This window comes from Ruminococcus sp. 5_1_39BFAA (assembly GCF_964240875.1).
GTDB lineage: Bacteria > Bacillota > Clostridia > Lachnospirales > Lachnospiraceae > Blautia_A.
On the sequence record NZ_CAXSVO010000010.1, the window covers coordinates 1 to 57,671 of the forward strand.

Below are 57,671 nucleotides of genomic sequence, written 5' to 3' on the forward strand. Positions count from 1 at the left end.
GTTTGACTGGGGCGGTCGCCTCCGAAAGGGTATCGGAGGCGCCCAAAGGTTCCCTCAGGATGGACGGAAACCATCCAAAGAGTGCAAAGGCAGAAGGGAGCTTGACTGCGACACCGACGGGTGGAGCAGGTACGAAAGTAGGGCTTAGTGATCCGGTGGTATTAAGTGGGAATGCCATCGCTCAACGGATAAAAGCTACCCTGGGGATAACAGGCTTATCACTCCCAAGAGTTCACATCGACGGAGTGGTTTGGCACCTCGATGTCGGCTCATCGCATCCTGGGGCTGTAGTAGGTCCCAAGGGTTGGGCTGTTCGCCCATTAAAGCGGTACGCGAGCTGGGTTCAGAACGTCGTGAGACAGTTCGGTCCCTATCCGGCGTGGGCGCAGGATATCTGAGAGGAGCTGTCCTTAGTACGAGAGGACCGGGATGGACGGACCGCTGGTGTATCGGTTAGGCTGCCAAGCCTATGGCCGAGTAGCCAAGTCCGGAAGGGATAAACGCTGAAGGCATCTAAGCGTGAAGCCCCCCTCAAGATGAGATATCCCATCCGAAAGGAGTAAGACCCCTTGAAGACGACGAGGTAGATAGGGCAGGGGTGGAAGTGCAGTAATGTATGGAGCTGACTGCTACTAATCGGTCGAGGGCTTGACCAAACAGCGAGATTCAAGAGAATGTCAACATGTATGTAGTTTTGAAGGTGCAAAACCTTTATAATCCTCCTTAGCTCAGTCGGTAGAGCATGCGGCTGTTAACCGCAGTGTCGTTGGTTCGAGTCCAACAGGGGGAGTTACATAGAACCTGTTATATCATAAAGATGGTATGACAGGTTTTTTATTGTGGAAAAATATATTGCAGAACATACTTTTTTCGCATCCTCCCCACGATTTGGTCACATTTTCCATGTATAGTATAACCCATGAAAAAATAAGCGATTATAAAGAAAGACGAGGAAATGCCAATGAAGCATAAGTATCTTGCAATTTTAATGGGAATTATAGTATCTGTTTCTGTATCAGCTCCAACGAGTATTTATGCAGCAGAAACAGCGATAGAAAATGAGGCAGAAGATATATCAGAAGAAAATAGAGAGGAAATTTTAGGAGAAGTAAAGTCTGTTGGAGAAGAAAATATTACAATTTTAACAGGGACAAGAAAGGAAATGGGGCAGGGGGAAATTTCCGGGAATACGGAAGGTGAAAAGCCTTCTATGTTGGATTTAACAGGCGAGGAAATGACAATTATGGTTACAGAAGACACGGTAATCACCCGAGAAAATATGCAGAAACCGGAGGAAGGTCAACCGGGCAGCGAGCCCCCGGAGAAACCGGAAGGTGAAGAAAACGGCGAGATACCGGAGAAACCGGAAGGTGAAGAAAACGGCGAGCCCCCGGAAAAGCCAGAAGGAGAAGAAGGCGGGGAAGATCCGCAGAGGCCAGATGGCGGGCAGAGCGGCGAGATACCGGAGAATCAGTCTGGCGGCAGCATAAGTGAAGAAATAGAACTTTCAGATATTCAAGAAGGTGATACGGTGGCAGTTACATTAGATGAGGACGGAAGCGCTCTTACAATTACTGTACAGTCTATGCGAATGGGTGGCACATCGGGAATGGGTGGCCCCGGAGGGCAGGCACAGGAAGTCACAAGCTATGATGCAACCAACGAATATACGGAGGATGAAATCGTAGAAAATGCTTCACTAGATTCTACAGGAACAGATGAAAATGCAGCATTGATTTCCAATGGTGCGAGCGTAACTCTTGATCAGACAACGATTACCCGGAAGTCATCGGACAGCACGGGCGGTGACAGCTCCAGCTTCTATGGGGTTGGAGCGGCAGTTCTGGCTACAGACGGAGAAGCCTACGTGAAAGACAGTGCCGTTACCACGGATTCAGCAGGAGGTGCAGGAATTTTTGCATATGGAGAGGGAACAGTTTATACTGCGGATACGGTTATCACGACCCAGCAGGACACCTCTGGAGGAATTCATGCTGCAGGAGGAGGAACACTTTATGCATGGGATTTAAACGTAGAAACAAATGGAGAGTCTTCCGCGGCGATTCGAAGTGACAGAGGCGGCGGAACCATGGTAATAGACGGAGGAAGCTACGTTTCCAATGGAGTCGGTTCTCCGGCAGTTTATTGTACTGCAGATATTGCGGTTAACAATGCGGAGCTGACTGCAAATGGTTCAGAGGCGGTTTGCATTGAGGGTCTGAACTCTTTACGCCTATACAACAGTAATCTGACAGGTAATATGGACGATGATGAACAGAACGATACAACCTGGACCGTTATCTTATACCAGAGTATGTCTGGTGATTCGGAAATCGGAAACAGCACCTTTCAGATGGATGGAGGAAGTATTACTTCCCAAAACGGCGGGCTTTTTTATACCACAAATACAGAATGCACGATTGCTTTGAACGATGTTAATATCACTTACAGTGATGACAGTGAATTTTTCCTCCAGTGTACCGGAAATAACAATCAGCGGGGATGGGGAAAAACAGGAGCAAATGGCTCCGATTGTCATTTTACTGCAAGTAATCAGAACATGCAGGGGGACATCATCTGGGATTCCATCAGCGATTTGGATTTTTATATGACTGAAGGCAGTACCCTGGAGGGTGCTTTTGTAAATGATGAAGCCTATGCAGGAAATGGTGGAGACGGATACTGTAATGTGTACGTAAGCGCTGATTCCACTTGGAAAGTGACTGGAGACAGCAGGGTAAGCTCTCTTTCAAACGAAGGAGCAATCGAGGACGAAAACGGAAATAGCGTGACAATCCAGGGAACAGATGGCACTGTTTATGAACAGGGTGACAGCGAATATACGATTACAGTAGATGCATACCAGAATACGGCTGATCTGTCAGAAAGTGCAGGGATAGAGGCATGGTCCTCTTATGCAGTAGAAAGGCCGGAGGGTTTATAAGGAACCGTAGAATAAACAATTTATTATGAATTCCATAAAGAAGGGGTGTCGGGAAATAGATAACCCTAGACAGGGAAATGTTAGGAATTAACCGGCAGCCCTTCCCAAAAAATGTTTGATGATTTGAAAAAAGTGCTTGCAATATGAAAAGATTTATGCTAATATAATATTCGTCGCTGAGATGCGTTCAGACAATCGAAGCGCCTACGGCTCCATGGTCAAGCGGTTAAGACACCGCCCTTTCACGGCGGTAACAGGGGTTCAAATCCCCTTGGAGTCATTAAAAAATAATAAAATGAGATTTTTGTGTGGCTTAACTCTGACATTTGGTGTATGATACATCTTGTAAGTAGTATGCCGATGTGGCTCAATTGGCAGAGCAGCTGATTTGTAATCAGCAGGTTATCGGTTCGAGTCCGATCATCGGCTTTTTGGACCTTTAGCTCAGTTGGTTAGAGCAACCGGCTCATAACCGGTCGGTCCTGGGTTCGAGTCCCCGAAGGTCCATTTAATATTATTTTTTATGGCCCAGTGGCTCAGTTGGTTAGAGCGCCGCCCTGTCACGGCGGAGGTCGAGAGTTCGAGTCTCTTCTGGGTCGTTGCTGAAACAGTTCAGCACTTATAATTTTATAGTTTATGGGGTCTTAGCTCAGCTGGGAGAGCATCTGCCTTACAAGCAGAGGGTCATAGGTTCGAGCCCTATAGGCCCCATATGCCGCAGTGGCGGAACTGGCAGACGCCCGGGACTTAAAATCCCGTGGGTAGTGATACCCGTACCGGTTCGATTCCGGTCTGCGGCATTTATAAAAAAAGAGAAATGTTGGATTGACAACATTTCTCTTTTTTTGTATATAATGCGTTTCAGAGTGTATTGAGACTGCCATGCTGCGGCGGATTGGAATCATTTTATGTTTGCTGGAAGACGATTCATGAAAAAGCGTTTTTTTTGCAGCTGATAGTGGTAATTTGTAATTATCAGATTAAATAGGGGAGGTTTTGTTATGCAGAAAAGAGCGACAGAATTCAGAAGCGATGCAAGGAAAGCATTAATCGCCGTCGTAGGCAGCCAGACGGAGCCGGTTGCGTTCTGCACTGATCGTCCGGGCAATTTCCTCTATAGACTTACCCTCTGCCTCCAGTTCATCCATCATAGTATAAAGCCCGGCATTTTGTTCATGGTAGGCAATACGTTCCTGCCGTGAATTCTCTACGAGCTCAGGATCGGTCCAATCATAGGAAGCAAACTCGCCCAGACGGGTGGAGTCCGGATTTGGTGAAAATCCATACACAGCAGAAGGATCTTCAATGATATCCTCCATGGCCTTCGGATTCAGTCGTGGATCATGGACATACTGAAACTTCTCCGTCGCTGCGGAAGATGTCTGTGCTTCCTCAGCCGCAGATACAGCCGGCGCTGCAGCAAACATAGCGGAAAGCGTCAGTGTGGCGAACAATGAAATAAATGTTTTTATCCGGTCTCTGGTATACGGATATCACTTATATTATATCCCATTACCAGTCCGGTTCGTATTCCTGTTTATGTGTGCAGATTGTCAATTCACGTAAAAGCGTTGAAAGTTGATCTGTGTTTTTTTCTTGTCAAAATGAGGATTCCGCGGTATACTGATACTCGTAGTTTGATTCCGGCCTGCGGCATTTTTGAAAAGTGGGAGAAACGTTGGATTTGCATTATAATCGTCTGATGGACAAAATGGCAGCATTAAAATCATAATTGGAGGTTTGACAAAAGATGAAGCTTTTAATCGTAAGACATGGAGATCCATACTATGAAATAGATTCTCTGACAGAAAAAGGATGGCGTGAGGTGGAATTTTTATCGGAAAAGCTTTCCAGGCTGGATGTGAAGGCGTTTTATGTATCACCGCTTGGAAGAGCAAAGGATACGGCATCCCTGACACTGAAAAAGATGGGAAGAACTGCCGAGGAGTGTATCTGGCTGAGAGAGTTTGATGCCCGTATCAACAGACCGGACGTAACAGATAAAAAGATGATCGTGTGGGATTGGCTGCCTCAGGACTGGATGACGGATGAGAGATTTTTTCACTATGACCAGTGGTATTTGAATGAAAGACTGCAGGAGGGTCATGTGAAGGAGCTTTATGATGAGGTGACCGGAGAATTCGACAGTCTTCTGGCAAAGCATGGATATGTCAGAGAGGGACACTATTACAGGGCAGAGCAGGCGAACAATGACACAATTGTATTTTTCTGTCATTTTGGATTGGAGTGCGTGCTTCTCAGCCATTTATTGAATATTTCGCCTATGGTGCTGTGGCATGGTGTCTGTGCTGCGCCGTCTTCAGTGACTACGCTAACTACAGAGGAGCGGAGAGAGGGAATTGCGGTTTTCCGCATGAGTTCCTTTGGAGATATTTCCCATCTCTATGCCCACGATGAGCCGCCCGCTTTTGCGGCAAGATTCTGCGAGAAATACGCCGATCAAGATGAAAGGCATGACTGAAAATTGCAGGTTATGATTGTGCAACCTTGAAACGTGTGCTATACTGACTTCACGGAAAGTCAGAGCACATAAAGGCGGCCTACCCTCCACTTTCGGAGGGGCTAACCCTCCAGACGAAAGAAAGGAGGGCGATGCCAATGTATGTTACATATTCGGATCTGATCCAGATAGGTATATTCATTGTTGCCCTTGTAAGTCTCTTTTACGAGATATTCAGGGGAAGAAAATAGCCGCCACTACTCGCAATAGTGACGGCTGTTACATTGTAATACGCTAAGTTATTGTTTGGGTAGGCCGTGTGTCTCTGGCTTTTCCTGTTTCTAATATAGCATATCTGGCAGCAGGATTCAATATCTTCCTGGAAATTTCCGTATTCATTCAACCTCATTCAAAAAATAGGAGACAAACTGATTAGGGGATCCGTCCAAATTTCGGACGATAGGTAGCAGGGGTTATTTGTCGGAATCACGTTCCATGCGTTCATCAATGGCCTTTTTTGCATAATGAGAGAAAAGATATAAAAACAAACCGATATGGCTTCTTTATGATTTAGAAAAGTTCTTCGGAAGGAGTTTAGATGTGATGCCATTCTTCAGACCTGAATTTTTTGTTGGTGCCCAATATTACCGGGAGAACAGGAGGAAGCTATGAAGCAAATAATTTACGATGTTATTTTTCGCACGTGGTACAACGGTGGGGAAAAGCCGAAGGAATGTGAGAAAGTACAGTCAGCAATAGATTCCATCAGCAACCTTTTTAAAGCAGCAACCCGGTATATTGAAGAGGGCGGAAACATGCAGACCCTAAAAAATGTACTGGGACATAATAGCCTGGCAATGACTGTTGCCCCTTTTCAGAATAAAAAATGCGGAATGGGGTAAAAAGTGGGGTAAAACCAGAGATATGGTTGTAGAAATAGCATAAAACAAACTTTTTAAATCATTTTTTATAGATTTTATAAATTTATTAGAAAATGGTCAAAATTCCCTCACATTTATCATGTAAGATAGAATCATCTTAAGAGAGAGATCTCTTAAGAAAAAACTCTTTCCTTTCCCTAAAAAATGTAAAAATAAACCACCGCCTTACCGGCAAGAACGTCGGCAGGGCGGTGGTTTTTTTGTTTCATAAGAAGTACTACCTTTCGTTCTGAATACAATCCGGTTTCCTATGAAACAAAAAAGCCCTGCCAAGGCACGCCTGCGGTGTCCGGGCAGGATTCTTCTAAATCAGGGTCTGCGGTAGCGGTTAAAGCAGGAATAGATTTCCTGAATGCGAGGCATGGCATAACCGCAGGAAATATAGCCCTCTGACAAAAAGGCAAGCCCTTCTTTTTGCAGCTTTCCGGCAAGAAATTCTACAATTTCCCTTACGGTTTTTTTACCATCAATGAGATGCTCGATGGCGTATTTCAGCAAAAGCCCCAAGGCGGCAGTCTGTTCGCTGTCGATCAACTGTTCAATATACCGCAGGTCAATCTCCTGTTTTCCCAGGGAAAATCCATCCCGTCCATGTGTTTTTACCTTCAGGCGTTCCGGCTGTGTCTGGGTTTGCGGACGCCCATAATAGTTGGTGCGGCGTCCCGGCGCAGGGGCAGTTTTTGTCATGATGCGATGGCTGCTCGGTATCTGAAATGCAGGGGCATGGGAGGACGAAAGCGGATAGTCCCGGCACAGCGCCTTTGTGGAGGCGGTGATATCTACAGGCAGGTAATTATCCATTTGGATAATGGTATCTGCGATATGGAAAAACGCACCGGAGCTGCCAGCCACCAGGATCGTGGAAATTCCGGATTTCTCATACAGGTCTCCGGCCCTTTCCAGGAACGGAGTGATGGGCTCCTTTTCGCGGCGTATGATCTGCTGCATAAACGCATCCCGTACCATGAAATTGGTAGCGGAGGTGTCCTCATCCAGCAGAAATACAAGGCTTCCTGCTTCCATTCCCTCAACGATCCCTGCAGCCTGGGAGGTGCTGCCGCTGGCATCCTCGGTGGAGAAGCAGTGGGTATCTTTTTTATTTGGCAGATCGTTGATGAACAGAGAAATGTCAACATCCTTCACAAATCGTCCATCCTCAGAGCGAAGCTTCTGGGCGGTAGCGTCTGTGATCACATATTCCCGACCGTCCCCTGCGATATGGTTGTATACGCCCAGCTCCAGCGCACCCAGAAGGGTGGATTTTCCATGATAGCCGCCGCCTACGATCAAAGTAATACCCTTTGGGATGCCCATTCCGGTGATGGTTCCCTTATGGGGCAGTTCCATGGAAATACGCAGGCTTTCCGGAGACACAAAAGCAACACAATCCTTCATGGGCCGGGAAGAAATGCCGCTTTCTCTGGGAAGGACAGCGCCGTCATTTACAAAAGCCACAAGGGAGCGTTTTTCCAGTTCCTTGCGGATAAAAGCCTGGTCCTCAGCCAGAAAGATTGCCTGCTCCAATTCTTTTTTGTTCAGATTTCTGTAAAGGAATGCTTTCTGCATACAGACAGGCAGGAATTCAAAAAATATTTTTTCCAGCTCTCCGGAATTAATGGTACGTCCGTTTGCCGGGAAGCCTACGAAAAATCTTGCGGTTACTCCCTGGTCAGAGATTTCGCAGGCAGTGCGGGGAAGAACCTCCTGACCGCAGTGGGTGACGGAGATCAGGCCGCTTTTTCCCGAGCCTTTTGCCCGGAAGGTATAGCGGTTTACCTGCTGTTCAAACTGGCGGGTGAGAAAGTCTGCCAGGGTGGTGCGGGTGAGCTGGTCTTTATAGTAATCAGCGGGAAATCCTGCGTCTTTATGGGAAATCCGTACACTGATGTGGGACGGTGAGGCAAAGGGATCGCCCTGCACATGGTCGATGGAAAGCTGGTATCGGTCAAACTGATAGATCCCTTTTAGCGATTTATATGCAGGATAGCTTTTTCTGTTTACAGAGCGCAGCAAATCCTGTAACTGGTTTGATGACTGCATGGTAAAATACCTCCTTTTACAAAACACGGCGTGATCGACTGCCGATATTCCTACTATATCCAATACCCCGGGTTTTGTCCAGCAAAAAAGAAGGTGGAAATTCCTGTATTTTTGTTCTATAATATACGGCAGTACGCGAAATACTAACTATAAATATTGGAAAGGTGGATAAAGCGATGGAACGCAAAAATGTATGGCTTTCTTATACGGAAGAGCAGGAGCGTGAAATGGAGGCAGTTGCATCCAAATACCGCCATTTTTTGGATGTGGGAAAAACAGAGCGGGAATGCGTCACTGAGATTATCCGGGAAGCAGAAGAGGCAGGATATGTAGAGCTTGGGAAAAAGATTGTCCAGGATGGGACGCTGAAAGCAGGAGACAAGGTTTATACGGTCGGAATGAAAAAGATTGTGTCCCTTTTCCATATCGGTGAGGACAGCCTTGAGGAAGGCATGAATATCCTGTGTGCACATATTGACTCCCCGCGCCTGGATATTAAGCAGAATCCATTATATGAGGATACAGATCTGGCTTATCTGGATACCCACTACTACGGTGGGGTAAAGAAATACCAGTGGGTAGCTCTCCCTCTTGCACTGCACGGTGTTGTGGTGAAAAAGGACGGCACTGTAGTTGAGGTGAATATCGGTGAGGCAGAGGACGATCCGATCGTTTATATCACAGATCTTCTTATTCATCTGTCAGGCAAACAGCTTCAGAAAAAGGCAGCAGAGGTAATCGAGGGAGAAAGTCTTGATATTCTCATCGGAAGCAGACCCCTTAAGGATGTGCCGGATGAAAAGAAAAAAGAGGCAGTAAAGGAAAATGTGCTGAAAATCCTTCAGGATAAATACGGAATTGAGGAAGAGGACTTCCTGTCAGCAGAGCTGGAGATCGTTCCGGCTGGAAAAGCACGGGAATGCGGTCTGGACCGCAGCATGATCGCCGGATACGGACAGGATGACAGAGTTTGCGCGTATACTTCACTTTTGGCTATGTTGGAGATGGAGGCGCCGAAGCGTACAAGCTGCTGTCTGTTAGTAGATAAGGAGGAGATTGGAAGCGTAGGTGCTACTGGTATGCAGTCACGGTTCTTTGAGAACAGTGTGGCAGAGCTTCTGGAGGGTATGGGAAAATATTCTGAGCTTACTTTGCGCCGCGCACTGCGCAATTCCAGCATGCTTTCCTCCGATGTAAGCGCAGGCTATGATCCGGCTTATTCAGAAGCATTTGAGAAAAAGAACACCGCATATCTGGGACGAGGCATTGTGCTCAACAAGTTTACAGGATCAAGAGGAAAATCAGGCTCAAATGATGCAAATGCAGAGTATGTTGCCAGAGTACGCAGGATTTTTGATGAGCATGAGGTTGGGTTCCAGACAGCAGAGCTTGGTAAGGTGGATGTCGGCGGCGGCGGAACCATTGCCTATATCGCTGCTCTTTACGGTATGGAGGTTATTGACAGCGGCGTGGCTGTGCTTAGTATGCACGCTCCATGGGAGGTTACCAGCAAAGCTGACGTATATGAGGCAAAGAAGGCTTATAAGGCATTTTTGCTGGACGCATAAACACGGCCCAGGAAAATTAGGCAAAAAAATTAAAAAAACTCTTGACAAATTGGTCCGTATAGAATAAAATACTCATTGTTGCGAAGGTGATTCGCAAATGAATGTGTGTTTAGCTCAGCTGGATAGAGCGTTTGGCTACGGACCAAAAGGCCGGGGGTTCGAATCCTCTAACACACGTAAACTAAAAGCTCAGAAATCTTGTAAAAAAGGTTTCTGAGTTTTTTTGTGCTATCAAAGATGTGAAAGGAAGCTGATGTGCAGTTCACGAAAAAGTTGCAGGCACCCGCTCCAAGGTTTCTCCTGTGAGCCACCCGATCAAAAGTCCAGTGACAACACCGGAGACAAGGAGAGCAGGCGCGTAGTACAAAAGGCTTCTGTTCTCAACAATGGCAATGGCAACCAGAAGCTGTCCGATGTTATGGGTGACACCTCCGGCTACACTGATCCCCATGATGGAGAAACCGCTCCATTTTTTCATAAGGGTCATGACAGTGAGACTGAGGGCGGCTCCGGCCAGACTGTAGACAATGCTGAACATATTACCAAACAGAAATCCAATGACAAGGATCCGGACTGCGGACACCAGGGCGGCTTCCCGGAAGCTGTACCGTTCCAGGATAAAAAGTACTGCCAGATTGGCAAGTCCGAGCTTGATTCCGGGGATTCCTGCAAATACAGGAATCAGAGTTTCTACATATCCGAAAATAATGGCAACGGCTGTAAACAGACCGAGATATGCTGTCTTTTGTTTCATATCCCTATTCCTCGTCTTTCTGCGATAATCTGATGTCGGACATCCTCCCGAAGCATTTCTGAAAAGATGTTGTTTTCCATCATAACACGAACGGCATGAAAATTCAATCAAAAAGTTAGACAGAACTAATTCGAGGGGCTGGAAGCGGCAAATTCAACTGGCTGCCAATGGTATCTTATGGATAAACTTTAAAAAGATATAGACAGCATTTGTAAAAAGTGATACAATCCCATTTGTTTCTCGAGGTTAGATAAAACTAATAAAAGTTTGCTAAGACAAATGCACGATGGGACTGGAATCTAAAAGAATGGAGGATGAATATGAAGGAGCAAAACATGAGAAATATGGAAATAAGCCCCGGGCACAATGAAGAGAAAAGAAAGGGGGCACCGGAGAAGCCCCAAAACCAGAATTTTTATATGAGAGTACTGTGTCTGATCCTCATCATAGGGGCTATCTTTTTTTACAATTACACTTTAAATGAGAAGGAGCGTGATGAAACGATTTCCGATTTATCACAGAAGGTAGCAGAGTTGGAAAGCCAGCAGAAGGAAATACTCACTGCGCTGGAAGAAAATTACGAGGCGAGAAAAAAGGCTGAGGAGGAGCAAAAAGCCCAGGAAGCTGAAAAAGACCTGGCGGCAACGGCTGATGAAAACGTGGGAGAAGAGCGGGATACAGAGGAAGCGGACAGCAGCGCATACAAGGACGGAACCTATACAGGTGACGGGCAAGGCTTTGGCGGAAATATCCAGGTTCAGATCACAATTGAAAGCGATACGCTGAAGGATATCCAGATTCTCAGTGCGCCGGGTGAGGACAGTGCTTATCTCAGCCAGGGGAAAGCGGTGATCGACAGTGTATTAAGTGCACAGAGTACGGATGTAGACACGGTATCTGGTGCTACCTTCAGCTCCACGGGAATTCTTATGGCAATAGAGGATGCCTTGGGAAAGGCGGAGAACGGATGAAAAGACGGCAGAGAAAAAACCGCCTGATCAGGGCGGCTGTACAATTGGTATTTTTTGTTTTGGCGCCATCACTTTTTTCCACAGCCTTTGCAGGAGTGAAATCTATTTTTCTTGCAATAGGAAACGGCGAACCGGTGGAATGGAATTCCTTTTTAAATGTGACGGGCGCGCTTTTGCTGCTTACCTGCATATTCGGAAGACATTTCTGCGGATATGCCTGTGCCTTCGGCTCTCTTGGGGATGCTGTTTACGAAGGGTTTTCCTGGATATGGAGAAGCGTCTTCAGGAAAAAGAAGAAGCCAGGTTATTCGGAGAAAATGGTTGCCCGGCTGCAAAAGGTAAAATACGTCCTTCTCGCATTACTTCTTCTTTCCTGTGTGACAGGCGTATATCCCAGACTTCAGGGAAGCAGTCCCTGGGACGTGTTTTCCATGCTGACATCGGGGAGGCTTCCGGGTCCTGCCTACAGGATCGGAATTATTTTGCTGGGGTTGATTCTTATTGGAATGTGTACCCAGGAACGTTTTTTTTGTCAGTTCCTTTGTCCTATGGGAGCCGTATTCGCTATTATGCCGATACTGCCGGGAGCGCTGTTTAAAAGAAAAAGGGAAAATTGCCCGAAAAAATGCGGCTTATGCAAAATGCGCTGCCCTGCACATTTGGACATTGATGGTGACACGGCCCGGTCCGGTGAGTGTATATGCTGCCATGCTTGTAAAACCGTATGCCCAAGAGAAAACATCCATACAGGAGAATAAATACACTATTGAGAAAAATAGTTAGTTTAGACTTACTTAAAATGGTAGACTTTAAAATTAGAAAAGGATATACTAATCAATGTTAGTTATAACTGATATATGGGCGATGCAGCTAGAGGGAAAGAGGGTAATGGAGAAAAGAACCAAATATATACTGGCAGCTACCGCTATGCTGGTCTTTTGTATCAACAGCACATTGGTTTGCGGGGCAAAAGAGAATAATTCACCTGTAGATAATGAGGAACGGTCAGTATTTACAAGGACGGATTTTGCCATGGATACTCCGATTGCGGAAACTTTGTATACCACAGGGGAAGATATTACGGAAGAAATCACACAGGTCATCAATGATGCGGATGCAAAGTGGATATCCTGGAGTGAGGAATCCTCGGAATTGTATCAGATCAATGAAAGCAGTGGTGAGGAGTTTCTGCTGTCAGACGAGATGGCTGGTTATCTGGAAAAGGTCATGAAGCTTTGGGAAGACTCGGATGGAGCGCTGGATCCTACACTTGGAAAGCTTACACAGCTCTGGAATCTGGGCGGAGAAAATCCGACAGTGCCGGAGGAAGAAGAGATACAGGATGCCCTTGCACACACCGGATTCGGAAGTGTGGAGCTGGATGGCAAAAGCCTGACCATGGAAAAAGGCTGTACGCTGGATCTGGGCGCTGCGGGGAAAGGAATCGTATGTGACGAGATCATATCTTATCTGGAACAGCAGCCGGAAGTTACAGCGGCCATAGTGAATCTGGGTGGAAGCAGTGTGACTGCATACGGGCAGAAGCCTGATGGTTCCCAGTGGCGTGTTGCTGTCACGGATCCAAGGGATACCCAGGGGGATTATCTGGGCTCTGTGACCATATATGGAGGCGAATTCCTTTCCACATCCGGTGATTACCAGAGGTATATCATTGAGGATGGAATCCGGTATCATCACATTCTCGATCCGCAAACGGGATATCCGGCAAGAAGCGGCGTGACGGGGGTAACGGTTGTATGCAGCAACGGCCTTATTGCGGACGGGCTTTCAACAGCCTGCTTTGTACTTGGCTGGGAAAAGGCAGAGCCTCTTTTGGAAAAATACGGAGCAGATGCACTGTTTGTGGATGAAGAACAGCATGTTTATCTGACAGAGGGAATGAAAGAACGTTTTCAGCTTTTGAAGGACAATTACAGCATACAGTAGATACATAATCACACGATAGATGGTCCCTTTTGCAGGGGTATCTATAAATATTTAATTATTTCGAAAGGAGAGAGCGTATGCACAAGTGGAATGTTTTAAGAAGAACAGCGCCATTTGTTCTGAGCCTGGCAGTGGCAGCATCCGGTATGCCCGTCACAGCACTGGCGGAAGAGGCGTTTGTAGATGAAGTGGCGGTTGAGGAAACCGCCGATATGTCTGAGGAAGAAGAGATTGCATCAGACGAAAATGTATCAGGGGAATATGCTTCGGCAGATGAGACAGTATTTGGAGACGGCTTTGATGACGGAGAGGCGGTTGACGACGGATTTTATACAGAAGAGGAAGCGTTTGACGAAACCGCTGTTTTTACAGGAGAGGAGGAAGCCGATGCCGCAGAGGAAGAAACAGCAGCTCCTGTGACAGAGGGGACAGTAGAAGTAGCAGGCGAATCCTATGCCTGGAAAAAATTAGCTGAAGATGCTGACAAGACAGGATTCGTACAGATCGGAGAAACCGGCGTATACTATCAGGCGGATGCGGCAGTTCTGGATGAGCTTGCAGCAGCAACCTATTATGGAAAGGGTACCCTGAATTATACAGAATTTTATACAGGTGATACTTCCAAAGAATCCTATGATGCACTTACATCCGCTACTAACAGCAAGTTTGGCATGTTCCCGAATGAAGACATCTCTGAGGTGACAGAAGCGGGCTATACGATTTATGGTGTAAAGAACGTAAATGTTGCAGTGAATGCTAAGGAATATGTGGAAGCACAGATTCTGAAAGCAGCAAGCAGCGTTCCGGAAGCAGGAGTTTATGCAGAGGCAGCAGGAATCGTATTAAATGAGGATGCAGCCGCAGAGACAAAGCAGTATAAGACTCTGAAGAGCGATGGAACCTATACAGCAATGAAAGCGAACGTGGCAGCAACTGTGACAGACGCAGAAGCAACATTGCTGACAAGCTCACGCTGGGGCGATTATGTGATTGAAGTGAAAGAAACCAGCACGAACAATCTTCGTAACAGCAGAGACGATAATTTTAATGTAAACTCTCAGATCCAGGGCGTTATCCTTGAAGCAACGGATGGAACCAGCGTTGGACTGCGCTATATGTACGAAATCTGGGTGCAGTCATACGAAGTGGCATTTCCTAAGGACTTAGGACTGGAAGGAAAGACCATTTCCAGGATCAAATACATCATGCCTGACAGCACCTATGTATATGAGTTTGAAGAGGGAATTTATGTAAAACAGCAGCCGACAGAGGAAATGAAGATCAGCGCAGAATTTACAAACAAAAATACTGTAACCGTAGGCGGACTTGATGGACTTGAAAACCCGAAGGTATCTGTATACTATGTAACAGGCTCTGGAAGACAGAGCGTGACAACTTATATGGCTCAGAATGTTGAGCCAGTGGACGGCAATGTTGTTTTTGCAGACGGTAAAATAGCAGAAGCGGGTAAAGAGTACACTGTAATGGTTACAAGCGATAATTACGCAGATATGACCACAAAGGTAACCCGCGCTGAGAGCGAAGAGTACAAATATGTGTACGCAGGGCTTACCTGGGCAGAATACTGGGCAAGTGAGGGTGTTCTCAATGGAGGAAGTACAGAGGCAAGTACAGTGGTTGATGGAAAGGGTGAGACTGACAAGGGCGCTTTTGATGCTGTGACAAGAGCTACCTGGACGCATGGTTTCCACAGAGGAAGTTTCCAGTGTATTGCAGTCATTTATGATACGGACGGTAATCAGTATGCAGTACAAAGCTGGAGCGGAAGGAATACCGCCGTTCTTTCTGACGGCACCACCATCACCGTAAGCGGTAAAAACATTACGGATGCCAACGGCTCAGCACGCACTATGGATCACTATGAAGTATTGGGAATCAAATACGTTCCGGTAAAAGTAAGCGCAGATGATTATGAGGACTTCAAAACACAGTATGTCGTTGTGGAAAACGATAGCGCCGTATCCGGCGGTTACGGTGAGAATCAGTTACAGAGTTATACCGCTACTGCTGCCGTTACAGAAAATACCAACGGCTTAAAGACAGCAATACAGAGAGAAAACGGAAGCTTCACCTTCTCAGCGAGAGAAAACGGAGCTGATTCTGGTCTGAAGGATGTGTCTCAGAAAACAGCATCCAATATTACCGTTACAGTAAAAGAGGCATCCGGAAGCTATGGTGAATTCCTGAGAGTAGACCTTACAGGTGACGGATACGGTGATCTTGGCGCGAATATGCAGGCAGTGCGCTGGGATTACTACGGAGCTGATAGCTCATATAGCACTTGCCTGCAGTCATTCGGAACAAAATTCGCAGCAGATAACTGGATGCACAAATCAAACGGAATCCAGCTTGGTCTGACAGAGTCCCTGCGCTGCCAGCTTCCAAATGGAACAGATGGAACAGGCTTCTGGAAAATCACCATATATGCACTGGGATATGCAGATTATAGCTTTACTATTGAAGCATCCAGCGACAACGTTGTAACAGAAGGAAAGGTTACAGGAAGTGCGGAAGAACTGCAGGCGGCTATCAATAAGGCATCTGCACTGGTTCAGAGCGAATATACACCGGAGTCCTGGGCAAATATGATCAGCGAGCTGGAAGAAGCAAAAGAAGAGCTTGCAGCGCAGCATTCCCTGGCAGCAATCAAGGAAGCAACTAATCATCTGAATCAGGCAATTGCTGAGCTGGTAAAGGTTGTAGTACCAGATCCTGTACCAACCGTAGTACCGGAACCAACAACAGCACCGCTACCTACCATCAGCCCGGAACCGACAGCAACCGCAACACCTACCCCTACGCCTACTCCGGCTCCTTCATTGAAACTGGAAAAGAAATCTGTAGCTATTTATACAAAGGGAACAACCAGGTATACCATCAAGCCAATCCTTACAGGAATCAGCGGCAAGGTAACATATACCAGCAGCAACAAGAAGGTTGCAACCGTAAGCTCTAAGGGAGTGGTTACTGCCAAGAAGAAAGGCACAGCAAAGATTACCGTAAAATGCGGAACCTATAAGGCAACCCTTAAGGTTACAGTAAAGAATCCGACCTTAAAGCTGAAGAAAGCTTCTGCAACCATTAAGGCTAAGAAGAAAGTTACCATCCAGGCAACTGCAAAGCCAGCCGGAAAGATCACTTACAAGTCCAGCAATAAGAAGGTTGCAACTGTAACCTCCAAGGGAGTTGTAAAGGGTGTCAGAAAAGGAACTGCAACCATTACCGTGAAGTGCAACGGTGTTACGAAGAAATTCAAGGTAAAAGTAAAGTAACATGAGCAATAAATTCAGCCATTGGGGAAAACTTGCTCCGGCAGCCGTTGTGGCGGCAGCACTTCTGATCTCAGAAGGAAGCACCGGGGCAGGTGCCGCAAAAGAAAAGTCTGTGACAGAGCCGGTAACGTCTGAAAGGCTGATGGAATTTCTTGCCATCGGGACAAAGACCGATATGGCAGGAGAGGCTGAGATGCAGGCGAAAACGGAGACGGCATCCGCCAAAACGAAAAAAAGTACCATCAAGAAAGCAAGTCATACCCGGTCAGCATCATCCACCGGGAGCAGTACAGGTGCAGCAGGGCTGGGAACGGTCAGCACTCCGGTAGCGGAAGTGCCGAAGGATGGATATAAGGACGGGACCTATACGGGGAGCGGGACAGGCTTTGGCGGAACCATTACAGTCCAGGTTACGGTGAAGGATCAGAAGATCGCATCCGTTTCCATTGTGAGTGCGCCCGGCGAGACAGGCAGTTATCTGGCAAGAGCACAGGGTGTTATTGATCAGGTGATTTCCCGCCAGACACCAAATGTGGATGCGGTAAGCGGAGCCACTTACTCGTCCAATGGAATCATACAGGCGATTCAAAGCGCGCTGGCAGACGCCGGGGCATCGGGAACCAGCGATGATACGGAGAGCATGATCGCAGGTCCTGCAAAGCACGGGGCTGTGAGAAGTGTTTTCGGAGAAAAACAGGAGGACGGCAGTGCCAACGGGCTGAAGGACGGTACATACACAGGAACCGGAAAGGGCTTTGGAGGTAATGTGACGGTCACGATAGAGATCGAGGGCGGCGTTATAAAATCGATTACGCCCAGTCATCAGGATACGCCAAACTTTTTCAATAAAGCCTGGGAAGCGCTGCAGCCAAAGCTGTTGAATGCAAAATCGACAGAGGGCATTGACACGGTGAGCGGGGCGACCTTTTCTTCAGTTGGTATTCTGGATGCAGTGCAGAGCGCCTTGAATCAGGCGCAGGAAAAGAGTAATGGCGGCGGTCAGGCGTCGCAGGGTGGTACAGGTGAGACACCCGTGCCGTCTCCTACGGCAGCACCGGATCCGTCAGGCGAACCAACGGCGATACCGGATACGAATGTAACACCGGAACCGATCGTGTCGCCGGAGCCTACTGCGCCGCCGGACGGTACGGTAACGCCGGAGCCTGTTGTGCCGCCGGACAATACGGTAACGCCGGAGCCCACTGTTGTGCCAGAACCAACCGTAACACCAGAACCGGCAGGCATATACCGGGATGGGGTATATACAGGTTCTGATTATGGATTCAACGATCTGGTAACCGTAACAGTTACGATCTCAGGAGGTCAGATCGTCGCTCTTACCCAGAGCAATAACGATTCCCGCGAGTTTTTTGATCCGGCATGGAATATGATCAGTGCACAGATCCTGAGCATTCAGTCTGCAGATGGGATTGATACGGTAAGTGGAGCAACCTACTCCTCAGAGGGAATTTTGAATGCAGTGCAAAGTGCACTGGCACAGGCTAAAAACTAAAAATAGCTGAGCCGCAGAGCGAAGCTACTTGCCGTAGTAAGCGCCCCGCAGCAGCGGGGCGCTTTTATATCGACAATATGTATGCAATGACCTCAAACACCCCACACAAAAGCATGACGACAATAGGACTCCACTTTAATCTGCGCAGCATTACAAGTCCAGCGGTAAAATAGACCACCATGCGCAGAGAAATATTGGCGCGGGCCAGGGAGATGATGCCGCCTGCGAAAAAAGAGGAAACCAGGATGGAGACACCAGCTTTGGCGATCATGGCAACCACAGCAGGACGCAGCGCGGTAAGGGTACGCTGCAGGATGGTCATGCTGCGGTATTTTGTATAAATATAGGCCAACAGGGTAACAAAAATGCAGGACGGAAGAATACAGCCGAGAGTTGCGGCAATAGCACCTGCCGGACCTGCAACCTGTGTGCCTACAAAAGTCGCAGCATTTACAGCAATGGGCCCCGGGGTCATTTCTGCGATGGTGACCAGGTTTCCAAAAGAATTCATAGTAAGCCAGGAGTGCTGTACCACCACCTGTTCCTGGATCAGCGGCATAGCGGCATAGCCCCCGCCGAAGCTGAAGCATCCAATTTGAAGAAAGCTTAGAAACAATTGCAGATAGATCATGCGCCCTTCTTCCTCCTCTCTGATACAATGGTGCGGCATGCACCGAATATAGCCACAGCGATAATGATATAAACGACATTGACATTATAAAAATAAGAAAGAATAAAGCTCAAAATCATGATCAGGATAGAAATCCAGTCTTTCCCTTTTACGATGTTGCTTCCCATATCATAAACAACGGAAATGATCACTGCGCCTACGCCCGCCATCATACCATTCAACATGGCAGAAACATAAGGATTGGTGATAAAAATATCATAGATAACGGAAATCAGGGATAAAACCACCATGGGAGGGATAATAGCGCCCAGTACGGAAACAAGCACTCCCGGAATGCCTCCAAGCTTATAGCCCACTACGATCGCACCGTTTACGGCGATCGCCCCGGGAGAGGATTGGGCGATGGCAACCAGGTCCAGCATTTCTTCCTCATCGATCCAATGGTATTGATCTACAAACTTGTCCTTCAACAGTGTTACAATGACATATCCGCCGCCGAAGGTGAAAGCACTGAGATACAGTGTGGAAAAAAACAGTTTCCTCAGAACTGTGGATCTTTTTTCTTTCATAATAAGTCCTCCTTTGGATGTAGTATATATGTTTTTTATTTATATTGCAATGTTGAGAAAAATCCTCAATTGCTGCCATATCTTTTTTGGACAAAAAGATGTAATATAGATTAAGGTTAGTTGAACCTAACGAATAGCGGCGGAAAACCGACAATTGGTCATTTGGGAGGAGATAATATGTTTCTGGAAATAAAAGATTTAAGGAAAAGCTTCGGTACAGGCAATAACCGGGTGGAGGTACTGAAGGGAATTGATTTTTCTATAGAAAAAGGCGAAATCTGCGTGCTTCTGGGACCATCCGGCTCAGGGAAATCCACGCTTTTGAACATCATCGGTGGAATTGACGAGGCCGATGAAGGATATATTTCCATCAATGGGGAAAAGACAGCGGATATGAATGAGAAATCTCTGACCAGATATCGCCGCAGGCATTTGGGATACGTATTTCAAATGTACAACCTGATCCCCAATCTGAATGTAAAGGAAAATATAGAAGTAGGTGCTTATTTAAGCGAAAAAGCATTGGATATTGACGAACTGATGAAAACGCTGGGACTTTATGAGCACAGGCATAAGCTTCCCAACCAGCTCTCCGGCGGACAGCAGCAGAGAACTGCCATTGGTCGCGCAATTGTGAAAAATCCGGATATTCTTCTCTGCGATGAGCCTACAGGAGCGCTCGACTACAAAACCTCCAAGGAGATTTTGAAGCTTATAGAGGAGGTCAATCGCAAATACGGAAATACCGTGATCATGGTAACCCATAATGATGCCATCAAAAACATGGCCGACCGGGTGGTGAAGCTCCGTGACGGGGAAATCCGGAAAAACTATGTGAATGACAGCAAAACCGCCGCAGGCGATCTGGAATGGTAAGGCGGTGATATGATGAGAAATCCATTATTTAAGCGGCTTCCCAGGGAATTTAGGGGAGACTTTGGAAAATATCTGGTAATCTTTCTGTTTATGGCAGCGACCATTGGCTTTATATCCGGTTTTTTGGTGGCAGACGGCAGTATGATCCAGGCTTATAATGAGGGCTTTGAAAAATATAACATAGAAGATGGAAATTTCACGCTTTCCGCTCAGGCGAGCGACAATGAGCTGGAGCGTCTTGAAAAAGAAGGCGTGACGGTTTATGAGGATTTTTTTCTGGAGGATTCCGTGGATACGGACCTGGACGGAAAAGAGGACGGCACTATACGTATTTTTAAAAACAGGGAAGAAATAAACCTGGTGTGCCTGATGGAAGGAGCCATGCCGGAGGCGGAGGATGAGGTCGCGATCGATCGTATGTATGCGGACAATAACGGACTGAATCCGGGGGACACTGTTATGGCGGGAAACAAAGAATTGAAGATCAGCGGCCTGGTAGCGCTTCCGGATTATAGCTGCCTCTTTTCCGATAACAGTGATATGATGTTTGACGCGGTGAAATTCGGGGTTGCCATAATGTCGGAGGGCGGCTTTGAGGCTATGGGAAGCAGGCATATGAATTATCGCTATGCCTGGATTTACGATGAAGCACCGGAAAGTGAACAGGAGGAGAAAGAAAAGTCCGAGGATTTTATGAAGGTGCTGGCCAGAAATAAGACACTTAAGGATTTTATTCCCTGCTATCTGAACCAGGCGATCCAGTTTACAGGGGAGGATATGGGCAGTGATAAAGCGATGATGGAGGTGCTTTTATATATCCTGATCGTGATCATGGCATTTGTGTTTGCTGTCACCACCAATAACACCATTACAAAGGAAGCCTCCGTGATCGGTACGCTGCGTGCTTCGGGCTATACGAGAGGAGAGCTTCTGGGACACTACATTTCATTGCCTATACTGGTAACGCTCCTGGCTGCTGTAGTGGGAAATATTCTTGGCTACACGGTATTTAAGGATATCTGCGCAGGGATGTATTACGGAAGCTACAGTCTGCCTACCTATGAGACGCGGTGGAACGCGGAAGCGTTTTTCATGACTACAGTGGTTCCGTTGGTGCTGATGGCAGTGATCAATCTGTTTCTGATCTCCAGAAAGCTGAAGCTTTCACCTTTGAAGTTTTTGCGGCATGACCTGAGCCGTTCTAATAAGAAAAGAGCAGTAAGGCTTCCTGGATTTAAGTTTTTTAACAGGTTCCGTCTGAGAATCATTTTGCAGAATAAGTCCAGCTATTTCACTTTGTTTGTGGGCATCGTGTTTGCCAATGTGCTGCTCCTTTTCGGAATGATGATGTCACCGCTGCTTTCCCATTATCAGGAGGAAACAGTGGAAAATATGCTTGCGGATTATCAGTATATCCTCAATGTACCGGAGGAGGTAAAAGAGGAGGATGCCAATACCTTGCTGGGAATGCTTCAAAAGCTGTTGACACCCTCCCTGGAGACAGCAAACGAAACGGCAGAGAAATTCTGCGCAGAATCCCTTAAAAATGTGCCGGATAACCGGGAAGGTGAATCTGTGATGGTCTACGGGATCGCAGAGGACAGCCGGTATGTGAAGGTTGATTTTCCGGAAGAAGGCGTTTGTGTTTCAGAGGGCTATCTGGAGAAATACGGCTTAAAGACAGGGGACACCATTACTCTGAAAGAGCCTTACGGGGACAAAGAATACCAGTTTACCATAGGGGGAACCTATCATTATCCGGCAGCGATCGCCGTGTTTATGCCAATGGATGAGTTCCGCAGCGTTTTTGAAAAAGGGCCGGACTATTTCAACGGTTATTTTGCCCAGGAGGAAATCGATGATATTTACGAGAGCTACATCGCAGCGACAATTACAGAGGACGACCTTACAAAGATTTCCAGGCAGCTTGACGTGTCGATGGGGAATATGTTTGTGATGGTGAATGTCTTTGCAATCGTGCTGTTTGCGCTGCTCATCTATCTGCTGACAAAGATCATTATTGAGAAAAATGCCACTTCCATTTCCATGGTAAAGATATTGGGATATGAAAACAGGGAGATCATCAGTCTTTACCTTACCGCCACTACCTGGGTGGTGGTGCTGTCCATCGGACTGAGTTTACTGATCGCCACAGCCGTGATCAAGGTGATCTATGTGTTTATGATGGCGGAATTCAGCGGCTGGCTGACCTTTTATATCAAGCCTGCTATCTATCCGGAAATGTGTATCATGGGATTTCTTGCCTATCTTCTGGTAGCCATAATGCAGTTCAGAAGGATTAAAAAAATCCCAATGGATGAAGCTCTGAAAAATGTGGAGTAGTAAGTCTTGACAATCAGGGGTAAATAGTGGTACTTTTGTACCGATACAATTTACTGAAACAAGGATTACAAATACAGAAGTGGGCGAGGTATGAACATGCAGGAATTGAAGCCAATTAAAGAAGGTAAGGTACGCGAGATTTATGACAATGGAGACAGCCTGATCATGGTTGCAACAGACCGCATCAGTTGTTTCGACGTGATTCTGAAGAACGAGGTAACCAAAAAAGGTACTGTACTGACTCAGATGTCCAAATTCTGGTTTGACATGACACAGGATATTCTGCCGAACCATATGATTTCCACAGATGTAAAGGATATGCCGGAGTTTTTCCAGCAGGAAAAATTTGACGGAAACAGCATGATGTGCAGAAAACTGGAAATGCTTCCGGTAGAGTGTATTGTGCGGGGATATATTACAGGAAGCGGCTGGGCAAGCTATGAAAAGACAGGAAAGGTTTGCGGCATCCAGCTTCCGGAGGGCTTAAAGGAATCCGACAAGCTGCCTGAGCCGATTTACACACCATCTACAAAGGCTGAGATCGGTGATCATGACGAAAACATTTCCTTTGAGCAGAGTGTTGCACATTTGGAGAAATACTATCCTGGCAAGGGACAGGAATACGCTGAGAAGCTTCGCGACTATACTATTGCGTTGTACAAAAAATGCGCAGAGTATGCACTGAGCAAAGGCATTATCATTGCAGACACCAAATTTGAGTTCGGTCTGGATGAAAACGGAAACATCACCCTTGGCGATGAGATGCTGACACCGGACAGCTCCCGTTTCTGGCCGGCAGACGGATACGAGGCAGGACATGGACAGCCGTCCTTTGACAAACAGTTTGCCCGCGACTGGCTGAAAGCCAACCCGGATAACAACTGGACGCTGCCAGAGGATATTGTAGAAAAAACGATTGAAAAATATCTTCAGGGCTATGAAATGCTGACAGGAGAGAAACTGGCATAATAAAAACGCTGATAAGGAGAAATCGGAATACGGTTTCTCCTTTTTCGGATAAAAGCATCAGATAGGAAAGGAGCGATTACGATGGATTACGCAAAAGAATCTTTAAAAATGCACTATGAATTAAAGGGAAAGCTGGAAGTGGTTTCCAGAGCTGCGGTAGATTCAAAAGAAGCCTTAAGCCTTGCATACACACCGGGTGTTGCACAGCCATGTCTGGAAATCCAGAAGGACGTTAATAAAAGCTATGAGCTTACAAGACGCTGGAATACGGTTGCCGTAGTGACGGACGGAACGGCTGTGCTGGGTCTTGGGGATATCGGCCCGGAGGCGGGTATGCCTGTAATGGAAGGAAAATGTGTCCTGTTCAAGGAATTCGGCGGTGTGGATGCCATTCCGTTATGCGTCCGCAGCAAAGATGTGGATGAGATCGTCCAGACAGTTCGTTTGCTGGCTGGCAGCTTCGGCGGGGTAAATCTGGAGGATATTTCCGCACCGAGATGCTTTGAAATTGAGAAAAAACTGAAGGAATGCTGCGATATCCCTATTTTCCACGATGACCAGCACGGAACAGCCGTGATCACTCTGGCAGGACTGATCAATGCACTGAAGGTAGTGGGAAAAAAGATCGAGGATATCAAGATCGTCACCTCCGGCGCAGGGGCAGCAGGAATCGCCATCATCCGGCTTCTCATTTCCATGGGTCTGAAAAATGTGATCATGACAGACCGCAAGGGCGCCATTTACGAGGGGCGTGAAGGACTGAATCCCATTAAAGAGGAGATGGCAAAGATCACGAATGCTGCTCATGAAAAGGGTACCCTGAAAGAAGTGATTCAGGGTGCAGATGTATTTATCGGCGTTTCGGCTCCCGGAACCCTTACCGCGGATATGGTGCGTACCATGGCAAAGGACCCGATCATCTTTGCATGTGCCAACCCCACACCGGAAATCTTCCCGGATGAGGCAAAGGCAGCAGGTGCAGCCGTAGTTTCCACAGGCCGTTCCGACTACCCGAATCAGGTAAACAACGTGCTGTGTTTCCCGGGAATCTTCCGTGGCGCACTGGATGTGCGGGCTTCTGATATCAATGACGAGATGAAGATTGCCGCCGCTCATGCCATCGCAGGGCTGGTAAGCGACGAGGAGCTGTGCGCAGATTACATCCTCCCGGCAGCTTTTGATCCGAGAGTAAGAGACGCCGTGGCAAAAGCCACCGCTGATGCTGCTGTTAAGAGCGGCGTAGCCAGAATCTAGTGCATAAAGTATAAATGTCTGCAGGACGGCTGTCTGAGCTGTCCTGCATTTTCATATATAGCAGATGGAAGAGAGAATATGGAGAAAACAATATTGCTCATAGAAGATGACAGAGGCCTGCGGACGGGGATCGCTTTTGCGTTCCGGCAGGATGGATACGAGATTCTGGAAGCCGGTTCCGGGGAAAGGGGGTATGAGATCTTCCAGCAGGTAAAGCCGGATGGGATCCTGCTGGATCTGAACCTGCCGGATATGGATGGGATCGGGTTTTGTGCGAAGATCCGAGAGATATCCGATATCCCCATTCTCATGCTGACTGCCAGGGATATGGAGACAGATGAGATACTTGGGCTTTCCAGCGGGGCGGACGATTATATGACAAAGCCTTTTTCCGTGGCGGTACTGAAGCTGCGGATGAAAAAGCTGATGAAGCGAAAGCAGCCGGGCGCGGGAGCTCTGCCTGCAGCTTCAGGGGGAAGCGGCTATGCCGGGGATGTTCTCTGCTCCGGGGAAATCCGTCTGAACCCATCCCTTGTGAAAATATGGAAAAATGAGGAGGAGCTGGAGTGCAGCGTGACGGAATACAAGATCCTGAAATTTTTCCTGGAAAATAAAAACCAGGTGCTGACACAAAATCAGATTCTGGATGCTGTGTGGGACAGCGAGGGGAAATTTGTCAGCGCCAATACGCTGCAGGTAAACATCGGCAGACTGCGCAAAAAAATTGAGACAAACCCCTCAAGACCCATTTATCTCAAAACCATACATGGAATCGGATATTTATGGGAGGATAAGGGATGAGGGAAGGGATTTGGCAGTGGGGACTGATCGGGATCACGGTCATCTGCCTTTTACTCTGTGCAGGGATGTTCCTGTATTACAGGCGCAATTTAAAGAATATAGCGGGAATCCTGGATCAATATGAAAAGGAGGGCAGAGTCAGGGAGGAGGAATGGAAGGATACCATGGAATCCAAGATCATCCACCAGCTCTGCCGTGTGCTGGCGCGGGCGGATCGCCAGAAGGAAAAGGCGGGGGAAGAAAAAAATGAGATTGCGGTGCTCCTCTCCGACATTTCCCATCAGTTAAAGACGCCCCTGGCAAATATCCTGCTGAACACAGAGCTTCTCAAGGACGGAAATCTTACCGTTGATGAGCAGAAAATGTTTCTGGAGCGGAACGAGGAGCAGGCAAAGAAGATGCAGTGGCTTATGAAAACCCTGGTGAAGGCTTCAAGGCTGGAACAGGGAGTTTTTGTTTTTGAAAGCAGCCCGGCACCCTTAAAGGAAACGCTGGCAAAGAGTATCGGCGCTGTTTATGCCCAGGCAAGGGAAAAAAGCATTGCAGTGGAAACCGGAGATTTTGAGGAATATATGCCATGCCACAACCCGAAATGGACGGCGGAAGCAATTGGCAATATCCTGGAGAATGCTGTGAAATACTCCCCTGCCGGAAGCAGGATTTTTATTGAGGTGGAGCCGTTGGAAATCTATACAAAGGTAAGGATCACAGACCAGGGTCCAGGAATACCAAAGTCCGAATACAACGACATATTTAAGCGATTTTACAGGGGCAAACAGATGGAACAGGAGGAGGGAAACGGTCTGGGATTGTACCTGGCACAGCTTATTCTACGCTGCGAAAAAGGATACGTAACAGTCGGCCCGGGGGAAAACGGGGGAAGCTGTTTCTCTGTTTTCCTTCTGAATTCCTGATGCGTTCTCCACGACACTCATGGCAAATCTGACAAAATTGTCAGGAAATTTTTTCGGATATGTCAGGGCCATGTCAGATATTCCTGATATGCTGTTATCATAGCCAGGGGGACGGAACATCCCCTTAGGGCAGGATCAAGGAGGAACGAGCATATGGAAATATTAAAGACGGAAAATCTGAAGAAATATTATGGAAAAGATGAGAGTCTGGTAAAGGCTCTGGACGGAGTGGAGCTGTCTGTGGAGGAGGGAGAGTTTGTAGCCGTAGTGGGAACATCGGGAAGCGGAAAGTCCACACTCCTCCATATGCTGGGCGGGCTGGACTATCCCACAGAAGGGTGTGTGAAGGTCCGCGGAAAGGACATTTTCAAGCTGAATGAGACAGACCTGACTGTTTTCCGAAGAAGAAACATTGGATTTGTTTTTCAGAGCTATAATCTGGTGCCTGTTTTAAATGTCTATGAAAATGTCGTGATGCCTGTAGAACTGGACGGCAGAGAGCCGGATAAAGATTATGTGGAGGAGATTCTGAAGACACTGGGAATTGCAGGAAAGCGCTACAGCCTTCCCAGTCAGCTTTCCGGCGGACAGCAGCAGAGGGTGGCGATAGCCCGTGCGCTTGCTGCGAAACCGGACATCCTTTTGGCGGATGAGCCTACGGGAAACCTGGATTCCAAAACCTCCCAGGAGGTTATGGGGCTTTTGAAGCTTTCCAATTCCAGATTCGGGCAGACCATTGTGATGATCACCCATTCTGAGGAGCTGGCCCAGCTTTGCGACAGGATCATCCGCATTGAGGACGGAAGGATCGTGGGCAGCAGGGGGTGGCATTATGCGGAATAATAATCAGAAGGTCATCCGGAGAATCTCAGACAGGAGTATGAAGAATAACAGGATGCGGAATCGGTTTGCCATGCTGGCGATCTGTCTGACCAGCCTGTTGTTCACAACGATTTTTTCCATGGGGATCGGCATGGTTCAGGTGTTTCAGGAGCAGACCATGAGGGAAGTGGGAGGCAGGTTTCATGCGGGCCTAAAGCACGTTACCATGGAGCAGTATGAAAAGATCACCGACAATCCGCTGGTGGTATCATCGTCCTATAATATCCTGTTGGGAATGGCGGATAACCTGAAAAAGCGTCAGGGTGAGATCCGTTATGCGGAAGACGAAACGGAGCTGGAAAACGCTTTTATTTCTCTGAAAGAAGGCGGTCTTCCGGAAAAAGAGGATGATCTCATTGCAGATACCATTACTTTAAAAGAATTAAAAGTCCCGGCAAAGGTGGGAGAAAAGGTGCCGCTGGAATTTTCCTTTCAGGGGCAGGAGATTAAAAAGGAATTTACACTCTGCGGCTGGTATGAGGGCAGCGAGATTTCCCACGCAAGCGAACTGTATGTCTCAAAGGCTTATTGGGAGAAGCTGCGGGGAGACAGGACAGATGAGGATTTTGCAGAATGGTATGACGGTCATCCCGATGCTGTAGGAGCCGGACTGGTAAACGGCAATCTGTTTTTTGAAAATGACAGGAATATCGAAGAGAATGTGCGCCAGTGTATCACGGAGGCAGGATACAGCCCTGAGGGAGATACCTCCATTGCACAGGGAGATGTGGCAGTGCAATATGGTGTAAACTGGGCGTACATGTCAAACAGAATGGAAAGTATTGACCCGTCTACCCTGCTGCTTTTGGGATCACTTTTATTTATCATCGTTGTGACGGGTTATCTGATCATTTATAATATTTTTCAGATTTCGATTTTAAAGGAAATCAGCTTTTATGGTCTGTTAAAAACCATCGGAACAACAAAGAAACAGCTCCGCAGGCTGATCTACCGTCAGGCTTGGAAGCTTTCCGCTGTGGGAATCCCAGTGGGTCTGCTTCTGGGATATTTTGCAGGGCAGTTTCTGATGCCCTACCTGATACGGATGAGCAACTATGAGATGACCGGGGGATTTCGGTTCAGTCCATGGATATTTGTATTCGGAGGTGCATTTTCTTTCTTTACCGTGCTGATCAGTTGCCGGAAGCCGGCTAAAATAGCAGGTTCAGTATCGCCCATAGAGGCGGTGCGCTATACGGAGGGAAGCACAGGAAAAAGAAAAAAAGAGAAAAAATCAGATAAGGGAGCAAAAATCCGTCGGATGGCCCTGGCGAATCTGGGGAGAAACAGAAAGAAGACAGCCGTTGTCATTTTATCCATATCCTTAAGTGTGATTCTTTTGGAGCTGGTAGTGTCTGTTGTGGGAAGCTTCCGTATGGACGAATATATGGAAGACAGAATTGCAGGAGATTATATGGTGGGAAATGTGAATTTTACCAGAGCGTCTCCCGTGAGCTACGATTTTTCCATAGATGAAGAAATGATAGAGGGCGCTGACGCCATGGATGGTGTGGAAGAGACAGAGGAGGTCTGGACTCAGGATTTTGTGGACCATAGCTTGTCGAAGGAAGGCAGAGAGCGTTTTGCACAGTTTTTCCAGGAAGGAAAGCTGGAAACCGATCCTCTGTATTTTGGAGGAGGACAGGAGAGCGTTGATAAGATCATCAGAGAGGTCATCGGAGGGGAAGAGACGATCAGCGAAGCAAGATACGGCTATACGGAAAAGCTCCTGAAAAACCTTACTCCGGTAAAGGGAACCATTGATATGGAGAAATTTGCCACCGGGAAATATGTGTTGTTGGAGGAATGCAGATTTACGGATAATGGGGAAAGAGGCGACTGTCTTTATGAGCCGGGAGATAAGATCACATTAAGATTTCCTACAGAGGACACGGAGCAGATACTGGATTTGGATGAGAATGGGGAATATGTAGCGGATCATTTCAGCAATATGGAAGAAAAGGAATATGAGGTCATGGCTGTGGTAAGTCATATCCCGGATAGTATGAGCACACATTTTCACGGAGTGAATGAGCTTGTGACCGTTGTGCCTCTTGCGGATATTAAGGGTGTGCCTCATTCCAAGATGATCGCGAAATCCTATACGGTGAAGGAGGAATGCAAGGCAGCATTTGAGGAGTTCCTGAAATATTACACGGAAAATGTAAATGTCTCTATGGGATATCTTTCCAAAGGGATACTGGCGGATGAATTTTCCGGTATGATCGGCGGAATCTCTACAGTGGGATATGCGCTGTGCGGTGTGATCGCAGTGATCGGAATCCTGAATTTTGCCAATTCCATGTTTACCAGTATCCTTACCAGAAAACAGGAGCTTGCAGTGATGCAGAGTATCGGAATGACAAAGGGGCAGATCAGGACGATGATCCTGTGGGAGAGCGGCTATTATCTGCTGATATCTGGCTGTATCAGCATCGTGGCGGGAAGCCTGTTGGCGTATGTTGCCATAGGGGCACTGAATGGAGTGGTGAAGTGCTTTGACTATCAATATACGGCAGTGCCTTTTATCATTATGATCCCTGTTTTTGCAGTGATCTCCGTATTTATTTCTCTGGCAGCGTACAGCCAGACCCAGAAAATGAGCGTAGTGGAGCGGCTCCGTCACGAAGCATAGTCTGAAGACGTTCATATTCTTTTTGGAGCATTAAATAGCCGTCGTAAGTGATGATATAGGACTTACGGCGGCCTTCTGCTGCTGTGAGACGGATGAGACCTGCCTGCTCGAATTTTGGCAGCATGGCGTAGAGGGTGCCGGGGCCTACCGTCACCCTTCCGTGGGAAAGATTTTCTACCTTATCCATGATGTCAACGCCGCAGCACTCCTCCAGAAGTGCCAGGAGAATATAGTACATTGGCTCTGTTAAGGTCTGAAATTGTTCTCTTGCCATGGGTGCCTCCTTTCTGGCGGGGATTTGACTATGCTGCGGACAGCTTCACGGCGGCAGCCTTCATCTGCTCCGGGGTGAGGGGCTGGAGGGAATCCAGGACGATCATTTTGCCGGGGTAGACGATGTAATAATAGTGTAAAGTAGAGTAACTATGGAGGGCTTTTTCGCTGTTCCATTCTTTGGTGCAGTCCGTAGGTTTTTTGAGATTCTGGGTTTGGGCTTCCCACATTTTAGTCAGGAGCCATGGCCGCTGGGTTTCGTAAATACGGTAACAGACAATATCCGTAATGTGTTTTTCATCCTTTCCGGTATCCTGTGATTGAGAAACTGTACCGTAATTCAGGACATAGTATCGCTGCATCCCCAGAATACCGTGATTTTCTTCATATCTGGAACGAACAATGGGAGACTTCGTGGAAGCATAATCCTCTTTGAGAAGAGGAAAGCTTTCTGCCCGTGCCTGGTTTTCTGCCGCTGGCTGGGAGTCGGGATCCTTGTACAGGGATTCCTGGGCAAAGATCAGGATAAAAAACGCCGGAATAAATGCCATAACAATATACAGGGTGCGATCGTCCCTGGAAGGACGTTTCCATGTCCAGAATAAGCGGCAGAGACAGATGGTGATTACGTAAATGGTCAGATAGGCGGCATCGTTGAAATCACGGAAAAAGAGCAGGATAAAGAGAATGAAAGCAGTAAAAATAACATCGGACAGAAAGCCTATCCCATGGAGTCGTTTTAGAAAAGGATTTTTCGCACCATAAAATGGACGGATGCCCTGCCGGATAAGCTGTTTTTGCCTCCAAAAGCGCAAAATGAGGACAAGAAACCCTGCCATTCGGGCAAAAGGGTAGATCCAAAGGAGAATAAGAAGAGACAGGGAACCCTCAAAAAGCAGTTCATAGAGATTGTCACTCCTTTTGACGATCAACGAAATGTTCAGCCACAGGATCAGAAAGCATATCACGATATCTATACGGTAAAGCCAATATTCCGCCTTTTTGATATTAGAAAGCCGTTCCTCCTCCGTGACGATCTCTGGCGCGTTGGGCCTCTCCTGGCGGAAGATACAGAATTTTCTTTTGGCATCCACCAGCGCCCAGCCTGCCGCACGGCAGTATTCACTGTATTCCAGAGCCTCCCGCTCCGGTAAATAGTCGTAATTACTGGCATCCGGAAACACCTCCACGCGATAGCATACCTTTTGAGGCAGCCCCTTTTCAAACTCTAACCCCAGTTTCCATTGGGTAAAATGCCATCCTTTCATAGCCATATCCTGCAGCAGCTCTGCAAGATCATCACAATTTCTGTACCGGAAGCGGCGGTACAAAACTTTTTTGGTACCTTTTTCCTTACCCTTCATAGAGATGCCCCCTTTCCAATTATCGAGTATCGATATTGTTCTTGGTTTTATTATATTATCGAGTATCGATATTGTCAATATCATATTATCGTGGCTGCTATAATTCATGGTTAAGCTGCCTGATATTTCCTTATTGAGAAAAAATATCTAATAAAGTAGTTGACTGCTAATGGATATTAGAATATACTAACTGATGTAAGAAAACCGTAATAATAAGTAGGTAATCCTGAATAAAATAAGATATACCTACAGTTTTAAAGAAAAGAGGATAAAATGATGCCGTTATCTATGGTAAATGAAGGGGAAACAAACGTAATCAAAAAAATAGGTGGAAAAGAAGAAACCCGGAAATTCCTCGAAAATCTTGGCTTTGTAACAGGTGGAGTAGTCACTGTAGTAAGTGAAATCGGCGGAAACCTGATCGTAAATGTGAAGGACTCCCGAGTGGCTATCGGCAAAGACATGGCAAACAAAATTATGGTTTAATGGAAAGAAGGAGACTATTATGAAAACATTACGACAAGTTGCCGTTGGTCAGACTGTCACGGTAAAAAGGCTGAACGGGGAAGGACCTGTAAAGAGGCGCATTATGGATATGGGTATCACCAAAGGGGTAACCATTTATGTGAGAAAAGTAGCACCATTGGGAGATCCGGTTGAGGTAACCGTGAGGGATTATGAGCTGTCTTTGAGAAAAGCAGATGCAGAAATGATTGAGGTAGAGTAATTTTTTTATTTGAAGGTTAGATTTAGCTAATTAATGACCGCAAACGCTGACCAAAGATAGTTGCTAAAAATAGAAATGACTTAATTATTCAGAGAAAGAGGGGGCATGAAAATGTCGATTAAGATTGCGCTCGCAGGTAACCCAAACTGCGGCAAAACTACATTATTCAATGCGCTGACCGGCTCCAATCAGTTTGTAGGAAACTGGCCAGGTGTAACTGTTGAGAAAAAAGAAGGTAAATTAAAAGGTCATAAAGATGTCACCATCATGGACCTTCCTGGTATTTACTCCCTTTCCCCATATACACTTGAGGAAGTGGTAGCCAGAAATTATCTGATCAATGAAAGACCGGATGCGATCATCAACATTGTTGACGGAACGAACATCGAACGAAACCTGTATCTGTCCACCCAGATCATGGAATTGGGAATTCCGGTAGTGATGGCTGTTAATATGATGGACCTTGTTAATAAGTCCGGCAATAAAATACATATTGATAAGCTCAGCAAGAGACTGGGCTGTGAAGTTGTGGAGATTTCCGCTCTGAAAGGAACCGGAATCCAGCAGGCAGCAGAGAGAGCTGTTGCGGCAGCACAGAAAAAACAGAACGTAACTCCGGTTCATGAGTTCGCAAAAGATGTGGAGCATGTAATCGAGACAGTAGAGGATAAGCTGGGCAGCAGCGTTCCGGAAGGACAGAAACGCTTCTTTGCGATCAAGCTTCTGGAAAAGGATGACAAGATCGGGTCACAGATGAAAAACGTCCCGGATGTTTCCAGGGAGATCAAGCTTCTGGAAGACAAGTTTGACGATGATACAGAGAGTATCATCACAAATGAGCGTTATGTATATATTTCTTCCATTATCGGAGAATGCTACACAAAGGCTTCCAAAGAGAAAAAGCTTACCACCTCTGATAAGATTGACCGTATTGTGACGAACCGCTGGCTGGCGTTGCCGATCTTTGCGGTTGTTATGTACATTGTTTATTATGTATCTGTTACCACAGTTGGTGACTGGGCAACGACCTGGGCAAATGACGGCGTGTTCGGTGAAGGCTGGAACCTGTTAGGTATTGAGAGTCTGCATATTCCTGGAATCCCTGAACTGGTAGAAAGCTTATTAAGCGCGCTGAACTGTGCAGACTGGCTCCAGGGACTGATCCTCGACGGTATCGTAGCCGGTGTTGGTGCGGTTCTTGGTTTCGTACCTCAGATGCTGGTACTGTTTATCTTCCTGGCATTCCTGGAAGCATGCGGATATATGGCACGTGTTGCATTTATCATGGACCGTATCTTCCGTAAATTTGGCCTTTCCGGAAAATCCTTTATTCCGATGCTGATCGGTACAGGATGCGGTGTTCCTGGTGTTATGGCTTCCCGAACCATCGAGAATGACAGAGACCGTAAAATGACTATTATGACCACAACCTTTATTCCTTGTGGCGCAAAGCTTCCGATCATCGCTTTGATCGCAGGCGCATTATTTGACGGTGCTTCCTGGGTTGCACCAAGTGCATATTTTGTTGGTATTGCAGCAATCATCTGCTCTGGTATCATCTTAAAGAAAACAAAGATGTTTGCTGGAGATCCTGCTCCTTTCGTTATGGAGCTTCCGGCATATCATATGCCGACTGTAAGCAATGTATTAAGAAGCATGTGGGAGAGAGGCTGGTCCTTCATTAAAAAGGCCGGAACCATCATCCTTCTTTCCACCATTGTTCTGTGGTTCTTAATGAGCTTCGGATGGGTAGACGGTTCCTTCGGTATGCTTGAGGCAGAGCAGCTTGATGCAAGTATCCTTGCTTCCATTGGCGGTGTTGTAGCTCCGCTCTTCAAACCTCTTGGATGGGGCGACTGGAAGATGGCAGTTGCAGCAGTTTCCGGACTGATCGCAAAAGAGAACGTTGTAGGTACCTTCGGTGTACTGTTTGGATTTGCAGAGGTTGCAGAGGACGGTGCAGAGATCTGGGGCGCACTGGCTGGCAGCATGACAGCAGTTGCAGCATACTCCTTCCTGGTATTTAACCTTCTGTGCGCACCATGCTTCGCAGCAATGGGGGCAATTAAGAGAGAGATGAATAACACAAAATGGTTCTGGTTTGCGATCGGATACCAGACACTCCTTGCTTACGTTGTATCTCTCTGCGTATACCAGTTAGGAAACCTGTTCACTGGCGGCGGATTTGGAATTGGTACAGTTGTTGCAGTAATCTGTGTAGTCGGATTTATTTATCTGCTGTTCAGACCGTATAAAGAAAGCAAAACTCTGAATGTCAACATAAAAGGAATGGCAGGAACACGATAATTCGGAATCCGGTTTGGAATGAAAAAGAATCATCTCAGCCTGCATCGCAAAAGGTGCGGGCTGAGCTTCTACTAGGAGGAAAAGCATGGTACAGGACGAAGAGCTGATTGAGGAATCCCAGGGTTATGAGAGAACGCAGATGCAGAAGGATATGGTGATTGAGAAGCTGCGGGAGCAGGGCTGCAGGATTACCAGACAGCGTCGGATGATTCTTGATATTATTCTGGAAGAGGAATGTGCCTGCTGTAAGGAGATTTACTACAGAGTCCAGGAAAAGGACAAAAAGATAGGCCCTGCCACCATTTACCGCATGGTAAATATGCTGGAAAAGATAGGGGCTATCAATAGAAAGAACATGTATAAAATCTCAGGCTGCGATTTTAAGTGCGAGGAAAGTGTGTGCATTGTCAGGCTAAGCGATAATACTACCTACAGGCTTCCCAGGGACACCTGGAAGGAGGTTGTAAAGGCAGGAATGAAAGAGCTCGGCTATATTCAGGAGCAGGAGATTAAAAGTATTGATGTAAAAGGGAGTTAATGTAAAAGCCCTTTCATTAACTTCCGACAATATTTTTTTTAATCACGGATTAGATTAAACTAACGAGAGAAGGCGAAAACTAACAGAAAGATGATATTTCATACAGAAAGGAGACATAAGTCATGAGCATTGTAATCATAGGGTGAAACGAGAGAATGGTGTGCCAGTATTCGGATATCTGCAAGGATTACGGATATAAAGCAAAGATATTTCCAAAGGAAAGCGGCTCCATCAGGAAAAAAATCGGATGTCCAGATCTGATGGTGCTGTTTACCAACACGGTATCTCACAAAATGGTGATCAGCGCCTCACAGGAGGCAAAGAAAAACAATATCCCGGTTGCACGTATTCATACCAGCAGCGCCAGCGCATTAAAAAGCGCCCTGGATGAGCATTGCGTAATGGCTTAAGGAGGCTTTCAATGATTGAAAAATATTTGATTGAGCATTGTTCGCCTACTCTGGCATCGGTAAAGTCAGCGAATCTGTTTAACGCCAGCTTTGAGGTAGGTGAAGATATGGACAGACAACTGGCTGTCTGGAACAGTGCGATGAATCCCAAGGGGGTAAAGCTTCTGGCTCTGCGAAAGCGAGGAAGGCGTGCGCTGATTTATGTTTACCGGGAAAAGCAGCTGCAGCGGAATCTGAATAAGCCCGGAGTGGCAGATTTCCTGAGAAAATTCGGGTATGCGGATACCGACGCAGACAATTGTCTGGCGTATCTTTGCAGCCGTTTTGCGGTAAGTGAAGAATTTCCCCATGAGATCGGGATTTTTCTGGATTACCCACTAGGAGATGTGATCGGCTTCATAGAAAATGAGGGCAAAAATTATAAGTGTGCAGGCTGCTGGAAGGTTTACTGTAATGAGTGTGATGCTCTGGAGCAGTTCCGGAAATACAGAAAGTGCCGGGAGATTTACCTGAATCTGTGGAAGAAGGGCAGAAGTGTTTTGCAGCTCACCGTGGCTGCGTGACATAAGAAATAATCAAAGAAAGAGGTTGGAAAAATGAGTAAAATTGCAGTTGTTTATTGGAGTGGAACAGGAAATACGGAAGCAATGGCAAATAAAGTAGCAGACGGTGCAAAGGAGGCAGGAGCTGAGGCTTCTGTTTTCGGCATAGAGGATTTTTCTGCCGATAAGGTAGATGAATTTGACGCACTGGCCTTCGGATGCCCGGCTATGGGAGACGAGGTACTGGAGGAGGATGTGTTTGAACCGGCATTTGATGCCTGCGAGGAAAAGTTGAAAGCAAAGAAAGTGGCATTGTTCGGTTCCTATGGCTGGGGTGATGGCGAGTGGATGCGCAATTGGGAAGAAAAATGCAAAAATGCTGGGATCGCTCTTGCGGCGGAGAGCGTGATCTGCAACGAGGAACCTGACGATGAGGCTCAGGAAGCGTGCATTGCACTTGGAAAGGCACTTTGCTAAAACAGACAAAACAAGTTGAAATTATTTTTGTAAAAAATTGCCTTTGAAGAACCAGAAAAACTACGATATAATATTATCATAGTTGAATCAAGAATTTAAGCGTGTTGCTCTATGAAGCGTAAGTCCGGCCTCATAAGCGATGCGCTTATTTTTTTGTGTCAAAGGGAAGCTTAGCGAAAGGAGTAACAAAATGGAAGAAAAAACAAACACATTTCTGGTGTCGGAGAAGGTCGGCACTTTGATGAGAAAATATGCGGTACCCTGCATTATTTCTTTATTAGTAGCAGCTTTATACAATATCGTGGATCAGATCTTTATTGCGAATGCGTCGTATCTGGGATCCTACGGAAATGCAGCAAATACGGTGGTTTACCCACTTACCGTTGTGGCACTGTCCCTCGCGGTTATGATCGGCGATGGCTGCTGTGCCTTTGTAAGTATTTGTCTTGGAGCCAATCAGAAGGACAGAGCACACAAAAGCATCGGAACAGCAGTAACTTTATGTGTGATCGTCAGTCTTGTGCTGACAGCAGTTTATTTTATTTTCCAGAAGCAGATCCTGATCATGTTCGGCGGTATGGTAAATGAGGAGACCTATGCCTGTGCAAAGGAATACTTTACCTATATTACCATAGGAATCCCCTTCTACATGTTTGGTCAGGCAATGAACCCGATCATCCGTTCTGACGGAAGCCCTAAATTTGCTATGGCAGCTACCGTCAGCGGTGCGATTGTAAATATAATTCTTGACCCTGTTTTCATCTTTGTATTCCATTGGGGTATGATGGGAGCGGCTGTAGCAACAGTATTGGGTCAGGTGCTCACTGCAGGATTATCAATCTGGTATCTTTGCCATATGAAGGCTGTGAAGCTGGAAAAGAAGAGCTTTGTTATGTCAGGAAGCCTGATGCAGAAATTCCTGCCTCTTGGTATCTGCAGCTTCCTTTCACAGATCTCTCTGGTAGCAGCAATGGCAGCGATCCAGAATATGACATTAAAATATGGCGGTCTTGACCCGATTTTCGGTCAGGCACAGTATGCACAGATCCCGATGGCGGTACTGGGGATCGTTATGAAGTTCTTCCAGATCGTGATCTCTGTTTCCGTAGGACTGGCAGCAGGCTGTATCCCGATCGTAGGATATAACATCGGTGCGGGACGAAAAGACAGAGCATTGAACTTGTTCACCAAGCTTCTGATCGCGGAGGCAGCAGTGGGCGCTGTTGCACTTTTTATCGTACAGGTTTTCCCGCATCAGCTTATCGGTATCTTCGGAGCAGCAAACGAGAGCAGCTATTATACGGATTTTGCAGTAAAAAGCTTCCGGGTATATCTCTGTATGATGATCTTTGCAACGGTTAATAAAGGTACTTTTATTTATCTGCAGTCCCTAGGAAAAGCGTTTGCCTCTACCATGCTTTCTCTGGTAAGGGAGGTTGTATTCGGTGTTGGTTTTGCGCTGATCCTGCCCACATTTTTCGGACTGGACGGAGTCCTGTACTCCATGCCGGTTTCCGATGTGCTGACCTTTATTTTGTCAGCAATTGTCATTGCATATACCTATAAAACGCTGAAGGAGCCAGCCAAAGCGCCTTCCAAATTGCAGACAGATTAAAAAAAACGATTTGATTATTGACAAGCTTTCACCTTCATTATATGATAAAAACAAGAGGTGCCGGCCAGCTCTTTTCGGCAGAAAAGATGCTGGCCTTTCCTATGTACGAAAAGGAGAAAAGCGTATGTTTGAATTACTGAATGGAGTAACGATCACACCGGAATTTTCTGACCAGGGAGTAGACTGTTATCGCCTGGAGGGCGGGAATTTTGAAAATGAATATTATGTGGTTTCGGAAGCAGAGACGAGAAAGCTTCTGAATACGCCGGAAATTGTGGGATATGAAGTATACCACTGTCTGATCCCATCCACCGCCCAGATGATGTATTATTTTAAGGAGCAGAAGAAGGTTACCACCGCAAACATTCTTTCAATCCTGCGGGGAGCACTGAATTATCCTCTTGAGGAGAGCTGCTACAGGGAGCATATCCGTGTTCATGATATCAGCTTTCTTTCCAGTGAGCGTGTCTTTGACCATGACGAGATCGCGGGGCTGGAGATTAAGTACAGTAAGCTGACCATGGTTCCTGACAGCACACTGCTGATCGGTGATATTATCGCATCGGGCGAGACGTTGATCCATTGTCTGCGCTATGTGACGGATTTTTACCGCGAAAACGGCGCCAAGCTTCGCAATATCATCATTTTTACAATAGGAGGCACTACCGGAATTGAGATCCTGGAGAGGCTGACTAAGGAGATCCGGGAATTCTGGCCGGATTTTGAAGGCTTTATTGCCGTTTATTATGAGGGAATCTTCAGTACCTATCAGGATAAAGGTGTTTCCGGCATCAATCTGCCGGATGTGGATTTCTACTGGAAGGACGGCATTATTGCACCGGAGTTCAGGAGAGAGACCCTGTCCATGCGCGATCCGCTTTTTGAAAAATGTATCATTTATGACGGAGGGGCGCGCCGCTATGAGATTCATGAGCATGTGAAGGAAGTACTGGATTTCTGGGAGGGCATCCTGGAGCGTGAGGACAAGATCGACATGAAGGAGCTTCTTGACGAAAAGCTGGGATATCCTACCCCCATCAGTTATGAAGACTGGCTGCGCTGCAACCATTACGAAAGGCTGCCTGAGGTACAGACAAAATGGTTGTATAAGCAGGAGCTTGGATATATTGAGAGCCTGAAGGGAGTAACCCTTAAGGAAATCTGTGAGCAGAGGATCCGGGAATTCAGACAGGCGTTGCGGAAATATATTATCTGAGAACAGCATTTAGGAACAGGGCGGCAGGGAAGCCGGCCTGTTTGCTGAGTTAAAATAAATTTTTTACATACGAGGAGAGAGAAAAAATGAGTGACACGAGGAGTAAGGCGGCATCGGCGGACATCGATTATGCAGAGTGTGCGGTGCCGAAGGAGAGCAGGCGGAGCCAGTTGACAATGTTTATGATCATGCTGGGATTTACCTTCTTTTCCGCAAGTATGTGGGTAGGCCAGGAGCTGGCGGACGGACTGGATTTCTATGGATTCGTGGGAGCGCTTCTGGCAGGCGGTATTATCCTGGGAGTCTATACAGGACTTTTGGGATACGTAGGTGCAGAAACAGGAATGAGCATGGATCTGCTGGCGCAGCGTTCTTTTGGAATAAAAGGCTCTTACCTTTCATCTGCTATGATCAGCTTTACACAGATCGGATGGTTTGGTGTTGGAATCGCCATGTTTGCCATTCCCATTGCAAACCAGCTATTTGGAGGGAGCAAGGCGGCAGAGTATATTCTGGTCGTGATAGCCGGAGTGTGTATGACGGCTTCTGCTTACTTTGGAATTAAGTCTCTGACAGTTGTAAGCTATATTGCAGTTCCGCTGGTAGCGATCCTTGGCACGGTTGCCATGGTGATGGCGATCAGCCAGGGAGAGGGCACGATCGTTGACCAGTTTGCAGTAAACAGCGGTACGCTCAGTGTGATCGGCGGTGCAGGACTTGTTATGGGCTCCTTTGTATCCGGAGGAACTGCAACACCGAACTTTTCGCGGTTTGCGAAATCAGGAAAATCCGGTGCAATTACAACAGTAGTTGCTTTCTTTATCGGAAATTCCCTGATGTTCTGTTTCGGTGCTGTTTCCTATATTTTTGTGGGCGGAAATGATATTTTTGATGTAATGATCCGTTTGAACCTGTTCTATTTTGCTGTGCTTGTTTTGGGACTGAATATCTGGACGACCAATGACAATGCGCTGTATTCCGCAGGTCTTGGACTGGCAAATATTTTCCATCAGAAGAAAAAGCCTATGGTGCTGGTTTCCGGTATAATCGGAACAGTGGCATCTGTATGGCTGTACTGGAATTTCTGTTCCTGGCTGAATATCCTGAACTGCACACTTCCGCCAGTAGGTATCATCCTTGTACTTGGCTATTTCATGCACAAGGATGAGTACAGAGATGAGGTAAAGAACACAAAGATTGTCGACTGGTTTGCAGTAGTCGGTGTGATTTTGGGAGCTGTGGTGGCAAACGTAGTGAATTGGGGTATCGCATCCATCAACGGAATGGTGGTAGCGGCTGTGTGCTACATCATCGGACAGATGGTAAACAAAAACAAATAAAAATAAATAAAGAACAGGAAGTATCAACCCGGGCCGGTCAGGTCCGGGTGTTTTTGTGTAACTGCGAAATATTAACACCTTGGTGAAATTCAAATACTTATAATTTCACCAGGGGATTTTTTATAATGGGAGAAAAATGTAAAAGGATAATGAGGAGGGTTTGCTTGATGGGTTATCAATTTGTAGATAAGGGAGGAACATTTCATCTGAAAAATGCGGAAGAAAACCGCTATCTGTATCTTCCGCTGGCAAACAGGGCGGGAGTGATGAATTCCATTACACCGGACGGGCATGGAGACAGTAAGCTGAGTCAGGATGAATTCCTGTTGGAGCCGGTAAGTTCGGAGAATCTCCACGAGAGTACGGGAAGCAGAAATTTCTGGTGTAAGGTAAAAGGATATGGTGCATGGTCCGCAACGGGAAATTCGGCCATGCAGGCAATGCAGAGATTGACCGGACAAAAGGAAGACAGTGAACTGACAGGAGGGCAGCTCTGGCAGGAGACAAGGAGAACATGGAAAGAAAACGGCCTTTCGGCCACGGTGAAAAACTTTTGCCCTGTGACAGAGGACAAAGTGGAAATCATGTCTGTCACATTGAAAAACTGCGGAGAAGCGACTCTTGAAATTACGCCTACTGTGGCAATCCCAATTTTTGCGAGAGGGGCTGACCATATTCGCGACCATCGCCACGTGACCTCCCTTTTGAACCGGATGGAGGTGACAAAGGACGGTGTTGTGGTGACTCCCAGCATGGCATTTGACGAGCGGGGGCATCATTACAATTACCGCTCATACGGAATTTATGCCCGGGGTGAGGATGAAACAGGAATCCTGGGAGCTTTCCCGTTGCTGGAAGAATTCACAGGGGAGGCGGGAAGTCTCCTGTGGCCGGAAGCGGTAATATGCGATAGAAGGAATGAGAGGCAGCAGACAGAAAATATGGTATTTCCGGGAGAATGCCGGGAGGGGTATGAAGCTATGGGTGCCCTGCGTTTTCCTGACCTTACCCTGGCGCCGGGAGAAGCGTACCGCTATATGATCCTGTTAAGCTATGATGGCGAGGGCAAGGAATATCTGGAAGCGGGCAAGGCTGATGCCGCTTTTGAGGAGATGTGCCGTTACTGGCAGCGGCAAAAAACGGTATCCGTTTCCACAGGAGATGAGCGGTTTAACGGATGGATGGAATGGGTGGGACTGCAGCCCTTCCTTCGCAGGATCTATGGCTGTTCTTTTTTACCTCATCATGATTACGGACGAGGAGGCAGAGGATGGCGGGATCTGTGGCAGGACTGTCTGGCGCTTATTCTCATGAATCCGGATGATGTGAGGGAGGATCTGGTGAATTTCTTTGCAGGAGTCCGGGCGGATGGGACAAATGCTACCATTATTGGCAGTAAGGCAGGAGAATTTAAAGCAGACCGCAACAACATTGTCCGCGTATGGATGGATCATGGTTACTGGCCCTTTTTTACAGTGGAATTATATCTGAAGCAGACAGGGGATTTCCAGTTCCTTTTGGAAGAGAATACGTATTTTAAGGACCAGATCACCCACCGGGGTGAGAAAAATGACAGCCTGTACAGCCAGAAGGATGGAACGGTATTAAAGACCGAAAAGGGAGAGGAGTACTATGGAACCGTATTGGAGCATCTTCTGATCCAGCAGATCACCCAGTTCTACGATGTGGGAGAGCACAATCACATGCGCTTAAGAGGAGCTGACTGGAACGATGCGCTGGACATGGCAAAAGACCGGGGCGAGAGCGTGGCATTTACAGCAGCCTACAGCGGAAGCATGAAAGGTCTGTCCGGCTTACTGGATACCATGGAAAAACAGGGCATCACCCATGTGAAGGTTGCAAAAGAGCTGGAAACCTTGCTCTATGCGGACGAGTCCATTTATGAAAGCGCCAAAAAGAAACAGGAAACCCTATCTCTCTATTGCAGTAGCTGTGGCCATGCACTTAGCGGGGAAAAGCTGGAAATTTCGGTGGGAGAGCTTTCAGACATCGTGAGTGGTATGTCCCAGTGGATCCAGAAGCATATCCGCAGAACCGAGTTTGTGGAGGATGAGACAGGAAACGGCTGGTTTAACGGGTATTATGACAACAACGGCAGGAAAGTGGAAGGGCTGATAAACGGGCAGGTGCGCATGATGCTTACCAGTCAGGTATTTACCATTCTCTCTGGTACTGCAACGGATGAGCAGATTGAGAAGATCAGCCGCTGCGCGGATCTGTATCTCTATGAAAAAAGAATGGGCGGCTACCGGCTGAACACCAATTTCCGCGAGGTGAAGCTGGATCTGGGACGGATGTTTGGGTTTGCTTACGGACATAAGGAAAATGGTGCCGTATTCTGTCATATGGCAGTGATGTATGCCTATGCGCTGTATGAAAGAGGTTTTGCGCAGGAGGGTTATAAGGTACTGAACAGTTTATTTGAGCAGTGTATGGACTTTGAGGTGAGCAGGATTTATCCGGGAGTGCCGGAATACTTTAACGAAAAGGGAAGGGGAATGTATTCTTACCTTACTGGTGCTGCAAGCTGGCTGGTGCTGACCGTACTGACCCAGATGTACGGGGTGAAGGGCAGGGAAGGAAATCTGCACCTCCGTCCCCAGCTTTTGAAGGAACAGTTTAATGGACAGGGCGAGGCAGCCATTACCTGCAGTTTTGCCGGACGTACCGTAGAAATTATATATTGCAACACAAATAAAAAAGAAATCGGGGATTACGATATCACAGAAATTTATATAAATGGAAAGCTGTACCAGAATCCGGAAGAAAAGAACACCATTGCACGTGCTGTTATCCGGAAGATGCCGGAGAAAACAGAGATTAAGATAAAAGTTGTTCTGGATTGACAGAAAGCAGGATGTTTAGGAGGCGGATATGTTAGACAGAGAAAATAATTATGTAATGGAAGATTATCAGAAGAAATCATTGTTTTACAGCTTTTTGCCGGGTATCAGCGGAGAGCATGGGATTCCGCTCTGGTGTTATTATTTGAACCGGGGTCAGGGAATCGCAAGCTTTGGTGTGCAGGATAAGGATCACTCGATCATGGAATTTTATCCGGCTCATCAGGCTGCTGAGAGAACTCCGCTGCTGGGATTTCGGACCTTTTTGAAGGTGGACGGCGTATATGGAGAGGCTTTTGCCGAATACCAGGTTCCTAAAAACATGGTAATTGGCATGAACAGCATGAAAATCCAGGAATCCCTGCAGGACATGGGCATTGGTATTGAGGTGGAATACGAGTGTCTTACGGAAGAGCCATTAGCGGGGCTGATGCGCAAGGTGACAATAGAAAATACAGGCAGTAAAACCATCTCCCTGGAATTGGCAGACGGAATGGCTGAGCTGCTTCCATATGGTGTGGATAGCTCCTCCATGAAGGAGATGGGGCAGACAGCCAAGGCATGGATGCAGGTGTTAAATGCCGAAAGCTGCGTTCCTGCCTACAAGGTCCGTGCCAGCATGGAAGACAGCGCCCAGGTTACGGCAGTAAGCGGTGTTCATTACGGGCTTGCCAGGGATGAAGATGGAGAACTGCTTCCTGTTATTGTGGACCGTGAGGTAATGTTTGGACAGGACAGTGCACTGATTTCGGCACACGGCTTTGCAACGGCAGGCCAGGAGGCGCTTTTGGACTGCCATCAGAATACCTGCAATGACGTATCCTGCTGTTTCTTTCTGAAAAAACGGAGCTTATCACCGGGAGAAACCATGACCATTGAGGAACTGTATGGGATGGCGGAGAGTCAGGAAATTCTTGATAAGCTTGTGAAACGTACAGAAGCGCCGGGATGGTTTATGGAAAAGCGCAAAAGGGCGGTAGAGCTGACCGAAGCCCTGACCGGGCGGATCGGCACAAAAACCGGAGATCGTATGTTTGATGCCTACTGCCGTCAGACATTTCTGGACAATCTTCTCCGGGGCGGTTACCCGGAACAGATTGGAGATAAGGTGGTCTATCTGTATTCCAGAAAGCATGGGGACATGGAGCGGGATTACAATTTCTTTTCCATGCTTCCGGAATATTATTCACAGGGAAACGGAAACTTCCGTGACGTAAACCAGAACCGACGCTGCGAAACCCAGTACTCCCCATTTGTAGGAGACAGGAATATCAAGTTGTTTTACAATGCCCTGCAGGTCGATGGCTATAATCCCCTGGGCATTGAAAAGGTAACCTATACCATGCTGCCGGAGGGAAAAGAATATATGAAACAGTTTTCCGGCGAACCGGCACAAAAACTGGCATCGGGGGAATATACTCCCGGACAGCTTTACCAGGGATTAGAACAGATCATGCAGGGAAAGACCGGAGAAGAGGTCGATGCAGCATTCGAAACTCTTTTAAACGCCAGTGAAAGCGCTGATACCACAAAATTTATTGAAGGCTATTGGTGCGACCACTGGACATATAATCTGGATCTGGTGGAATCCTATCTCGCTGTGTACCCGGAAAGAGAAAAAGAACTCCTTTTTGAGGACAATACCTACACCTACCGTCAGGGAGAAGCGCGGATCCTTCCAAGAAGAAAACGCTACGAGGAAACGGAAAACGGACTTCGCCAATACCATTTCCTGGAAAAAATCGTGGACACATCTCTGCCGGAGAACCGTTATCTGAAGGATGAGGAGGGGAACGTGGTATATGCCACCCTTCTGGAAAAAATGTTTTCCCTTGCCACAGTAAAAACGGCGGCTCTGGACCCTTACGGCATGGGGATTGAGATGGAGGGAGGGAAACCCGGCTGGTATGATGCCCTGAACGGACTTCCGGGGCTTATAGGTTCCTCTATGGCAGAGTCGTATGAGCTGGAACGAATGCTGGAATATTTGCTGGAGCATCTTGAAAAGTATAAAAATGAAAAGAAAACTATAACAATTTTAACAGAAATCATGAAACTCTCTTCCTCGGTTACAAAAGCTGGTGAAAAATACTGCACAGAGCTGGAGGGCAATGGACAGGCTATCCATTTCTGGAATGCGGTCAACGATGCCAAGGAAGCCTTCTGGGAAGAAGCTGCTTATAGGGTACAGGGCACGAAAACGGCACTTTCCCTGCCGGAAATGGTGAAGATCCTGAATGCTTATCACTACATCCTGAAATGCGGCATCGAAAAATCCCGCCGGATGGGGAATGCGGTACCTGCCACCTATTATTATTACAATGCGAAATCCTGGGAAAAGCTTTCCGATGGTATCCTTCCCACGGATTTTGAGGTACGGAGCACACCTGATTTTTTGGAGGGAGCTGTACACTCTTTAAAGCTTTCCATTAAAAAGGAGGAGAAAGAAAAGATTTATCATCAGGTAAAGGAAAGCCGTTTGTATGACAAAAAGCTTGGGATGTATAAGGTGAACGCGTCCCTTTCCGAAGCGTCCTTTGAGCTGGGCCGTGCCTGTGCCTTTACGCCGGGATGGCTGGAAAATGAATCGGTCTGGCTTCATATGGAATATAAATATCTGCTGGAGCTTCTGAAATCCGGCATGTACGATGCGTTTGAAGAAGATTTCCATAAGGCGGCGGTCCCCTTCCTGGATGAAGAGACGTACGGAAGAAGCCCGCTGGAGAATTCCTCTTTTATCGCCAGCAGTGCCAACCCCAATGAGAAGATTCACGGCAAAGGATTTGTGGCCCGTTTAAGCGGCTCCACCGCAGAATTTCTCCAGATGTGGCAGCTTATGATGTTTGGACGAAGTCCGTTTACCGCAGAAAACGGGGAACTGAAGCTGGATTTGGCACCTGTGATCCCGGCTTATTTAGTGGGGGAGGAGAAGATCATCTGTGCGAATTTCCTTGGAACCATCCCTGTAGAATATTGTCTGTCGGATAAAGAAGCGCTCATTCCGGGAAATTACCGGATCAGCAGTTACGAGATCCTCTGGGAAGACGGCACTTCCATGGTGACAACACTTCCAAGAGGAGAGATCGCTGAGAGGATCCGTGAAGGCAAGGCAGCAAAGATTAAAGTATCTTTCGAAACTAAAAAAATGATACCTTAAAAAAATTTGCACCATTTTTTTACTCAGGCTGATTTTTTATAATGAGTGCACAGAGTGAAGAAAACCTTAGAGGAAAGGTTAAAAAGGAGGAAAAAGTAATGAAGTTAAAAAAAGTTATGGCGTTGTCACTGGCAGCCATGATGGCAATGTCCACAGCGGCTACTACCGTATGGGCGGAAAACGAAGAGGAAACCAGCGTAACAGGTAACGAAGATGCCTCCCAGAAACTGGTTGTATGGACACTTTCTAACGACCTTGTACAGTTCGCAGAAAAGTATTGCGAGGATAACCAGGATGTGAAGATCGAAAACGTGATCATTGCACCGGCTGACTATCCCACAAAGATCCAGTCCGCGATGCGTGGAAAATCCAAAGAGCCGGACATTATCGTAGGTGAGCCGCAGATGCTTCAGAACATGTATGAGGCAGGCTATTTTGAGGATCTGAATCAGGCACCGTACAATGCACAGGATTACGCAGATGACGTAGTAGACTACGCATGGCAGGTAGGCCAGGATGCGGACGGTATCCAGAGAACCATTTCCTACCAGATCACACCGGCAGGTATCTTCTACAGAAGAGATATCGCAAAAGAAGTCTTCGGAACAGACGATCCGGAAGAAATCGGAAAGCTGTTCAAGGATTACGATACAATCCGCGAGACAGGACAGACCTTAAAGGATGCAGGCTACAAGATTTTCGCATCTGACGGAGAAATGGTTTACTTCCTGAGCAACACCGCATGGGTTGAGGATGGCAACCTGATCGTAGACGATACAAGACTTGACTACATGGATCTCTGTGTAGACCTTTACCAGAATGATATGACCGCATACGTAGATGCCTGGTCTACAACCTGGTATCAGGCAATGGGCGGTTCCATCCCGGTAATCGATGCTGATACAAGCGTTTGGGATGAGGCTGCAATGGAAGAAGCAGCTCAGAGCGGAGATACCACTGCTGTATTTGCATACGGCCTTCCAAGCTGGGGCGTTCTGACAATGCGTGACAACGTAAAAGACCTTTCCGGAAGCTGGGGCGTTTGCTCCGGACCGAACTATGGCTTCGGCGGCGGTACTTATCTTGGAATCAACGTTATGAGCGAGAACAAAGAGCTTGCATGGGATTTTGTGAAATACTGCACTCTGACAGAGAGCACACTTGACTGGTGGATCGAGAAGTCCCAGGGCGATGTGGTTGCCTACAAACCAGTGCTTGAGAAACATGCAGACGATGAGAATGAGATCTACGGCGGTGAGAAACTGTATGATTTCTTCCTGAAACAGGCTGAAGGCATTGACTACTCCAAGGTTACAAAATATGACGATGTTCTTAAGAAAGCTTGGCAGGATGCGATCACTTCCATCAAGAAAGGCGAGATGGAAAAAGAGGATGCCATCAACAACTTCTATGATGTTGTAGCATCTACATATCCAGAGCTGAATATCGAAAGATAACGGGCAAAAGAAGCAAGACAACATAGTTGGGGCAGCCTGCAGAGGCTGCCCGTTCTGCTCATCCGGCAGGATAGAAAAGAGGGAGGAAATTATGGCATCACAAAAAGCGGTAAAAAAAAGAGATATCAATAAAACCGGCTATTTGTTTGTCGCTCCGTTCGTCATTGTGTTTCTCGTATTCAGTGTTTATCCGGTTGCCCGTACCCTGTATCTGAGCTTCAACAATTATTCGGGCTTCGGCGTTCCCCAGCCTGTGGGAATTGCCAACTATATCCGTGTATTTAAGGATAAGTTTTTCTGGAAAGCACTTGGAAATACAGTGAGAATCTGGGGTGTAAATATTGTATTGCAGTTGGGACTGGCGTTCCTTCTGACCATCGTATTCAGCGACATCAAATACAAGGTCCGCGGACTTTCCGTGTTCCGCGCACTGTATTATCTGCCGAACCTGATCGCGGCAACCTCCGTGGCATTCCTGTTCAAGACCCTTCTTGACTGGAGATACGGTACCCTGAACCAGCTCCTTATGGGAACCCACCTGATCGGCAAGCCTGTTGACTGGCTGGGACAGACCGCTACCGCACCTTATGTAGTGGCTGTGATCAGCGCATGGATGTGGTTCGGAAACTCTTTTATCATGCTGATGGCAGGCGTTCAGGGAATTTCAAAGGATTACTTTGAAGCAGCAGCTATTGACGGGGCAGGCAGGTGGAAAACATTTTTCAAGATCACCATTCCGCTTCTGAAGCCGATCCTTTTGTACGTGACCATTACTTCCCTGATCGGCGGCCTTCAGATGTTCGATATCCCGTTCCTGATGTGCGGCGGAACCATAGGAAATCCGGCAGGCTCCACACAGACTGTTGTTATGTACCTGTATAAATTCGGTTTCGAGACCAACCAGGTAGGCTTCGCATCTGCCATTGCATACGCGCTGTTTGCAATCATTCTGGTGCTGTCCATCGTGCAGTTTAAGGTCATGAATAAGAAGGAAGGAGATTGACATGGCAAAGAATATAAAAAGAATCGTCTTATATATTTTACTGATCGTGCTGGCCGTGTGCTGTCTGATTCCTTTTATACTGATGATGGTCAATGCCACACGAACAGGAAGCGAGATCGTAAGCTCCTTTACCCTGATCCCGGGACATGCGCTTAAGGATAACTGGAAGACTGTATCCGGCTATTTCAACCTGTTCCGCGGCATGGGAAACAGCCTCCTGGTTTCCATTCCGGCAACGCTTCTGACCGCTTATTTCTCAGCATTGACCGCTTATGCCCTTGCTGTATATGATTTTAAGGGAAATAAACTGATCTTTGGTGTGATCGTGGTATTTATGATGATTCCGGGACAGTTAAGCCTGATCGGTTTCTATGACCTGGTTGCAGCTTTGGGTCTGGTAGATTCCTACTGGCCGCTGATCCTTCCGGCTATTGCATCACCTGGTACTGTCTTTTTCCTGCGCCAGTACTGCCAGTCAGCCCTGCCTCCGGCGCTTCTGGAAGCAGCGAGGATGGATGGGGCGAAAGAGCTTTATCTGTTCCACAAGATCGTACTGCCTATGCTTTCGCCCGGTATTGCGACTATGGCTATCGGCGCCTTTATCGGAAACTGGAACAATTACCTGATTCCGTTGATCCTGTTAAATACGCCGGACAAGTTTACACTTCCGGTTATGATCGCATCCCTGAACTCCTCTACGGACATTACGGCAAACCAGGGAGCGATTTATCTGGCAGTTGCGATTTCCGTCATCCCAATCCTGATTGTATTTGCATTCTGCTCCAAGTATATCATCGGCAGCATTTCCGCCGGTGCGGTAAAAGAGTGAGGATGGCTGAGGGAATCAATATCTTACTTCCTTAAAAATATATAATTCAGACAGCTTTCTGTGCGGACGGCATCCTGCGATATGTGGGATGCTTGTCCGCATTAGGCGTATAGATCGTGTTACAGAAGTTCCGCATTGTAAAGAGCGAAGCGGAATGGTATTCTTATATCAGATGAAAGGGCGCCCTCTTATGGAGGGCGGCATGGAAAGAGGAAGCAGATGAATAAAAAATTATTTTCGATAGCAGCAGGAATCGGTTTGGCTGCTTTGCTGACAGGCTGCGGAACACCCTCCGCAGATGTTGTGAAAAACGAAAAAGATGATAAGCCTGTTTCGCTGGATTGGTACATCAACTTTTCATGGTATACAACCACATGGGGCGATAATGAGGTTTCCAGGGCAATCACAGACGAAACAGGGGTTTCCGTAGATTTTGTGGTACCCAAAGGAAATGAATCGGAAAAGCTGGATGCGATGATCGCGTCAGACACCCTGCCGGATCTTGTAACATTGGGATGGTGGGAAGCGCAATGCCAGGAGATGATCGAACAGGGAAAGGTGTATGCGTTAAATGAACTGGCTGATGAATATGCGCCGGAGTTTTATGAAGCGGCAAATGAAGAGACACTGAACTGGTATACCCAGAAGGATGGAAATATTTACAGCTATCCAAGCTCTTCCTACACTCCGGAGGATGTGGAAAAATACGACAATGTTTTTTCAAACCATAATTTCCTTGTGCGCAAGGACATATACGAGGCGATTGGAAGCCCGGACATGACCACACAGGAAGGATTTATGGATGCTGTTCGCAAGGCAGCAGAGCAATTCCCTGATGTGGACGGAGAACCGCTGATTCCAATTGGTTCCGATGAGTTTACGGAGAAAGGCTGCAATTCCTTTGACCTGTATCTGCAGAATTTTTTGGCAGTGCCTTACGAAAAAAACGGGGAGTATTATAACCGGAATCTGGACCCGGACTACCTTTCCTGGCTGAAGGTCTTCCGAAAGCTTGGGGAGGAAGGATATCTGAAAGAAGATATCTTTATTGACAAGCGTTCCCAATTGGAGCAGAAGATTGCCAAGGGCCAGTATTTCTGTCTGTTTTATCAGAACAGCGATATAGCAGACCAGCAAAAGACATTGAATGTACAGCATCCGGAGAGGATTTATATTGCAGTGGAAGGTCCGAGGAACCTTTCCGGGGATGACCCGGTACTGCCTGTGGTGGGGATCCATGGGTGGACAACAACCTATATCTCAAAAAATTGTAAGGACCCGGAGAAGGCAATCAGGTTTTTAGCCTATCTTATGAGTGAAGAGGGACAGAAGATGGTTTATCTGGGTGTGGAAGGCAGCATGTATGATATGGTGGATGGAAGTCCGGTGGCAAAACCGGAAGTCCTGGAGCTATTGAACAGCGACAGAACTGCCTACAATAAAAAATACGGCGGAGACGATACCTATTGGATGCTGCAGAATAACGCCATGCAGCTTGCCTGGGAGTATAATCCGGACGATTCGATCAGGCAGATGAAGGAGTGGACATGGCCCTATACCGCCTATACCGGGCAGTATGATCTGGGTTTTGAGGACAGTGAGGAGGGACGGACTCTTTACAGCAAAGTGCAGAGGATTTGGGGAAGCACCCTGCCAAGGCTTTTGCTGGCAGACTCAGATGAGGAGTTTGACCGTCTCATCGAGGAATGTGTACAGGCTGGCGAGGAGGCTGGATATGAGCGTTTCGCCCAGCTTGCAACAGAAGAGTTCAAAAGTAATAAAGCAAAGTTTGGTATGGCAGATGAAAAGGATTAAGAAAATTTTTTCAAAATTGAAACTGAATCAAAAATTCACTCTGGTGATCTTGCTTCTTGTTATGGCGCCGCTGTTTATTTTTTCTTCCATTATTTTTAAGAATATGGAGGATAACGCCGTACAGCAGCTTTGCACAGATACTCAGGGACAGGCGCGGGACACTTACAATACGCTCCAGAAAACTGTGGAGCTGTGTAACATGTCCACCCAGACCTTTCTGAATGATCAGGGCTTGCAGGAGTTTCTGGAAAGGCTGAAAAGAGGGGATGAGATTTCCACCATGGAATACCTGGAGTTTGACCGGGAGAATATTGCTATGCTGGAGCGTATGGTAAACAGCAACCCCTATCTTTATCAGATCTGTGTGTATGCGTACAACAACGACTTTCCGGAGATGATGCCTATTTTATATCATCAGAACCGGATGGAGAGTCTGCCGTGGGCAAAGGATTATGAGTCGGGAAGCTGGCAGTTTAACTATCCGGACAGCGTCCAGTCCAATGCTACCATGAATGCCTCCAGCCATCTGATGTCTCTGGTGAGCACCATGCGGGATGATTCCGGGGAGGAGATCGGTGTGGTGGAGGTTGCAGTCGCCATGGATGAAATTTTTCCCTGGGTTTTTGACTCGGATTCAGAAAACTGGGCTTGCTTTGTCAGCGATAACGGCACTGTTTATCAGGTAGGGGACGGTGAAGCACAGGAAAAATGGACGAGCATGGCAGACGAGATCCTGGATCATGCGGAACCTGAGAACGGGCAGAGCGTTATCCATACCCAAATTGCGGGTGAGAACATGGTTCTTGCGGTACAGCCGGTGAAAGAGCTTTCCGGCACCTATATCCAGGCCACCAGTATTCAGGGCAGGATGGATGCCATCTGGCGTCAGGAGAACCTTCTTTCGGTTATGCTGGTAGGGATCTTTGTGCTGCTGAGTCTGATTATCAACGCCCTGGTAAAGGCTCTTTTGAAAAAGTTTTATGAAACATTGCGGGTTATCCGTGAGGTGCAAAAGGGAAATCTAAACGTCCGGGTGGAAAACAACGGACAGGACGAAATGGGTGAGCTGGGTAACCAGATTGATAAGATGCTGGACCGTATTCAGGAGCTGATCAGGGAAAACATCGACAGAGAGGTTCTGATCAAAAACACCCAGGTGAAGGCACTGCAGAATCAGATCAACGCCCATTTTATTTATAATGTGCTGGAATCTGTTAAGATGATGGCGGAAATTGATGAGGAATATGAGATTTCTGATGCGGTGACAGCACTGGGAGAGCTGCTTCGCTACAGCATGAAATGGGTTTCCGGCAATGTGTTGATACGGCAGGAGATCGAGTATATCAAAAATTATATTGTGCTCATGAATCTGCGCTATGATTTTACTATTACGTTGTCCGTGAAAATACCGGAGTATATTTATGAACAGGAAATTCTTAAGATGTCCCTCCAGCCGATCGTGGAAAATGCAATTGTCCACGGCATTGAGGAGCAGGACGAGGATGCCACTATTTATATTAAGGTGGTGGAATACGGGGAGTATTATGATATAGAAATCACAGATTCCGGAGTGGGAATGAACCAGGTGCAGTTAGACCTTCTTTATAAAAAGCTGAGCGGAGAAGTGGAGGTCAGCGGCGGTTCCGGAAATGGGATCGGGCTTAAAAACGTGCAGGACCGCATTCATATGGAATTCGGGGAAAGGTATGGGCTTCATTTTGCGGCAAAAGAAGGCTGCTACACCAAGGTTTCGGTAAGGCTGCCTGTGACTGCAAAAAGTGGGGCTAAGCCTGTGGAGGTCTGTGAAGAGACTTACTGATTTAGAGGAAAAGAAAATGAAAACATTATTAGTTGTGGAAGATGAAAAAATGATCCGTCAGGGTATTGCAACTATGGCAAAGCGCTGTGCTGTACCTATTGAGGAGGTATTGGAGTGCCGCAATGGAGTGGAGGCTATGGAGATCTTAAGGAGCCGTCCCATTGACGTAATGTTTACGGATATCCGCATGCCAAAGATGGATGGGATCGAGCTGGTAAAAAATGTGACACAGCTTAAGCAGCGTCCTCTGATCGTGGTGGTCAGCGGATACGATGATTTCAATTATGCAGTGGAGATGATGAAGAATGGCGTGAGGGATTATCTCTTAAAGCCAGTGAAACGCGATAAGGTAGAAGAAATTCTGAGAAAGCTGGAAAAAGAGGTTCACGCAGAGCGGCAGCAGGAGAAAGAGGAGATTCTGAATGTGGAAAATCAGTTCCGTCATCTTTTGCTGAATGAAAATGTCAGGGAAGAGGATTGGGAACTTGTGGGGAGAAAGGTTTCCGATATTATGAAAATCCGCAGGGATGGGGATTATCTTCTTGTAGTAGGATGCCAGTCTTCTGAAGGTATGGAATGTGCAAAAGGGCCATGGTTTAAGGTGGAGGATGTGGAGGATCAGACAGTTCTTTTCATGAGTGCCGGGATGGAGGAAGAGGTAAAGGCAAAAATTGAGAAATGGGGAGGATGTTTGGGATTTTCCGGAATACATGCGGACAGGAGAGAGTTGGGCCAGGCGTATCAGGAAGCTTTGTCAGCGAGAAAAACAGCTTTTGTGACCGGTAGAGCGTTTGTGCGGTTTAGCGGAACGGTCGCTGATCAGATAAAAAGTGGGATTCCGGAAGGATTTGAAGAGCAGTTCCTGAATCAGTTTTCTGCGGATAGGACGGAAGAGGCAATAAAAAAGCTTTGCAATCTGTTTTTTGACGCAAAACATCATCCGGAGGCGTTTCCGGGAATTGTGGAGATGGCAGAGAGAATCCGAAAAAATCTGGAGGATACATATGGAAAAATGCTGGCGGATCAAGGGGAATCTATAACAGGCTGCAGGATGCCTCTCTGCTATGGAACAGCAGATATATTCCTGGAGCATTTCCGGGAATGGACGATGCAGATGAGGGTTTGCCTGAAGGAGCAGTTTGACAGTGATCAGAACCGCCAGAAAATAGGCGAGGCAGTGCGGTTTATTCAGGAAAACTATCAGAAGAATTTAAATATGGCAATGGTATCCAACTATGTTTCCATGAATTATTCGCTGTTTTCCGTGACATTTAAGGAATATACAGGGACTAATTTTGTAAATTACCTGAAAAATATCAGGGTTGCGGAGGCAAAGAAGATTCTGGAGGAAACGGATGAAAAGATTGTGGATGTGAGCCGGAAGGTTGGATACGAGAATGAAAAGCATTTTATGAAAATTTTTAAATCCGTGTGCGGAGTATCTCCATCAGAGTACCGGAAGAGTGTGGAGATGCGGAAAAAGTAAGATGCACCGGGGCGGGGTGCCTTATGAGTTGTTTGCTAAATACTGCAAAACAGCTTTTGCAACCCCGTCCTTTTCATTTGTATCGGTGACAGAATAAGCGGCCTCCTTGCAGGTTTCAGTACCATTTCCCATAGCGATGCCGTATTTTACGGCAGAAAGCATGGAAATATCGTTGTCCGCATCACCGAAGGCCATAGCCTCCTCCGGTGAAATCTGCAAAAGCTCAAGGAGCTTTAAAAGCGTATTTCCCTTTCCGGCATTTTCGTTTCCGATCTCAAGGAGATGAGAAACAGAGGAGGTGACATAGATGCCCGGTACGTCTGTGAGTAGAGAGTGCCGGAAATCTTCTCGGAATGCAGGAGTCCCGCCTACAAACGTTATGCTGTCAAGGCGATGGCGGTTTTCCATGGCAAAATGCGAAATATCCGCCACAGGGCGGCGCGTCCTTTTGACATAAGCGGCGCCGTAATCAGTAGCACCGTAGGCTTTCGGATTTTCTACATAATCCTGTCCGGAATAAGGGACACCATCCATAAAGACTTCCATGACCATGCCAGCAGGCTTTTCTTTGCTCAGGATAGAAGTCACAGCCTTTGGGTCCAGAATGCACTCATAGATCCGCTTTCCCTGGGACAGGGAATAAATGGCGGCTCCGTTGGATATGATCACGTATTCTGTATTGGGAAGTCCAAGGACTTCCTTTGGCACAGCCGAAAAGGAGCGCCCCGTAGCTGGCACGAAACAGATTCCCCGCCTGGCTGTTTCTTCCAGTGTCCTCCGGGTCATTTCTGATATTTCTTTTTTATCTGTAAGCAGCGTCCCGTCCAGGTCGCTGGCGATCAATCGGATTCCCATAACTTTTCTCTCTCTTTTTTACTTGTTTTTCATCTGAAAATATATATAATTATATCATACCCTTAACAAATAAGGGAACAAAAAAAGCTGAGCCGTGAAGCGGGGAATGTAAAATCATCCCGTTTGGAGGAAACTGTATGTATAAAACGACGAGATACGAGGCGGAAGTTCCGGTTGAGGAATATGTTGATAAATACGTGGATGTAGACACATTTCTGAAAGCCTGTCAGGCCTGTCAGAATTACGACCATGTGTGGTCCTGCCCGCCATATGATTTTGATGTAATAGAATACTGGAAAAAGTATAAAACTTTCAGGCTGATTGCCACAAAGATAGAGTTTGACCAGGAAGCACTGGAAAGGACTTATGAGCCGGACGAGCTTCAGAACATTCTTGAGAGCGTGCTGCCCGTAGAGAAACAGCGCCTGACCGATGAGCTTCTCGCAGCGGAAAAAGACTTTCCGGGAAGCATCAGCCTTTCCGCCGGCTCCTGCCGCAGATGCAAAGGCGGCTGCAGTAAGCCGGAGGGAAAGCCATGCCGTTTCCCGGAAACCATGCGCTATTCCATTGAATCTCTGGGTGGAAATGTGGGCATGACTATTGAGAAGCTGATGGGCTTAAATCTGGAATGGATGGAAGCGGGCCGTCTGCCCCATCATTTTGTATTAGTATGCGGGCTGCTGATTCCGTAATGGAAGGAGGAACATTATGAAATTTATATATCCTGCAATATTCCGTAAAACCGAACAGGGAACCTATAAGGGATATTTCCCGGACCTGGCAGACTGCGGCGGAGAAGGAGATACCCTGGATGAGGCCATTGAGAATGCCAATGCCGCAGCCTATGACTGGATTACCCTGGAGCTGTCCGAGGACATTCCTGAAATGCCGCCTATCTCAGATCCGGAGGATCTGGAACTTTCAGAAGGTGACATTTTGCGTAATATCTCTGTTAATATCCGGCTCTATGAAGGCTGGGACGAGTAGCGGCAAAACGGACTTAATGAGATTGTTACTATAAGAACCAAATGCTATGCAAGCTGCGGGGTATTTGGCTGTGAGGATTGTGTATGAGCGTCGGGAGCAGAGAATTTCAGCACGAGCTGATCATTCCTAACGAAGGTTTACCCTTTAAGCTGTTTCTGTTTGAAGGCGGAAACGGCAATTATGAGAGAGAGAAGCACTGGCATACTTCAGTGGAGTTGTTTGCTGTTCTGGACGGCAGTTTATCCTTTTTTCTCAATGAGGAGGAATATCCTCTGGAAGCGGGG

At 47.0% G+C, this 57,671-nt stretch carries 46 protein-coding genes, 8 tRNA genes and 1 rRNA gene (1 of these 55 running past the window's edge); 47 read left to right on the top strand and 8 right to left on the bottom strand.

The window, feature by feature from the left end:
- From ACESZH_RS11910 to ACESZH_RS11950, 9 genes are all read left to right on the top strand, one after another.
- A 23S ribosomal RNA gene (locus ACESZH_RS11910) occupies positions 1–656 on the top strand; the annotation flags it as partial.
- Positions 657–717: 61 nt separating this feature from the next.
- Positions 718–790 (top strand) — tRNA-Asn (locus tag ACESZH_RS11915).
- Positions 791–961: 171 nt separating this feature from the next.
- Entirely contained in the window at positions 962–2,944 is a 1,983-nt protein-coding gene (locus tag ACESZH_RS11920; RefSeq protein WP_373219548.1) for a hypothetical protein, read from the top strand.
- 208 nt (positions 2,945–3,152) lie between these two features.
- A tRNA-Glu gene (locus ACESZH_RS11925) sits at positions 3,153–3,224 on the top strand.
- Positions 3,225–3,300: 76 nt separating this feature from the next.
- Positions 3,301–3,373, top strand: a tRNA-Thr gene (locus ACESZH_RS11930).
- 4 nt (positions 3,374–3,377) lie between these two features.
- Positions 3,378–3,451, top strand: a tRNA-Ile gene (locus tag ACESZH_RS11935).
- An 18-nt stretch (positions 3,452–3,469) separates the two neighbouring features.
- A tRNA-Asp gene (locus ACESZH_RS11940) sits at positions 3,470–3,543 on the top strand.
- A gap of 39 nt (positions 3,544–3,582) precedes the next feature.
- Positions 3,583–3,655, top strand: a tRNA-Val gene (locus ACESZH_RS11945).
- 3 nt (positions 3,656–3,658) lie between these two features.
- Positions 3,659–3,744: transfer RNA gene (locus ACESZH_RS11950), tRNA-Leu, on the top strand.
- Positions 3,745–3,990: 246 nt separating this feature from the next.
- Here ACESZH_RS11950 and ACESZH_RS11955 read toward each other — a convergent pair.
- Entirely contained in the window at positions 3,991–4,371 is a 381-nt protein-coding gene (locus ACESZH_RS11955; RefSeq protein ID WP_373216366.1) for a hypothetical protein, read from the bottom strand.
- A 323-nt stretch (positions 4,372–4,694) separates the two neighbouring features.
- On the opposite strand from ACESZH_RS11955, the gene ACESZH_RS11960 reads away from it, so the two are divergent.
- Together ACESZH_RS11960 and ACESZH_RS11965 are read left to right on the top strand one after the other, a co-directional pair.
- On the top strand, positions 4,695–5,426 hold the full coding sequence (locus ACESZH_RS11960) for a histidine phosphatase family protein (RefSeq protein WP_373216368.1): 732 nt from the start codon (positions 4,695–4,697) through the stop codon (positions 5,424–5,426).
- A gap of 647 nt (positions 5,427–6,073) precedes the next feature.
- Positions 6,074–6,307, top strand: coding sequence for a hypothetical protein (locus tag ACESZH_RS11965; RefSeq protein ID WP_373216370.1), 234 nt, complete (start codon positions 6,074–6,076; stop codon positions 6,305–6,307).
- A gap of 348 nt (positions 6,308–6,655) precedes the next feature.
- Here ACESZH_RS11965 and ACESZH_RS11970 read toward each other — a convergent pair whose 3' ends face one another.
- The gene (locus ACESZH_RS11970; RefSeq protein WP_373216372.1) at positions 6,656–8,386 is read right to left on the bottom strand and encodes an ABC-ATPase domain-containing protein; all 1,731 of its coding nucleotides are present in this window, start codon (positions 8,384–8,386) and stop codon (positions 6,656–6,658) included.
- A 176-nt stretch (positions 8,387–8,562) separates the two neighbouring features.
- Here ACESZH_RS11970 and ACESZH_RS11975 point away from each other — a divergent pair, with 176 nt between their 5' ends.
- Both ACESZH_RS11975 and ACESZH_RS11980 read left to right on the top strand, forming a co-directional pair.
- On the top strand, positions 8,563–9,954 hold the full coding sequence (locus ACESZH_RS11975) for an aminopeptidase (RefSeq protein ID WP_373216374.1): 1,392 nt from the start codon (positions 8,563–8,565) through the stop codon (positions 9,952–9,954).
- A 103-nt stretch (positions 9,955–10,057) separates the two neighbouring features.
- Positions 10,058–10,131, top strand: a tRNA-Arg gene (locus tag ACESZH_RS11980).
- Positions 10,132–10,216: 85 nt separating this feature from the next.
- Here the strand turns inward: ACESZH_RS11980 and ACESZH_RS11985 are convergent.
- Positions 10,217–10,708 (bottom strand): Gx transporter family protein, encoded by a 492-nt coding sequence (locus ACESZH_RS11985; RefSeq protein ID WP_373216376.1) that lies wholly within the window; start codon positions 10,706–10,708, stop codon positions 10,217–10,219.
- 320 nt (positions 10,709–11,028) lie between these two features.
- Here ACESZH_RS11985 and ACESZH_RS11990 point away from each other — a divergent pair, with 320 nt between their 5' ends.
- The 5 genes from ACESZH_RS11990 to ACESZH_RS12010 all read left to right on the top strand — a co-directional run bounded on the left by ACESZH_RS11990 (position 11,029) and on the right by ACESZH_RS12010 (position 18,432).
- Complete coding sequence (locus tag ACESZH_RS11990; RefSeq protein WP_373216378.1) at positions 11,029–11,679, top strand: FMN-binding protein; 651 nt, start codon at positions 11,029–11,031, stop codon at positions 11,677–11,679.
- Entirely contained in the window at positions 11,676–12,437 is a 762-nt protein-coding gene (locus ACESZH_RS11995; protein ID WP_373216380.1) for a 4Fe-4S binding protein, read from the top strand. The genes ACESZH_RS11990 and ACESZH_RS11995 overlap by 4 nt, the downstream gene beginning before the upstream one ends.
- A gap of 130 nt (positions 12,438–12,567) precedes the next feature.
- A complete protein-coding gene (locus ACESZH_RS12000; RefSeq protein ID WP_373216382.1) occupies positions 12,568–13,626 on the top strand; it encodes an FAD:protein FMN transferase in 1,059 nt (352 codons plus the stop codon).
- 77 nt (positions 13,627–13,703) lie between these two features.
- Complete coding sequence (locus ACESZH_RS12005) at positions 13,704–16,919, top strand: penicillin-binding Tp47 domain C-containing protein (protein ID WP_373216384.1); 3,216 nt, start codon at positions 13,704–13,706, stop codon at positions 16,917–16,919.
- 1 nt (position 16,920) lies between these two features.
- Entirely contained in the window at positions 16,921–18,432 is a 1,512-nt protein-coding gene (locus ACESZH_RS12010) for an FMN-binding protein (RefSeq protein WP_373216386.1), read from the top strand.
- 64 nt (positions 18,433–18,496) lie between these two features.
- Here the strand turns inward: ACESZH_RS12010 and ACESZH_RS12015 are convergent, their stop codons facing one another.
- Together ACESZH_RS12015 and ACESZH_RS12020 are read right to left on the bottom strand one after the other, a co-directional pair.
- A complete protein-coding gene (locus ACESZH_RS12015; protein WP_373216389.1) occupies positions 18,497–19,063 on the bottom strand; it encodes a chromate transporter in 567 nt (188 codons plus the stop codon).
- Complete coding sequence (locus ACESZH_RS12020) at positions 19,060–19,632, bottom strand: chromate transporter (protein WP_373216391.1); 573 nt, start codon at positions 19,630–19,632, stop codon at positions 19,060–19,062. Before ACESZH_RS12020 ends, ACESZH_RS12015 begins: the two co-directional genes overlap by 4 nt.
- Positions 19,633–19,809: 177 nt before the next feature.
- Here ACESZH_RS12020 and ACESZH_RS12025 point away from each other — a divergent pair, with 177 nt between their 5' ends.
- The 8 genes from ACESZH_RS12025 to ACESZH_RS12060 all read left to right on the top strand — a co-directional run bounded on the left by ACESZH_RS12025 (position 19,810) and on the right by ACESZH_RS12060 (position 30,306).
- A complete protein-coding gene (locus tag ACESZH_RS12025) occupies positions 19,810–20,508 on the top strand; it encodes an ABC transporter ATP-binding protein (protein WP_373216393.1) in 699 nt (232 codons plus the stop codon).
- A gap of 9 nt (positions 20,509–20,517) precedes the next feature.
- Positions 20,518–22,851 (top strand): ABC transporter permease, encoded by a 2,334-nt coding sequence (locus tag ACESZH_RS12030; protein ID WP_373216395.1) that lies wholly within the window; start codon positions 20,518–20,520, stop codon positions 22,849–22,851.
- Between the two features lie 96 nt (positions 22,852–22,947).
- Entirely contained in the window at positions 22,948–23,820 is an 873-nt protein-coding gene (locus ACESZH_RS12035) for a phosphoribosylaminoimidazolesuccinocarboxamide synthase (protein ID WP_373216397.1), read from the top strand.
- An 81-nt stretch (positions 23,821–23,901) separates the two neighbouring features.
- The gene (locus tag ACESZH_RS12040) at positions 23,902–25,074 is read left to right on the top strand and encodes an NADP-dependent malic enzyme (RefSeq protein ID WP_373216398.1); all 1,173 of its coding nucleotides are present in this window, start codon (positions 23,902–23,904) and stop codon (positions 25,072–25,074) included.
- A gap of 78 nt (positions 25,075–25,152) precedes the next feature.
- A complete protein-coding gene (locus ACESZH_RS12045; protein ID WP_373216400.1) occupies positions 25,153–25,875 on the top strand; it encodes a response regulator transcription factor in 723 nt (240 codons plus the stop codon).
- The gene (locus ACESZH_RS12050) at positions 25,872–26,789 is read left to right on the top strand and encodes a sensor histidine kinase (RefSeq protein WP_373216402.1); all 918 of its coding nucleotides are present in this window, start codon (positions 25,872–25,874) and stop codon (positions 26,787–26,789) included. The genes ACESZH_RS12045 and ACESZH_RS12050 overlap by 4 nt, the downstream gene beginning before the upstream one ends.
- 153 nt (positions 26,790–26,942) lie before the next feature.
- Positions 26,943–27,632: an ABC transporter ATP-binding protein gene (locus ACESZH_RS12055; protein WP_373216404.1), complete on the top strand. Its 690-nt coding sequence runs from the start codon at positions 26,943–26,945 to the stop codon at positions 27,630–27,632.
- A complete protein-coding gene (locus ACESZH_RS12060; protein ID WP_373216406.1) occupies positions 27,622–30,306 on the top strand; it encodes an FtsX-like permease family protein in 2,685 nt (894 codons plus the stop codon). The genes ACESZH_RS12055 and ACESZH_RS12060 overlap by 11 nt, the downstream gene beginning before the upstream one ends.
- On the opposite strand, the gene ACESZH_RS12065 is transcribed toward ACESZH_RS12060, so the two are convergent.
- Both ACESZH_RS12065 and ACESZH_RS12070 read right to left on the bottom strand, forming a co-directional pair.
- A complete protein-coding gene (locus ACESZH_RS12065; RefSeq protein WP_373216408.1) occupies positions 30,236–30,580 on the bottom strand; it encodes a PadR family transcriptional regulator in 345 nt (114 codons plus the stop codon). The two genes, ACESZH_RS12060 and ACESZH_RS12065, sit on opposite strands and share 71 nt — an antisense overlap.
- A gap of 28 nt (positions 30,581–30,608) precedes the next feature.
- On the bottom strand, positions 30,609–31,943 hold the full coding sequence (locus ACESZH_RS12070; protein ID WP_373216410.1) for a DUF2812 domain-containing protein: 1,335 nt from the start codon (positions 31,941–31,943) through the stop codon (positions 30,609–30,611).
- Between the two features lie 273 nt (positions 31,944–32,216).
- Here ACESZH_RS12070 and ACESZH_RS12075 point away from each other — a divergent pair, with 273 nt between their 5' ends.
- The 18 genes from ACESZH_RS12075 to ACESZH_RS12160 all read left to right on the top strand — a co-directional run bounded on the left by ACESZH_RS12075 (position 32,217) and on the right by ACESZH_RS12160 (position 55,545).
- The gene (locus ACESZH_RS12075; RefSeq protein WP_373216412.1) at positions 32,217–32,429 is read left to right on the top strand and encodes a ferrous iron transport protein A; all 213 of its coding nucleotides are present in this window, start codon (positions 32,217–32,219) and stop codon (positions 32,427–32,429) included.
- A gap of 19 nt (positions 32,430–32,448) precedes the next feature.
- Positions 32,449–32,670, top strand: a complete 222-nt coding sequence (locus ACESZH_RS12080; RefSeq protein ID WP_373216413.1) for a ferrous iron transport protein A — start codon at positions 32,449–32,451, stop codon at positions 32,668–32,670.
- A gap of 111 nt (positions 32,671–32,781) precedes the next feature.
- A complete protein-coding gene (feoB, locus tag ACESZH_RS12085) occupies positions 32,782–34,977 on the top strand; it encodes a ferrous iron transport protein B (RefSeq protein ID WP_373216414.1) in 2,196 nt (731 codons plus the stop codon).
- An 85-nt stretch (positions 34,978–35,062) separates the two neighbouring features.
- A complete protein-coding gene (locus ACESZH_RS12090; protein WP_373216415.1) occupies positions 35,063–35,515 on the top strand; it encodes a Fur family transcriptional regulator in 453 nt (150 codons plus the stop codon).
- Positions 35,516–35,670: 155 nt separating this feature from the next.
- Positions 35,671–35,925 (top strand): DUF2325 domain-containing protein, encoded by a 255-nt coding sequence (locus ACESZH_RS12095; protein WP_373216416.1) that lies wholly within the window; start codon positions 35,671–35,673, stop codon positions 35,923–35,925.
- A gap of 11 nt (positions 35,926–35,936) precedes the next feature.
- The gene (locus ACESZH_RS12100; RefSeq protein WP_373216417.1) at positions 35,937–36,488 is read left to right on the top strand and encodes a DUF3793 family protein; all 552 of its coding nucleotides are present in this window, start codon (positions 35,937–35,939) and stop codon (positions 36,486–36,488) included.
- A 33-nt stretch (positions 36,489–36,521) separates the two neighbouring features.
- Complete coding sequence (locus ACESZH_RS12105) at positions 36,522–36,944, top strand: flavodoxin (RefSeq protein ID WP_373216418.1); 423 nt, start codon at positions 36,522–36,524, stop codon at positions 36,942–36,944.
- Positions 36,945–37,134: 190 nt separating this feature from the next.
- Positions 37,135–38,559: an MATE family efflux transporter gene (locus ACESZH_RS12110; protein ID WP_373216419.1), complete on the top strand. Its 1,425-nt coding sequence runs from the start codon at positions 37,135–37,137 to the stop codon at positions 38,557–38,559.
- A gap of 124 nt (positions 38,560–38,683) precedes the next feature.
- The gene (locus ACESZH_RS12115) at positions 38,684–39,775 is read left to right on the top strand and encodes a hypothetical protein (RefSeq protein ID WP_373216421.1); all 1,092 of its coding nucleotides are present in this window, start codon (positions 38,684–38,686) and stop codon (positions 39,773–39,775) included.
- An 86-nt stretch (positions 39,776–39,861) separates the two neighbouring features.
- On the top strand, positions 39,862–41,115 hold the full coding sequence (gene codB / locus ACESZH_RS12120) for a cytosine permease (protein WP_373216423.1): 1,254 nt from the start codon (positions 39,862–39,864) through the stop codon (positions 41,113–41,115).
- 167 nt (positions 41,116–41,282) lie between these two features.
- Positions 41,283–43,982 carry a GH36-type glycosyl hydrolase domain-containing protein gene (locus ACESZH_RS12125; protein WP_373216425.1) on the top strand — a complete coding sequence of 900 codons (2,700 nt, stop codon included), beginning with the start codon at positions 41,283–41,285 and terminating at the stop codon, positions 43,980–43,982.
- Positions 43,983–44,010: 28 nt separating this feature from the next.
- Positions 44,011–47,136, top strand: a complete 3,126-nt coding sequence (locus ACESZH_RS12130) for a cellobiose phosphorylase (protein WP_373216426.1) — start codon at positions 44,011–44,013, stop codon at positions 47,134–47,136.
- Between the two features lie 98 nt (positions 47,137–47,234).
- Positions 47,235–48,593, top strand: a complete 1,359-nt coding sequence (locus tag ACESZH_RS12135) for an ABC transporter substrate-binding protein (protein ID WP_373216428.1) — start codon at positions 47,235–47,237, stop codon at positions 48,591–48,593.
- 91 nt (positions 48,594–48,684) lie between these two features.
- Positions 48,685–49,596 (top strand): carbohydrate ABC transporter permease, encoded by a 912-nt coding sequence (locus tag ACESZH_RS12140; RefSeq protein ID WP_373216430.1) that lies wholly within the window; start codon positions 48,685–48,687, stop codon positions 49,594–49,596.
- Position 49,597: 1 nt separating this feature from the next.
- On the top strand, positions 49,598–50,425 hold the full coding sequence (locus ACESZH_RS12145) for a carbohydrate ABC transporter permease (protein WP_373216431.1): 828 nt from the start codon (positions 49,598–49,600) through the stop codon (positions 50,423–50,425).
- Between the two features lie 219 nt (positions 50,426–50,644).
- Positions 50,645–52,240: an ABC transporter substrate-binding protein gene (locus ACESZH_RS12150; RefSeq protein ID WP_373216433.1), complete on the top strand. Its 1,596-nt coding sequence runs from the start codon at positions 50,645–50,647 to the stop codon at positions 52,238–52,240.
- Positions 52,241–52,256: 16 nt separating this feature from the next.
- Positions 52,257–54,059 carry a histidine kinase gene (locus tag ACESZH_RS12155; protein ID WP_373216434.1) on the top strand — a complete coding sequence of 601 codons (1,803 nt, stop codon included), beginning with the start codon at positions 52,257–52,259 and terminating at the stop codon, positions 54,057–54,059.
- Positions 54,060–54,075: 16 nt separating this feature from the next.
- Positions 54,076–55,545 (top strand): response regulator, encoded by a 1,470-nt coding sequence (locus ACESZH_RS12160; RefSeq protein ID WP_373216436.1) that lies wholly within the window; start codon positions 54,076–54,078, stop codon positions 55,543–55,545.
- Between the two features lie 21 nt (positions 55,546–55,566).
- Here the strand turns inward: ACESZH_RS12160 and ACESZH_RS12165 are convergent, their stop codons facing one another.
- A complete protein-coding gene (locus tag ACESZH_RS12165) occupies positions 55,567–56,400 on the bottom strand; it encodes a Cof-type HAD-IIB family hydrolase (protein WP_373216437.1) in 834 nt (277 codons plus the stop codon).
- 137 nt (positions 56,401–56,537) lie between these two features.
- Between ACESZH_RS12165 and ACESZH_RS12170 the strand changes: the two genes are divergently transcribed.
- From ACESZH_RS12170 to ACESZH_RS12180, 3 genes are all read left to right on the top strand, one after another.
- Entirely contained in the window at positions 56,538–57,092 is a 555-nt protein-coding gene (locus ACESZH_RS12170) for a DUF2284 domain-containing protein (RefSeq protein ID WP_373216439.1), read from the top strand.
- 16 nt (positions 57,093–57,108) lie between these two features.
- Positions 57,109–57,387: a type II toxin-antitoxin system HicB family antitoxin gene (locus ACESZH_RS12175; protein WP_373216440.1), complete on the top strand. Its 279-nt coding sequence runs from the start codon at positions 57,109–57,111 to the stop codon at positions 57,385–57,387.
- Positions 57,388–57,470: 83 nt separating this feature from the next.
- Positions 57,471–57,671: the 5' end (the start) of a helix-turn-helix domain-containing protein gene (locus ACESZH_RS12180; RefSeq protein ID WP_373216441.1), read on the top strand. It continues 675 nt past the right edge of the window; 201 of the gene's 876 nt are visible here — the first part of the coding sequence; the start codon lies at positions 57,471–57,473; its stop codon lies beyond the right edge, outside the window.

What these genes read in the sequence shown, in the direction of transcription:
- codB (WP_373216423.1), top strand. Translation starts at nt 39,862, where the DNA reads ATGAGTGACACGAGGAGTAAGGCGGCATCGGCGGACATCGATTATGCA.
- ACESZH_RS12150 (WP_373216433.1), top strand. Translation starts at nt 50,645, where the DNA reads ATGAATAAAAAATTATTTTCGATAGCAGCAGGAATCGGTTTGGCTGCT.
- ACESZH_RS12075 (WP_373216412.1), top strand. Translation starts at nt 32,217, where the DNA reads ATGATGCCGTTATCTATGGTAAATGAAGGGGAAACAAACGTAATCAAA.
- feoB (WP_373216414.1), top strand. Translation starts at nt 32,782, where the DNA reads ATGTCGATTAAGATTGCGCTCGCAGGTAACCCAAACTGCGGCAAAACT.
- ACESZH_RS12050 (WP_373216402.1), top strand. Translation starts at nt 25,872, where the DNA reads ATGAGGGAAGGGATTTGGCAGTGGGGACTGATCGGGATCACGGTCATC.
- ACESZH_RS12170 (WP_373216439.1), top strand. Translation starts at nt 56,538, where the DNA reads ATGTATAAAACGACGAGATACGAGGCGGAAGTTCCGGTTGAGGAATAT.
- ACESZH_RS11985 (WP_373216376.1), bottom strand. Translation starts at nt 10,708, where the DNA reads ATGAAACAAAAGACAGCATATCTCGGTCTGTTTACAGCCGTTGCCATT.
- ACESZH_RS12145 (WP_373216431.1), top strand. Translation starts at nt 49,598, where the DNA reads ATGGCAAAGAATATAAAAAGAATCGTCTTATATATTTTACTGATCGTG.
- ACESZH_RS11920 (WP_373219548.1), top strand. Translation starts at nt 962, where the DNA reads ATGAAGCATAAGTATCTTGCAATTTTAATGGGAATTATAGTATCTGTT.
- ACESZH_RS12105 (WP_373216418.1), top strand. Translation starts at nt 36,522, where the DNA reads ATGAGTAAAATTGCAGTTGTTTATTGGAGTGGAACAGGAAATACGGAA.
- ACESZH_RS12125 (WP_373216425.1), top strand. Translation starts at nt 41,283, where the DNA reads ATGGGTTATCAATTTGTAGATAAGGGAGGAACATTTCATCTGAAAAAT.
- ACESZH_RS12045 (WP_373216400.1), top strand. Translation starts at nt 25,153, where the DNA reads ATGGAGAAAACAATATTGCTCATAGAAGATGACAGAGGCCTGCGGACG.
- ACESZH_RS12060 (WP_373216406.1), top strand. Translation starts at nt 27,622, where the DNA reads ATGCGGAATAATAATCAGAAGGTCATCCGGAGAATCTCAGACAGGAGT.
- ACESZH_RS12135 (WP_373216428.1), top strand. Translation starts at nt 47,235, where the DNA reads ATGAAGTTAAAAAAAGTTATGGCGTTGTCACTGGCAGCCATGATGGCA.
- ACESZH_RS12160 (WP_373216436.1), top strand. Translation starts at nt 54,076, where the DNA reads ATGAAAACATTATTAGTTGTGGAAGATGAAAAAATGATCCGTCAGGGT.
- ACESZH_RS12035 (WP_373216397.1), top strand. Translation starts at nt 22,948, where the DNA reads ATGCAGGAATTGAAGCCAATTAAAGAAGGTAAGGTACGCGAGATTTAT.
- ACESZH_RS12010 (WP_373216386.1), top strand. Translation starts at nt 16,921, where the DNA reads ATGAGCAATAAATTCAGCCATTGGGGAAAACTTGCTCCGGCAGCCGTT.
- ACESZH_RS12020 (WP_373216391.1), bottom strand. Translation starts at nt 19,632, where the DNA reads ATGAAAGAAAAAAGATCCACAGTTCTGAGGAAACTGTTTTTTTCCACA.
- ACESZH_RS12005 (WP_373216384.1), top strand. Translation starts at nt 13,704, where the DNA reads ATGCACAAGTGGAATGTTTTAAGAAGAACAGCGCCATTTGTTCTGAGC.
- ACESZH_RS12030 (WP_373216395.1), top strand. Translation starts at nt 20,518, where the DNA reads ATGATGAGAAATCCATTATTTAAGCGGCTTCCCAGGGAATTTAGGGGA.
- ACESZH_RS11955 (WP_373216366.1), bottom strand. Translation starts at nt 4,371, where the DNA reads ATGTTTGCTGCAGCGCCGGCTGTATCTGCGGCTGAGGAAGCACAGACA.
- ACESZH_RS12090 (WP_373216415.1), top strand. Translation starts at nt 35,063, where the DNA reads ATGGTACAGGACGAAGAGCTGATTGAGGAATCCCAGGGTTATGAGAGA.
- ACESZH_RS12165 (WP_373216437.1), bottom strand. Translation starts at nt 56,400, where the DNA reads ATGGGAATCCGATTGATCGCCAGCGACCTGGACGGGACGCTGCTTACA.
- ACESZH_RS12015 (WP_373216389.1), bottom strand. Translation starts at nt 19,063, where the DNA reads ATGATCTATCTGCAATTGTTTCTAAGCTTTCTTCAAATTGGATGCTTC.
- ACESZH_RS12025 (WP_373216393.1), top strand. Translation starts at nt 19,810, where the DNA reads ATGTTTCTGGAAATAAAAGATTTAAGGAAAAGCTTCGGTACAGGCAAT.
- ACESZH_RS12080 (WP_373216413.1), top strand. Translation starts at nt 32,449, where the DNA reads ATGAAAACATTACGACAAGTTGCCGTTGGTCAGACTGTCACGGTAAAA.
- ACESZH_RS11970 (WP_373216372.1), bottom strand. Translation starts at nt 8,386, where the DNA reads ATGCAGTCATCAAACCAGTTACAGGATTTGCTGCGCTCTGTAAACAGA.
- ACESZH_RS11995 (WP_373216380.1), top strand. Translation starts at nt 11,676, where the DNA reads ATGAAAAGACGGCAGAGAAAAAACCGCCTGATCAGGGCGGCTGTACAA.
- ACESZH_RS12100 (WP_373216417.1), top strand. Translation starts at nt 35,937, where the DNA reads ATGATTGAAAAATATTTGATTGAGCATTGTTCGCCTACTCTGGCATCG.
- ACESZH_RS12115 (WP_373216421.1), top strand. Translation starts at nt 38,684, where the DNA reads ATGTTTGAATTACTGAATGGAGTAACGATCACACCGGAATTTTCTGAC.
- ACESZH_RS12175 (WP_373216440.1), top strand. Translation starts at nt 57,109, where the DNA reads ATGAAATTTATATATCCTGCAATATTCCGTAAAACCGAACAGGGAACC.
- ACESZH_RS12000 (WP_373216382.1), top strand. Translation starts at nt 12,568, where the DNA reads ATGGAGAAAAGAACCAAATATATACTGGCAGCTACCGCTATGCTGGTC.
- ACESZH_RS12140 (WP_373216430.1), top strand. Translation starts at nt 48,685, where the DNA reads ATGGCATCACAAAAAGCGGTAAAAAAAAGAGATATCAATAAAACCGGC.
- ACESZH_RS12110 (WP_373216419.1), top strand. Translation starts at nt 37,135, where the DNA reads ATGGAAGAAAAAACAAACACATTTCTGGTGTCGGAGAAGGTCGGCACT.
- ACESZH_RS11960 (WP_373216368.1), top strand. Translation starts at nt 4,695, where the DNA reads ATGAAGCTTTTAATCGTAAGACATGGAGATCCATACTATGAAATAGAT.
- ACESZH_RS11975 (WP_373216374.1), top strand. Translation starts at nt 8,563, where the DNA reads ATGGAACGCAAAAATGTATGGCTTTCTTATACGGAAGAGCAGGAGCGT.
- ACESZH_RS12095 (WP_373216416.1), top strand. Translation starts at nt 35,671, where the DNA reads ATGGTGTGCCAGTATTCGGATATCTGCAAGGATTACGGATATAAAGCA.
- ACESZH_RS11990 (WP_373216378.1), top strand. Translation starts at nt 11,029, where the DNA reads ATGAAGGAGCAAAACATGAGAAATATGGAAATAAGCCCCGGGCACAAT.
- ACESZH_RS12130 (WP_373216426.1), top strand. Translation starts at nt 44,011, where the DNA reads ATGTTAGACAGAGAAAATAATTATGTAATGGAAGATTATCAGAAGAAA.
- ACESZH_RS12070 (WP_373216410.1), bottom strand. Translation starts at nt 31,943, where the DNA reads ATGAAGGGTAAGGAAAAAGGTACCAAAAAAGTTTTGTACCGCCGCTTC.
- ACESZH_RS11965 (WP_373216370.1), top strand. Translation starts at nt 6,074, where the DNA reads ATGAAGCAAATAATTTACGATGTTATTTTTCGCACGTGGTACAACGGT.
- ACESZH_RS12065 (WP_373216408.1), bottom strand. Translation starts at nt 30,580, where the DNA reads ATGGCAAGAGAACAATTTCAGACCTTAACAGAGCCAATGTACTATATT.
- ACESZH_RS12040 (WP_373216398.1), top strand. Translation starts at nt 23,902, where the DNA reads ATGGATTACGCAAAAGAATCTTTAAAAATGCACTATGAATTAAAGGGA.
- ACESZH_RS12055 (WP_373216404.1), top strand. Translation starts at nt 26,943, where the DNA reads ATGGAAATATTAAAGACGGAAAATCTGAAGAAATATTATGGAAAAGAT.